Origin of the sequence: Anabaena sp. FACHB-83 (assembly GCF_014697485.1) — a bacterium.
Lineage (GTDB): Bacteria > Cyanobacteriota > Cyanobacteriia > Cyanobacteriales > Nostocaceae > Nostoc_B.
In genome coordinates, this window is the sequence record NZ_JACJRY010000036.1 from 1 (window position 1) to 57,671 (window position 57,671).

General features: G+C 40.9%; 52 protein-coding genes (1 of these 52 running past the window's edge). 23 read left to right on the forward strand and 29 right to left on the reverse strand.

Features of this window, described 5'->3' with window-relative positions; translation table 11 throughout:
- Nucleotides 1-346: 346 nt before the first annotated feature.
- Nucleotides 347-1,147, reverse strand: coding sequence for a pentapeptide repeat-containing protein (locus H6G79_RS27585; protein ID WP_190592582.1), 801 nt, complete (start codon nt 1,145-1,147; stop codon nt 347-349).
- Between the two features lie 10 nt (nt 1,148-1,157).
- A complete protein-coding gene (locus H6G79_RS27590; protein WP_190592583.1) occupies nt 1,158-1,799 on the reverse strand; it encodes a hypothetical protein in 642 nt (213 codons plus the stop codon).
- A gap of 107 nt (nt 1,800-1,906) precedes the next feature.
- Here H6G79_RS27590 and H6G79_RS27595 point away from each other — a divergent pair, with 107 nt between their 5' ends.
- Entirely contained in the window at nt 1,907-2,650 is a 744-nt protein-coding gene (locus tag H6G79_RS27595; protein ID WP_190592584.1) for an arylmalonate decarboxylase, read from the forward strand.
- A 20-nt stretch (nt 2,651-2,670) separates the two neighbouring features.
- On the opposite strand, the gene H6G79_RS27600 is transcribed toward H6G79_RS27595, so the two are convergent.
- From H6G79_RS27600 to aroA, 7 genes are all read right to left on the reverse strand, one after another.
- Nucleotides 2,671-4,170 carry a DNA methyltransferase gene (locus H6G79_RS27600; protein ID WP_190592585.1) on the reverse strand — a complete coding sequence of 500 codons (1,500 nt, stop codon included), beginning with the start codon at nt 4,168-4,170 and terminating at the stop codon, nt 2,671-2,673.
- A gap of 5 nt (nt 4,171-4,175) precedes the next feature.
- On the reverse strand, nt 4,176-5,246 hold the full coding sequence (locus H6G79_RS27605) for an XcyI family restriction endonuclease (protein ID WP_190592586.1): 1,071 nt from the start codon (nt 5,244-5,246) through the stop codon (nt 4,176-4,178).
- Nucleotides 5,247-5,498: 252 nt separating this feature from the next.
- Nucleotides 5,499-6,296: a tRNA(His) guanylyltransferase Thg1 family protein gene (locus H6G79_RS27610; protein WP_190592587.1), complete on the reverse strand. Its 798-nt coding sequence runs from the start codon at nt 6,294-6,296 to the stop codon at nt 5,499-5,501.
- Complete coding sequence (locus H6G79_RS27615) at nt 6,286-6,735, reverse strand: ATP-binding protein (protein WP_190592588.1); 450 nt, start codon at nt 6,733-6,735, stop codon at nt 6,286-6,288. Before H6G79_RS27615 ends, H6G79_RS27610 begins: the two co-directional genes overlap by 11 nt.
- Before the next feature lie 18 nt (nt 6,736-6,753).
- Nucleotides 6,754-8,145 carry a histidine--tRNA ligase gene (gene hisS / locus H6G79_RS27620; RefSeq protein ID WP_190592589.1) on the reverse strand — a complete coding sequence of 464 codons (1,392 nt, stop codon included), beginning with the start codon at nt 8,143-8,145 and terminating at the stop codon, nt 6,754-6,756.
- Nucleotides 8,146-8,423: 278 nt separating this feature from the next.
- Nucleotides 8,424-8,870 carry a DUF3598 family protein gene (locus tag H6G79_RS27625; RefSeq protein WP_190592590.1) on the reverse strand — a complete coding sequence of 149 codons (447 nt, stop codon included), beginning with the start codon at nt 8,868-8,870 and terminating at the stop codon, nt 8,424-8,426.
- A 69-nt stretch (nt 8,871-8,939) separates the two neighbouring features.
- Nucleotides 8,940-10,220, reverse strand: coding sequence for a 3-phosphoshikimate 1-carboxyvinyltransferase (gene aroA / locus H6G79_RS27630; RefSeq protein ID WP_190592591.1), 1,281 nt, complete (start codon nt 10,218-10,220; stop codon nt 8,940-8,942).
- A gap of 237 nt (nt 10,221-10,457) precedes the next feature.
- Here aroA and H6G79_RS37485 point away from each other — a divergent pair, with 237 nt between their 5' ends.
- Nucleotides 10,458-13,022 (forward strand): calcium-binding protein, encoded by a 2,565-nt coding sequence (locus H6G79_RS37485; RefSeq protein WP_277877358.1) that lies wholly within the window; start codon nt 10,458-10,460, stop codon nt 13,020-13,022.
- 97 nt (nt 13,023-13,119) lie between these two features.
- Here the strand turns inward: H6G79_RS37485 and ftsH are convergent, their stop codons facing one another.
- Nucleotides 13,120-15,057: an ATP-dependent zinc metalloprotease FtsH gene (ftsH, locus tag H6G79_RS27650; RefSeq protein ID WP_190592592.1), complete on the reverse strand. Its 1,938-nt coding sequence runs from the start codon at nt 15,055-15,057 to the stop codon at nt 13,120-13,122.
- Nucleotides 15,058-15,320: 263 nt separating this feature from the next.
- Here ftsH and H6G79_RS27655 point away from each other — a divergent pair, with 263 nt between their 5' ends.
- Together H6G79_RS27655 and H6G79_RS27660 are read left to right on the forward strand one after the other, a co-directional pair.
- Entirely contained in the window at nt 15,321-15,515 is a 195-nt protein-coding gene (locus H6G79_RS27655) for a hypothetical protein (RefSeq protein WP_190592593.1), read from the forward strand.
- 66 nt (nt 15,516-15,581) lie between these two features.
- Nucleotides 15,582-16,718 (forward strand): AI-2E family transporter, encoded by a 1,137-nt coding sequence (locus H6G79_RS27660; protein ID WP_190592594.1) that lies wholly within the window; start codon nt 15,582-15,584, stop codon nt 16,716-16,718.
- A gap of 11 nt (nt 16,719-16,729) precedes the next feature.
- Here H6G79_RS27660 and rimJ read toward each other — a convergent pair whose 3' ends face one another.
- The 6 genes from rimJ to H6G79_RS27690 form a co-directional block, all read right to left on the reverse strand.
- Nucleotides 16,730-17,305 carry a ribosomal protein S5-alanine N-acetyltransferase gene (gene rimJ, locus H6G79_RS27665; RefSeq protein WP_190592595.1) on the reverse strand — a complete coding sequence of 192 codons (576 nt, stop codon included), beginning with the start codon at nt 17,303-17,305 and terminating at the stop codon, nt 16,730-16,732.
- 373 nt (nt 17,306-17,678) lie between these two features.
- Nucleotides 17,679-18,383: a hypothetical protein gene (locus H6G79_RS27670; RefSeq protein WP_190592596.1), complete on the reverse strand. Its 705-nt coding sequence runs from the start codon at nt 18,381-18,383 to the stop codon at nt 17,679-17,681.
- 500 nt (nt 18,384-18,883) lie between these two features.
- Nucleotides 18,884-19,606, reverse strand: coding sequence for a Uma2 family endonuclease (locus H6G79_RS27675; RefSeq protein ID WP_190592597.1), 723 nt, complete (start codon nt 19,604-19,606; stop codon nt 18,884-18,886).
- A 408-nt stretch (nt 19,607-20,014) separates the two neighbouring features.
- The gene (ndhD1, locus tag H6G79_RS27680; RefSeq protein ID WP_190592598.1) at nt 20,015-21,592 is read right to left on the reverse strand and encodes a photosynthetic/respiratory NAD(P)H-quinone oxidoreductase subunit D1; all 1,578 of its coding nucleotides are present in this window, start codon (nt 21,590-21,592) and stop codon (nt 20,015-20,017) included.
- A gap of 275 nt (nt 21,593-21,867) precedes the next feature.
- Nucleotides 21,868-24,006, reverse strand: coding sequence for a PAS domain S-box protein (locus tag H6G79_RS27685; RefSeq protein ID WP_242048584.1), 2,139 nt, complete (start codon nt 24,004-24,006; stop codon nt 21,868-21,870).
- A 336-nt stretch (nt 24,007-24,342) separates the two neighbouring features.
- Nucleotides 24,343-24,819, reverse strand: a complete 477-nt coding sequence (locus tag H6G79_RS27690) for an NAD(P)H-quinone oxidoreductase subunit 4 (RefSeq protein ID WP_190592599.1) — start codon at nt 24,817-24,819, stop codon at nt 24,343-24,345.
- 526 nt (nt 24,820-25,345) lie between these two features.
- On the opposite strand from H6G79_RS27690, the gene H6G79_RS27695 reads away from it, so the two are divergent.
- Together H6G79_RS27695 and H6G79_RS27700 are read left to right on the forward strand one after the other, a co-directional pair.
- Nucleotides 25,346-25,615: a UPF0175 family protein gene (locus H6G79_RS27695; RefSeq protein WP_190592600.1), complete on the forward strand. Its 270-nt coding sequence runs from the start codon at nt 25,346-25,348 to the stop codon at nt 25,613-25,615.
- Nucleotides 25,612-26,097 (forward strand): DUF3368 domain-containing protein, encoded by a 486-nt coding sequence (locus tag H6G79_RS27700; RefSeq protein WP_190592601.1) that lies wholly within the window; start codon nt 25,612-25,614, stop codon nt 26,095-26,097. Before H6G79_RS27695 ends, H6G79_RS27700 begins: the two co-directional genes overlap by 4 nt.
- 111 nt (nt 26,098-26,208) lie before the next feature.
- Here H6G79_RS27700 and H6G79_RS27705 read toward each other — a convergent pair whose 3' ends face one another.
- The 3 genes from H6G79_RS27705 to H6G79_RS27715 form a co-directional block, all read right to left on the reverse strand.
- A complete protein-coding gene (locus H6G79_RS27705) occupies nt 26,209-28,299 on the reverse strand; it encodes an NAD(P)H-quinone oxidoreductase subunit 5 (RefSeq protein WP_190592602.1) in 2,091 nt (696 codons plus the stop codon).
- A 239-nt stretch (nt 28,300-28,538) separates the two neighbouring features.
- Nucleotides 28,539-28,925, reverse strand: a complete 387-nt coding sequence (locus tag H6G79_RS27710; RefSeq protein ID WP_190592603.1) for a co-chaperone YbbN — start codon at nt 28,923-28,925, stop codon at nt 28,539-28,541.
- Between the two features lie 409 nt (nt 28,926-29,334).
- Nucleotides 29,335-30,057, reverse strand: a complete 723-nt coding sequence (locus H6G79_RS27715) for an NnrU family protein (protein WP_396019819.1) — start codon at nt 30,055-30,057, stop codon at nt 29,335-29,337.
- A gap of 208 nt (nt 30,058-30,265) precedes the next feature.
- Between H6G79_RS27715 and H6G79_RS27720 the strand changes: the two genes are divergently transcribed.
- The 3 genes from H6G79_RS27720 to H6G79_RS27730 all read left to right on the forward strand — a co-directional run bounded on the left by H6G79_RS27720 (nt 30,266) and on the right by H6G79_RS27730 (nt 33,945).
- Nucleotides 30,266-31,279, forward strand: a complete 1,014-nt coding sequence (locus H6G79_RS27720) for a LysR family transcriptional regulator (protein WP_190592604.1) — start codon at nt 30,266-30,268, stop codon at nt 31,277-31,279.
- Between the two features lie 81 nt (nt 31,280-31,360).
- On the forward strand, nt 31,361-32,722 hold the full coding sequence (locus H6G79_RS27725; RefSeq protein ID WP_190592605.1) for a serine/threonine-protein kinase: 1,362 nt from the start codon (nt 31,361-31,363) through the stop codon (nt 32,720-32,722).
- Between the two features lie 188 nt (nt 32,723-32,910).
- The gene (locus tag H6G79_RS27730) at nt 32,911-33,945 is read left to right on the forward strand and encodes a PstS family phosphate ABC transporter substrate-binding protein (protein ID WP_190592606.1); all 1,035 of its coding nucleotides are present in this window, start codon (nt 32,911-32,913) and stop codon (nt 33,943-33,945) included.
- 627 nt (nt 33,946-34,572) lie between these two features.
- Here H6G79_RS27730 and H6G79_RS27735 read toward each other — a convergent pair.
- Nucleotides 34,573-35,331, reverse strand: a complete 759-nt coding sequence (locus H6G79_RS27735; protein WP_017654928.1) for a Crp/Fnr family transcriptional regulator — start codon at nt 35,329-35,331, stop codon at nt 34,573-34,575.
- Nucleotides 35,332-35,873: 542 nt separating this feature from the next.
- Between H6G79_RS27735 and H6G79_RS27740 the strand changes: the two genes are divergently transcribed.
- The gene (locus H6G79_RS27740) at nt 35,874-36,482 is read left to right on the forward strand and encodes a DALR anticodon-binding domain-containing protein (protein WP_242048586.1); all 609 of its coding nucleotides are present in this window, start codon (nt 35,874-35,876) and stop codon (nt 36,480-36,482) included.
- Nucleotides 36,483-36,664: 182 nt separating this feature from the next.
- Here H6G79_RS27740 and H6G79_RS27745 read toward each other — a convergent pair whose 3' ends face one another.
- The 6 genes from H6G79_RS27745 to H6G79_RS27770 form a co-directional block, all read right to left on the reverse strand.
- On the reverse strand, nt 36,665-37,525 hold the full coding sequence (locus tag H6G79_RS27745) for a Cof-type HAD-IIB family hydrolase (protein WP_190592608.1): 861 nt from the start codon (nt 37,523-37,525) through the stop codon (nt 36,665-36,667).
- A 314-nt stretch (nt 37,526-37,839) separates the two neighbouring features.
- On the reverse strand, nt 37,840-38,295 hold the full coding sequence (locus H6G79_RS27750; protein ID WP_190592661.1) for a PPC domain-containing protein: 456 nt from the start codon (nt 38,293-38,295) through the stop codon (nt 37,840-37,842).
- Between the two features lie 66 nt (nt 38,296-38,361).
- Complete coding sequence (locus H6G79_RS27755) at nt 38,362-39,051, reverse strand: ComF family protein (protein WP_190592609.1); 690 nt, start codon at nt 39,049-39,051, stop codon at nt 38,362-38,364.
- Between the two features lie 5 nt (nt 39,052-39,056).
- Nucleotides 39,057-39,539: a GNAT family N-acetyltransferase gene (locus H6G79_RS27760; protein ID WP_190592610.1), complete on the reverse strand. Its 483-nt coding sequence runs from the start codon at nt 39,537-39,539 to the stop codon at nt 39,057-39,059.
- A 178-nt stretch (nt 39,540-39,717) separates the two neighbouring features.
- Nucleotides 39,718-42,414: an EAL domain-containing protein gene (locus H6G79_RS27765; RefSeq protein ID WP_190592611.1), complete on the reverse strand. Its 2,697-nt coding sequence runs from the start codon at nt 42,412-42,414 to the stop codon at nt 39,718-39,720.
- Nucleotides 42,415-42,737: 323 nt separating this feature from the next.
- Nucleotides 42,738-43,445, reverse strand: a complete 708-nt coding sequence (locus tag H6G79_RS27770) for a CAP domain-containing protein (protein WP_190592612.1) — start codon at nt 43,443-43,445, stop codon at nt 42,738-42,740.
- Between the two features lie 356 nt (nt 43,446-43,801).
- Here H6G79_RS27770 and H6G79_RS27775 point away from each other — a divergent pair, with 356 nt between their 5' ends.
- From H6G79_RS27775 to H6G79_RS27795, 5 genes are all read left to right on the forward strand, one after another.
- Nucleotides 43,802-44,482, forward strand: a complete 681-nt coding sequence (locus tag H6G79_RS27775; protein WP_190592613.1) for a HEAT repeat domain-containing protein — start codon at nt 43,802-43,804, stop codon at nt 44,480-44,482.
- Between the two features lie 71 nt (nt 44,483-44,553).
- Entirely contained in the window at nt 44,554-45,117 is a 564-nt protein-coding gene (locus tag H6G79_RS27780) for a phycobiliprotein lyase (RefSeq protein ID WP_190592614.1), read from the forward strand.
- A gap of 53 nt (nt 45,118-45,170) precedes the next feature.
- The gene (locus tag H6G79_RS27785) at nt 45,171-45,359 is read left to right on the forward strand and encodes a hypothetical protein (RefSeq protein WP_190592615.1); all 189 of its coding nucleotides are present in this window, start codon (nt 45,171-45,173) and stop codon (nt 45,357-45,359) included.
- Nucleotides 45,360-45,508: 149 nt separating this feature from the next.
- Nucleotides 45,509-45,733, forward strand: coding sequence for a hypothetical protein (locus H6G79_RS27790; RefSeq protein WP_190592616.1), 225 nt, complete (start codon nt 45,509-45,511; stop codon nt 45,731-45,733).
- Entirely contained in the window at nt 45,730-46,017 is a 288-nt protein-coding gene (locus H6G79_RS27795) for a type II toxin-antitoxin system mRNA interferase toxin, RelE/StbE family (protein ID WP_190592617.1), read from the forward strand. The genes H6G79_RS27790 and H6G79_RS27795 overlap by 4 nt, the downstream gene beginning before the upstream one ends.
- 129 nt (nt 46,018-46,146) lie before the next feature.
- Here H6G79_RS27795 and H6G79_RS27800 read toward each other — a convergent pair whose 3' ends face one another.
- On the reverse strand, nt 46,147-47,625 hold the full coding sequence (locus tag H6G79_RS27800; RefSeq protein WP_190592618.1) for a site-2 protease family protein: 1,479 nt from the start codon (nt 47,623-47,625) through the stop codon (nt 46,147-46,149).
- A 256-nt stretch (nt 47,626-47,881) separates the two neighbouring features.
- Here H6G79_RS27800 and H6G79_RS27805 point away from each other — a divergent pair, with 256 nt between their 5' ends.
- Nucleotides 47,882-48,568, forward strand: a complete 687-nt coding sequence (locus H6G79_RS27805; RefSeq protein ID WP_190592619.1) for an MBL fold metallo-hydrolase — start codon at nt 47,882-47,884, stop codon at nt 48,566-48,568.
- Nucleotides 48,569-48,728: 160 nt separating this feature from the next.
- Here the strand turns inward: H6G79_RS27805 and ctpA are convergent, their stop codons facing one another.
- On the reverse strand, nt 48,729-49,976 hold the full coding sequence (gene ctpA / locus H6G79_RS27810) for a carboxyl-terminal processing protease CtpA (protein ID WP_190592620.1): 1,248 nt from the start codon (nt 49,974-49,976) through the stop codon (nt 48,729-48,731).
- 366 nt (nt 49,977-50,342) lie between these two features.
- On the opposite strand from ctpA, the gene petB reads away from it, so the two are divergent.
- The 5 genes from petB to H6G79_RS27835 all read left to right on the forward strand — a co-directional run bounded on the left by petB (nt 50,343) and on the right by H6G79_RS27835 (nt 54,306).
- Complete coding sequence (petB, locus tag H6G79_RS27815; protein ID WP_062297765.1) at nt 50,343-50,990, forward strand: cytochrome b6; 648 nt, start codon at nt 50,343-50,345, stop codon at nt 50,988-50,990.
- Between the two features lie 227 nt (nt 50,991-51,217).
- Nucleotides 51,218-51,700, forward strand: a complete 483-nt coding sequence (gene petD, locus H6G79_RS27820; RefSeq protein ID WP_190592621.1) for a cytochrome b6-f complex subunit IV — start codon at nt 51,218-51,220, stop codon at nt 51,698-51,700.
- A 375-nt stretch (nt 51,701-52,075) separates the two neighbouring features.
- Nucleotides 52,076-52,510: an anti-sigma regulatory factor gene (locus H6G79_RS27825; protein WP_190592622.1), complete on the forward strand. Its 435-nt coding sequence runs from the start codon at nt 52,076-52,078 to the stop codon at nt 52,508-52,510.
- A gap of 179 nt (nt 52,511-52,689) precedes the next feature.
- Nucleotides 52,690-53,856: a glycosyltransferase family 4 protein gene (locus tag H6G79_RS27830; RefSeq protein ID WP_190592623.1), complete on the forward strand. Its 1,167-nt coding sequence runs from the start codon at nt 52,690-52,692 to the stop codon at nt 53,854-53,856.
- A 78-nt stretch (nt 53,857-53,934) separates the two neighbouring features.
- Nucleotides 53,935-54,306, forward strand: coding sequence for a hypothetical protein (locus H6G79_RS27835; protein ID WP_190592624.1), 372 nt, complete (start codon nt 53,935-53,937; stop codon nt 54,304-54,306).
- Nucleotides 54,307-54,552: 246 nt separating this feature from the next.
- Here the strand turns inward: H6G79_RS27835 and H6G79_RS27840 are convergent, their stop codons facing one another.
- Entirely contained in the window at nt 54,553-55,299 is a 747-nt protein-coding gene (locus H6G79_RS27840; protein WP_190592625.1) for a DsbA family protein, read from the reverse strand.
- A 524-nt stretch (nt 55,300-55,823) separates the two neighbouring features.
- On the opposite strand from H6G79_RS27840, the gene trpS reads away from it, so the two are divergent.
- Both trpS and H6G79_RS27850 read left to right on the forward strand, forming a co-directional pair.
- On the forward strand, nt 55,824-56,831 hold the full coding sequence (gene trpS / locus H6G79_RS27845) for a tryptophan--tRNA ligase (RefSeq protein ID WP_190592626.1): 1,008 nt from the start codon (nt 55,824-55,826) through the stop codon (nt 56,829-56,831).
- 172 nt (nt 56,832-57,003) lie between these two features.
- A protein-coding gene (locus H6G79_RS27850) for a methylenetetrahydrofolate reductase (RefSeq protein ID WP_190592627.1) crosses the window boundary here: on the forward strand, nt 57,004-57,671 show its 5' portion. 253 nt of this gene lie beyond the right edge of the window; only the first 668 of its 921 coding nucleotides appear in the window; its start codon is at nt 57,004-57,006; the stop codon falls past the right edge of the window.

Below are 57,671 nucleotides of genomic sequence, written 5' to 3' on the forward strand. Positions count from 1 at the left end.
GTGAGGTAACTCCTTCAAGCAAGTCAACTCGTGGAAAGAGGAAACCCAAGAAGTGATTCTTGGAATCCCCCACTATATTCGGTACCCCGAATTAGTGGTGGGAGGATGTCAATATAGCTCTCACGTATGGGTGTGGGGAGTGTGGGAAGTGTGGGGAGTGTGGGGGGTGTGGGGAGTGTGGGGAGTGTGGGGAGTGTGGGGAGTGTGGGGGGAAAGATTTCTTCACCATCCTCCCATCCCTACCCTTGAAAGTCCCCCTTGTCTCCCTCATCTCCCTTGTCTACTTTGTCTCCCTCGTCTCTCTAGCATCATTCCCAAGGCTTCTTTCCTACTCCCTATCAAAAGATTAACGACATACTTCAGGTAAAATTGCATCCTCAAGATTAGCGCCGATAAGATTTGCGCCGCGCAGTTTAGTACCGATGAGATTAGCACCAGTTAAATTAGCACCAGCCAAGTTTGCGCCTTGCAGATTTGCCCAGCTTAAGTTTGCACCTGTTAAATCAGCTTCACTGAGGTTAGCTTGCAACATATAGGCACTAACTAAGTAAGCATGACTGAGATTCGCATTATGTAAATCTGTTTTGTACAGATAAGCCCCAATTAAATCTGCTTTGTAGAGGTTGGCTTTACTGAGATCGGCTGCAATTAAGTTGGCTTCAATCAAGTTAGCGTAGGCGAGGTTAGCGCGGATGAGTTTGGCTGCACCCAAATCAGCACTTTTGAGGTTAGCATCTTTGAGGTCTGTGCCGATTAGGATAGCATGGGCGATCGCAGCTTCTTTCAAATTTGCTTCACTTAAATCCGCACCAATCAAGTTGGCATGACTCAAATTTGCCTGGGTTAGCGTTGCACCCTTTAAGTTAGCCACACTTAAGTTAGCACCACTTAAGTTGGCTTCAATGAGCTTGGTTTGTTCCAGATTTGCGCCACTAAAATCTGCACCGTTCAGATTTGCACGTACCAGTAAAGCCTGACTCAAATCTGCTTTGGTCAAGTTGACTTGAGAAAGATTTGCGCCTCTGAGGTTATCTTTTTGTAAGTTCGCAGCACTGAGGTCTGGTTGAATTTGCGGATTTTTCTGTCTCCATTCGCTCCAGGTAACTGCACCGGCTCTCAGTAAAACCAGATGCTCTTGATTTGCCATTTTCTCTCCTTTACTCCTGGCGGCCACTATTGGGATTTGTCCGACCAGCTACACTTTCAATTGCGGTTAACGCTCCCCTCGCTCCTGCTAGAATATCTTGTTCTTGTCCACCTAAATACAACCTGCCAAAACTTCCTACAGCTTGTACCTCTAAAATATTAATCGCCGCCGCTTTTTCGGCTTCGTTAGCGGCTAATGCAGCATAAGCAGCAGGTTCCACTTCTAAGACATATAAAGTTTGTCCCGCTAATAGCAATTGTCCGCGACGGGTACGATTGATTAGTTGTGTTTGGTAAGCGTCAATATTACGGATAATTTGACTAGACACAACACGCGGTTTGAGACATTCTTCACGCTTAACTCCTAACAAATCCAAAATGGCTTGACCTGCGGTGCGTGTTTCTCCTTGGGAACCAGAATGAACTTCTAATAAACCGTATAATCGCTCAACTACTTGGACTCCGGGACGAACAGAGGCAGATTTTAAGGCGACATCAGTAATTTTATTGATTTCAATCCCAGGAGAAATTTCAATCCACAATGATGTGTCTCCTGGTAAGGGTAAGAAACCTTGAGCTACTGTTCCCATATAAGCTGCGTGTTGCGGCTGCAAGCTGTCAAGAAATACGAAACTGCGTAGTTCTATACCCAAGGTTCTGCTCTCCAGTCATGAAGTAAAGTTTACATATTGCAATAATATGCCGTAACTTTAAACTACCATAAGCTACAGTCAATCTTTTATGTACTGAGTAGTGAACAATGACAGATGCGTTAGGATGGCGAAAAAAATTTGGCGTGCTTGCGCCTAGTACAAATACGATTGTCGAACCTGATTTTCATACAATGGCTGTGCCTGGGGTAACTTCTCATACATCGCGGATTTATCTGAGGAACCAGGATTTGAGTAGTGATGAAAAGATGGTACAGCTTTTGGAGGCGATCGCCCAAGAAATGTTTTCGGCAATTGATCGGGTGATGACTGCGGGTGTCGATTACCTAATTATGGCGATGAGTGCGGAAACTTTTTGGGAAGGTAAAACAGGCAACATCGAGTTTATCAAGCGAGTTGAAGATTATGCTGGTATCAAGGTGGCTTCTTGTGCTTCGGCATATCAGGTAGCACTGACAGCCTTGCAAGTAAAGAAAATCGCTGTCATTACCCCTTACCAAGCTGTAGCTGATGAAAGAATCCGCCGCTTTTTTAGTGACATTGGTATAGAAGTTGTTCGCCTTAAAAGTCTCCGTTGTCCTACGGCTATTTCCATTGCAGAGGTATCTGAAAATACTTTAAGAATACATCTTCAGGAACTTGATGGCGATGATGTAGAGGCAATTGTACAGATGGGGACTAATTTAAGTATGCTCCGATTGGCGGATGAAATGGAGCGAGCGATCGCTAAACCAGTAATTGCTGTCAACGCCGCTACTTGGTGGTACGCCCTACGCCAAAATGACATTCACGATCAAGTTTATGGCTGTGGTAGACTCTTGCGAGAATTTTAATCTAATACAGTTCCGTCTTTTTATATTTTCTCAGGCTTTCTCCAAATCGTAATACTTTTACGCAGTGATTCTTTACCAAATCGCTTCATTTGTTGACTACTATTGCCCTTCCGTTGGGGTAAAACATATATTTTTTCTGGGACAAAACCAATAGCCTCAGCTATTTCAGTACACAGCATATCAACAGGTATAATTTCTCCACCATAGCGTACATTGTCATTAACAAAAGCAACGTAAGCACCTTTTTTACAAGTTCTAAATATCTCAGCAAATAAAAAAGTTAATTCATAAAAATAACCTTCTACCATAGATAATATACCGGGGTTATTAATTTCTCCACGTTCCTGTCTAACTTTTAAAGCCGAATTGATTTCTTGGAAAACACTATTACCTGTAATAATTTTGCAAATGGCTTTAAAGTTATCTATTCTACCTATATCTTGATAAATTTGTTCAAGTTTATCTAATTTAGAGCGATTTTCAACAGTACAGCATAGCTGATTTTGTCTGAGTTTACGAATATCTAAATCATCTGTGCCTAAATATGCCAGTTCCAAAGCATAAGTCCTTGTATAATCATATCTATTGCAATAGGGTGGTGACGTAATGACACCAGAGAATTGCTCACTTTCATACTTTGGCAAATTTTCAAGCACACTACCATTTATCACATTCTGAAAACTGTCACTTGGTAAAGTGTATTTTAGTGATTTTATATCCAGAATTACTTTTTTAAATATCCGCAGTAAAGCTTCTTTAACGGTTGGTATTGCTCCTTTATCAAACTGCTTGACAGGTATTTTATCTTGAGCAATTCTTACTTGATTTCTCTGTTGAACTTTCTGAGAGCGATAATCCCATCTTAAATATTGACCATCCTTTCTTGTGTAACTAACTTCTTCTAAAACGCTAGTTATTAACAGTTGATATAAAACTTTTGTTTGTTTTGATACTTTTTGAGTATTAATCCAATTAATGAAGAACATTAAATCATTTTCTGTTGCTTGAGAAAACGCATCTCTAGTAATAGTGATATGAGGGAAAGCAAATTCTGTTTTAGTAGGTATAGTGTTGCTCAATTTCTCAAATAGATGAGTTAATTCTTCAATATCGTAGTCTTCAAGATAAGATTTAGCTTCCCACATTAAATGGCATACAGGAAGTATTTCAAAACCTAAAGCATTAATTCCTAAAGCTTTGCATACCAGTAAAGTTGTGCCAGAACCACAAAAAGGTTCTAGTATTGTATCTTTCTGTTTAATCCCAAATTGTTTGATTAAAGTTTCAACTAATTTAAATGAAAATCCTTCCTTATATCGAATCCACCCATGAGCAATTTCTCCTTTATTTCCCTGGTAACTTACTAACTGACGATTAAACTCATCAGTTTCTTCTAGAAGTTCAGAATATCGTTCTTCTAAATCAAGTCTAGCTGAATCATTACAAACCTGTTCATGAGAAAAATTGATGACTTTTAAGTTAGAGTCAAATTTAGAATCAAACTCAAGTGAAAGACTCAATTTTTCTACTTTTTTTTTTGAATTTGTTCAGAATTGCTCTGTTGAATATTATGAGTTTCTATATTGATGTCTATATACTTAAGTACATTAGCAGCAAAACGATATCTCGTTTCTTCACTAGTAACAATTTGTGTTAAATTATAAACATGATTAACAGCTTCATCATTTTGTAAACGTCGATGAACTTCATCAGTTATACAGCTTGCGAGAAGTATTGTAACTACATTAGAGTTAATTCTTCTAGCTTCTTCAAAACTCTTTTTAGCAGCACCATATCTCTCTAACGCACCTGCTGTATCTTTTCCACCCTTTACCTCAATAACTGCAACTGCTTCACCAGCAGAATTTAATAGCGATAAGTCAGGTTCACTAGAAAACAGAATACTAGTTTGATTGTTCAGACGCACGCCAGAAAGTAAATCGACTTTATCCACTAAATCTTCTAAATATTCAGCATCTAACCTCGAAGAACCATCTTTGAGAATTGCAGCAACAATATAATTTTCCTCCAGTAGAGAGCGAATCAGAATTCGTCTTGTTAATAATTCTGCTTCTTCTCCAATTTTATTTAACCAAGAACCATTAATTTGTGCGCCAGCAGACGCATACATTAACGCGTGCATATCAGTCTGACTATATTCATTAGTGCTTTCAATAATTAGGCTTGAATGCGAATTGTAAAGTTGACAGAGGATTAATGCTTTATCTTGGGATAACTTTCCCTTTCCTTCTTCGATAGAATCAATGCTGGAAAAAGCTAATTTTTTAGCAGCTTTCTGTGGAAGAACTGCAACACTTCGATAGTAGCTAGAAAGTTTTGGTTGTTCTTGAAGCACTCTAGGGTGAGCAAATACAGAAATTTTAGGGATACCACTATGTTCCAAAATATTCCAAGCAGTTTCAGAAATTCCCCAGTTGTGTCTAGATTCCCAATTAAAGTTATCTGACAGTTCGATTAATTTGTCAATTTCAGTTAAGAAGCTATTAAAACCCAATTCATATAACTTTCTGTAAAAAAAGGTAGAGCGTAATCGATAGTCAATTTGCAGAGCTTCTTTTAATACTTCTTTATCCATTAGATTTATGATTAATCATTCAGTTGAAATTATGATCTCTACCCAGAAGTAAATACTTCTATGTAAAACCTTTACTGACACCACATACAGCAATCTAGATATATGACTCATATTTGATTTTTGAACAGATATATAGTGGCGTGATTAGACTAAGATGTTGCATTAAAAAACCTATTTTATCCGCGTTCATACGTGTTCATCTGCGGTTAATTTTTCCCGTATAATGCACTATTTTAGCCTAGACAGGCCAATTTAATTCTCTAGCTTCCTAAATTCAAGATCAGGATGCTCCCGCAGTACAATATCCTGGACAAATTTACTGTAATCATCTTTCGTCGCCAAATCCATATCAACTTTGATACGTCTTCTCATCGCCAAGACTTTCTCTCCCGTTTGAGGATTGGTTGCTTCCTTTTGATAGGATTCCCAATATAGTCCTATACCTCGTTTCTGCCAATTAGGTAAGTTATTAAAATTGATGTTTGCTTGCTGGTAAAGTAATTCATTTTTATCACTGACTGAAAGCCTATCAAGCTTTTCTGTAGCGGCTCCAGCACTTTCACCTGCTTTGCGTAGCATCCAGTAACAGTGAGCATTTAAGGCATTGCGATGAGCGTCTTCATTCCGCCAGCGAAAGTAATCGACTACTAGATTTAAGGTAGGAAGTTGTGACACTCGACAATCAAAAGCGGCAATGCTATTGAGTAGCAGTGAAAGCTTTGCACTTGCCTCTCCTGCCAAAATAGAGTTGAGTTTCCGCAATTTGCGACTAAAACTTTCCTCATCTCGGTGGAATAGAAGTGAGATTTCGTCACTTTGCGTATAGCCATAAATGATCCGGAATCCACAATTCATTAGGTGTTCTACTGTAGATACCATGTAATCTCGAAATTGAGCATCAAAGGGAGCTTCAAATTTGTGAGCTTCCTTTGTCAAGCGAGTAAAGTTACGTCCATCAATTCGAGCAACCATAAATAGCCCTGGCAATACGCATAAATCGTGGGCTGTTTCAAAAATTCTCAGTCTTGTGTCTAACTCTTCAAACTTCATTCAGCCACTCCTGTACAGCAAACTCTCCTTTTGGTATTAACCGAACATAATAGAGTTCGTCAAAACCTTCTTCATACCGAGGAAGTATCAGCCTTGAGTGTGTTCCTCTAATACCTTTATCTGGTACCTGCTGTTCCGGTTTGCGATTTTGATTACGTTGAATTGAATCGGCAATTTTTGATTCAAAATAATAGCCAGTAATCCGAAATCCTTGATTCTTGGCTAACAAAATGTAGCGTTCTCGCTCTTCAGGTGTAGGATTTGTATTATCTACAACAAATGATTGACCAATTTCCAGACAAGTTTCTATCAATCGCTTTTCTCGGTGTCTAGTTTTGAGCATATCGAGGTTGATTCTGATGTGAGTATCAGAAAACCGTTGACTGTAGAAGGTTGATTTTCCGCTTGCCTGTATCCCAATAAAAATGATTAATTGCACTGTTAATTCAACGTTTAATCAAATCTCTAATCTATGTTTAATTTCTCCAGCTAAATCTGCTAGTGTTACTTCTATTTGTTCACCTGTTTGCAAATCTTTGAGTGATGATTTTTGGGCGGTGGCTTCATCAGCACCGATGATTACACAAAATCTAATTCCTTGTTTATCGGCGGCTTGGAATTGTTTACCTAATGGGCGTTTTTCAAAGTTGGTAATGACATTAATACCAGCTTGGCGTAACTGTTGGGATACTTTTAAATAAGTCGGCATTAAATCTTCTTGCATATTGACTACTGCTACTTGCGCTGGTGTTGCAGGTAAAGTTTTTAAAATACCAGCTTTGAGTAATCTACTAATTAAACGAGTTAAGCCGATAGAAATACCAACTCCTGGCATTTTCTCGCCGATAAACATCCCCACTAATTCTTCATATCTGCCGCCAGAACAAATACTACCTAAAGCTTCATGGCCGATGAGAGTTGTTTCGTAGACTGTGCCTGTATAGTAATTTAAACCACGGGCGATCGCTAAATCAATACAAAACCTTTTATCGGGAACTCCCAAGTTACGCACACCTGTAATTACTGTTTCTAATTCAGTAACCCCTAAACTAAATTGTTCGGCTGTTGGTAAGTTTTGTGAGAGGTGTTTAAGTTTATCTAATACTTCATCAACATTGCCATCAATTTTGATAAAATCAATAATCTTCTGTGTATTTTCTGCTGATATACCTTCTTTTTCTAATTCTTGTTTGACTTTCGTTTCGCCAATTTTTTCTAGATTATCAATAATACTAATACAGGTTTTAATTTGAGTTTCGGCAATGCCTAATGACTGGAAAAAGCCAGTTAATATTTTGCGGTTATTGATGCGAATTAAAAAGTCACCAATGTTAACTGCTTCAAATATCTCGGTGATAATTGCTGGCATTTGCGCGTCATATAATAAGCTGAGTTCCCGCCGTGCAATTACATCGATATCACATTGACGAAATTGTCGGAAACGTCCATCTTTGGCGCGTTCTCCCCGAAATACTACATCCATTTGATAACGGGCAAATGGGAAAGTTAATTCATTTAAGTGACGGGCAATATAGGCTGCTAAGGGAACAGTTTGGTCAAATTTTAAAGCCCGTGCTTCTGAACCAGTTTCGCCTGCTTTATCTCTTTCGGCTTGGCGATTAGGCGGTAAAATTGGGTCAATACCATAAATAATATTGTCGCCTTGATTACCCTTAGCTTGTAATACTTCTAACCTTTCAACGGCTGGGGTTTCTATGGGGGTAAATCCATAGCTTTCATACACTCTACGGATGGTATCTAGTAAATATAATTCCAAGCGTTTTTCACTAGGTAAAAATTCTGGGAAACCGCTAGGAGTAGAAAAGTTAATTTTGTCAGTTTTGGCCATATCCGTAAGTTATAGATTTAAATATAATGAACTATCTATTATGTCATAAAATAGTTCGTTACACTACGTTAACGCACCTTAGAGTTTATTTTAAAATTTGTTCGTTGTGTTTATTGGCTCTTCCAGATCCCCCCAACCCCCCTTTTTAAGGGGGCTAAGAGTTTCTTCAAGTCCCCCTTTTTAAGGGGGATTTAGGGGGATCGAAAATGTTTGACTACCAACAATAGGACTTTTAAAACATCCTCTTAGCTAGAAACTATTTTTGACTTTTTAAATGACTATCTAACTCTTTGTTCTTGAATTAAGGTACGTTGATAGATTTGATGATTTTTAAACCAATGCCATGTGCGGGCGCGATGATTATTATCTGGGCTAATTTGAATCATTTCATACAAATATGCGGCTGGAACTGTCTTATAAGAAAACCACAAAATTAAAGTAGAATCATCTATTTCCCAGGATTTGCCTTCAATCCGTTCTGTATCAAAGTAGAGAATCTTATCACGATAGGTTCCGGGAAATTTATGTTCTTCTTGTTTACCGTCAGCCCAAGTATAGCGATTAATTTGGTAGTAAGAATAAGGACTATCATCGGGGAACTGACAGCTTAAATGAGATTCATGTTTATCTAAAATTTTGCCTTCCGTATCTACTAGTGTATAAGTTCCTACCCAATTGCCTTCATGACGGGCGAGTACTGGCATTTCTTCACGAATGTTAGACATGATGCAACTCCTATAAAATTGCGTGAATACTTATCGTTAAGATTAAGGTAGGAACTGAATATTAGCCAGCTATTGTTCAATCATTTTAAAGAAGCGGGTGAAGTAGTCAGGGAAAGTTTTGGCTGTACAACCGGGATCTTGAATTACAATTCCGGGAACCTTTAAGCCTGTGACAGCAAATGCCATTGCCATACGATGATCGTGATAAGTTTCAATAGCAGCTGGTGTAATGGGGCTGGGTTCAACTTTTAAGCCATCGGGGAATTCTTCAACCTTCACACCCAAGCGACGCAATTCTGTCACTACAGCGCGGATACGTTCAGTTTCTTTGTAGCGGATATGTTCGACATTACGGATGGTAACGGGTGAGTTGGCAAAAGGCGCGATCGCTCCTAATGTTTGTACAAGGTCAGATATATCATTCATATCAATATCAATACCCTGTAATTGTTCTGGCCCAGTCAATTCAATATAATCATCAGCCTCACGCACTTGACAACCCATCTGTTCCAGCACATTCAGCCACAGAATATCACCTTGATAAGATTGCTTGGTTAAATACTTAACTCGCACCCGTCCACCAGTCACAGCAGCCGCAGCAAAAAAGTAAGACGCATTAGAAGCATCCGGTTCTATGGTGTAATGTCGCGGTTGGTAACGCTGTCCCGCTTTGATATGAAATTGATTGTCGCCAACTTGATTCACCCCTACGCCAAAATCTGCCATGAGGCGACAAGTCATTTTCACGTAAGATTGAGAAACTAGTGTGCCTTCCACTTCAATAATTGTGTCTTGTTGAGCATAAGGCGCAATCATTAACAGGGCTGAAAGTTGTTGACTAGTTTGATTGGCTTTGATGCGAATATGTCCACCAGCAAATTGCTGACCGTAAATAGTGTAGGGCATATAGCCAGCATTACCCTCAAAGTTAACGGTGGTTCCGCCTGTTTGGAAGACTGTTAACATATCGCCCATTGGCCTTTCCCGCATTCTCGGTACACCATCTAAGCGATATTCTCCCTTACCGAGTACCACCAAAGCTGAGATAAACCGTGCGGCTGTACCTGCTAAACCGACAAATAAATCCGCCTGGGTTGCGGGAATTTCCCCTCCTTTGCCTGACACTTGCATCTGTGCTAAATCAGGATTTAAGGTGATGGGAATGCCCAAATTTTCGACACATTTGGCAAAATATTCACTGTCTTCACTAAATAAGGCATTTTCTAAAATTGAGTCGCCTTGTGCCAAAGCAGCAACAAGTAACGCCCGATTAGTAATACTTTTAGAACCAGGAATTTCTACCGTGGCATCCACTGGGCGATCGAGAGCAGGTATAGCAATGGTATCCACGTTAAACCTCTAGATGGTCAGCTACAACTTAAATATTACGTGAGTTCGAGGGATTAAGAAATATGGGGAGTGTACTTCGGCTGCGCTCAGTAACCTGGGAGTTGGGAGTAGTATAGGTTTTTGATCATCATGCTGGACATAAGACAAAAAGGAAAGGAGAGATAAGGCGCATAAATTTTATCAATTCCCTTGTTAAGAAGAAAGAGTGAGATTTACATTCTTGATTTTTGAGACTTTATGACTGCGATTTTATCTTTGACCGCCAATTCCCTAGAACTTAAAACATCACTTTTGACCGTCTTACAGATGGCAATTTCATTAAGTCAATCTAGATTACAAAGCTTTGCTAATGACACTGAATTTGCCTCTAAAATTGCATTAGCTTTTCACCCCAACTCTGAAACTGATAGCTTAAAGACAAGCTGGATAAATGGTGACTTTCGTGGATTTCCACTTTTAGAAATTCACTATCAATCTGAACTAAATGGAGCGATTGGTGCTTACAGTGCAGAAACAGGCATCATTTATCTAGCTTATGAGTATTTACAGCAAATCAGCAATATTCAATGGTTAGCTGGGTTGATTTTAGAGGAATATGGCCATTATATAGACAGGGTTTTAAATGGTAGCAATGATAGTGATGGAGATGAAGGACGCATCTTCTCAGCATTGGTGATGGAGGAGAGTCTGTCAGAGACAGAGTTAAAGCAGTTGAAGGCAGAAAATGATCAAGCAGTCATTAGCCTGAATGGGGTAAGCATTGCTGTAGAAATGGCAAGTTTAGTAGGAAATGAAGAGCCTAACATCATTATAGGAACGGCTGGAGATGATTACATTGAAGGGCTTGGTGGGAATGACACCCTTGATGGTGGAGGTGGAAACGATGTTGTCGGTGGTGGAGAAGGAAGTGATTTAATAATTGGCGGTGCAGGCAATGATGTTTTGTACGGTGGTGCTGGTGATGGAAGTGATATTTTACAAGGGGGTGAAGGAAACGATGATTTAGATGGTGCGGGAGGAAGTGATTTCTTACAAGGGGGTGGAGGAAATGACACCCTAAAAGGTGGTATAGGAGATAGCCTAGATGGGGGAGAAGGTCTAGATAATCTCATTCTGTATTTACAGAATACAACCAACAATTGGACATTAAACTTGACCGCTACCAGTGTCAACTTAACTGGAGACATTAATACCACTGTTAAAGATTTAGAGCGAATCAGTCAAATTTATACAGGCAGTGGCAATGATATCTTCAATGTCACAAATTATATCTTTGGCGGTACTATTGATGGTGGTGCGGGAATCGATATTTTATACGCAGACTATAGCACAGCAACTGGTTCTACAATTGGTGTTAATAATCTAGGTATTGGCAGTATTTCTACTTATATTTATCCTCTTTATAGTGGAGGTAGTCATCTTTTCTTTTACTACCTCAACTTCGAGGGACTGAATATTGTGGGAACGCCCTACAAAGATTTTCTTGCTGGTGATAACAGTAATGATACTTTTCAAGGAGGTGCAGGCGATGACAGTCTCTATGGAAACGGTGGCAATGATAGTCTAACGGGGGATACTGGCAATGATATCCTTGATGGTGGGCTGGGTAACGATACCATGATCGGGGGATTGGGGGATGATAGCTATTATGTTGACGACGTTGGAGATCAAATTTATGAAAACCTCAACGAAGGTACAGATATAGTTTACTCCTCTATTTCTTACACCTTAAGCGATCATCTGGAAAACTTGACGTTAACAAATGCCAGTAACATTAATGGAACAGGAAACAGCCTGAATAACCAGATCACAGGTAGTAGCGGTAATAACATTCTCGATGGAAAAGCCGGAAGTGATACCCTCAGAGGAGGTGCTGGCAATGACACTTATGTTGTCGATAATGTTGGGGATGTAGTCATAGAAATTAGGAATCAAGGTATAGATACAGTTATAGCTTCCATTAGTTATACCTTGGGAAGTACCGTAGAAAATCTTACTTTAGTAGGTACAGCTAACATCAACGGCACAGGAAGTTTTTCCGATAACATTCTCATAGGCAATAGTGGCAATAATACCCTTACTGGTTATGCCGGTAATGACACACTTGACGGAGGTGTGGGAGTTGATACATTGCTGGGCGGTTTAGGTGATGATATTTACATCGTTGATGATGTTGGTGATGTAGTTACAGAAAATCTCAACGAAGGCACAGATACGGTTATAGCTACCGTTAACTACATCTTAGGAAATAATCTAGAAAATCTTACGTTAGCTGGTACAGCCAACATCAACGGCACTGGAAACGCTCTCAATAACAGTATCACTGGGAATAGTGGCAATAATACCCTTACTGGTTATGCTGGTAATGATATCCTTTCGGGGGGAACAGGAAATGATTTCCTGTTGGGTGGTCAAGGCAACGACCAACTTACAGGCGGTGAAGGGGTAGACTTTTTCGGCTTTAGTGGGGTGGCTAACTTTAGTGATTTAAGTATAGATACCATAACCGACTTTACAAAAGGCAGCGATCTCATCCTGTTATCACATAGTTTATTTAATTCATTAACCATGAGTAATAGCATTATTAGCAGTGAATTTGCCACAATTACTGCCGATAGTGCGACTGAAGTCGCTCTGGCAGGAGGTAGCAGTGCTTTCCTTGTTTACAATACTTCTACCGGCAATCTTTTCTATAATGCTGATGGCGCAGTTGCTGGATTAGGAACTGGAGGACAATTTGCGGTTCTGAGCAATAAACCTCTGTTGGATAGCAGTGATTTCTCATTCCTAGATTTTGCCTAAAAAATCGGGTTTGAAAAATTGGACTGTTATCTAAAAAAATCAATAAAAAATATGGTGCGTTGTCTTTTGCGACAACGCACCACACAGATTTAATTATTTAATTCAACACAGATTGCATCAATGGTTTATCGGGTGAGACATTTCCTGAACGTAACCATTCTGACAGGTCTTCGGGGGCTTTGGCTTGTTTGATGCGATCGCGCAAGTCTGTACCTTCGAGAATTTCTCTTTGCAGTAGTTCTTGGGCGGTTTCTTCTAACAAGTCGCGGTTTTGTTGCAAAATACTCAAGGCAATATGATGAGCGTTATCTACTATCTGCTTAACTTCGTTGTCGATTTCTTGGGCGACTTGGGGACTAATAGAACGGCGGGCGTTACCGTAACCATCCAGAAACTGCTGTTGGGTTTTCTCAAAGGCGACTGGCCCTAATTTATCGCTCATTCCATATAAGGTAACGTAACGTTCGGCTAAGTCGGTGGCTTTTTGAATATCGTCACTCGCGCCTGTGGAAACTTTGCCAAACACGACTTCTTCGGCGGAACGTCCACCCAGTAAGGTAGCAATGCGACCGCGAATTTCATCTTCAATCATCAAGAAGCGGTCTTCTTCAGGCATTTGGATGGTATAGCCCAACGCACCCACACCACGGGGAACTACGGAGATTTTCTCAACTTTACCCGCCCCAGGCATCAACGCACCGATGATGGCGTGACCAACTTCGTGATAAGCGACGGTCTTCTTCTCGGTTTCGTTCAGCACACGGGAGCGTTTTTCTAAACCTGCAACTACCCGTTCGATCGCTTCGTTGAAATCTGCCATAATCACGGCTGGACGATTTTGCCTTGCGGCTAACAATGCGGCTTCATTGACGAGGTTGGCTAAGTCTGCACCAGCAAAACCAGGAGTTCTAATGGCGATGGTGGCGAGGTTGACATCATCCGCCAGTTTAACGTTACGTGCATGAACTTTGAGAATTGCTTCTCGACCAATTTTATCAGGGCGATCGACCACAACTTGACGGTCAAAACGACCAGGACGGCGTAAGGCTGGGTCAAGTACTTCGGGACGGTTGGTGGCGGCGATGATAATTACCCCGGTGTTGGCATCAAAACCATCCATTTCGGTAAGTAATTGGTTGAGGGTTTGTTCCCGTTCATCGTTACCGCCGACAAATCCACCCGCACCACCGCGAGATTTACCCAATGCGTCTAATTCATCGATGAAGACAATACAAGGTGCTTGTTTTTTCGCTTGTTCAAACAAGTCACGCACTCGCGCCGCACCGACACCAACGAATAATTCGATAAATTCGGAACCAGAGATGCTGAAGAAAGGAACACCAGCTTCCCCAGCGATCGCTTTTGCTAGTAATGTTTTACCTGTACCTGGAGGCCCGACTAACAACACACCTTTAGGAATTTTCGCGCCTAAGTTGGTGTATTTGGTCGCATTCTTCAGGAAATCGACAATTTCTTCGAGTTCGACTTTGGCTTCATCTACTCCAGCCACATCAGGGAATTTTACCCCAGTGCTACCTTCAGAATAAATCCGGGCTTTGCTTTTACCAACAGTGAGTGCAGCCGGGCCACCACCTTGGCGATTAATTAAAAAGCCCCAAATCCCAAAGAATATTAATGGTGGTGCAACCCAACTTAAGAGTGTGCCAATCCAAGCATTTTGGTCTGGAAGTGGTGCAGCAAATTCAACCTTATTCTCGCGCAGAATCTTCGGTAAATCTAAATCTAAGGCTACAGGTGTGGTGGCAAATACCTGTTCAGTAGTTTTATCATCAGGAGTTGTTGCTTTGAGGGTATACTCAATGCGATCGCCTCCTACCACAGCACGGTCTACTTTACCTTGCTGAACTAGTGCCACAAAGTCACTATAAGGCACTTGTGGCAATCGTGGCCCAAAGAAACTAGGAACAATAAAATTAAGCAGTAATAACAGAGTCAGTAGTATTAGTAAGCTACCACCAAACTGCCTCACTCTTGGCGGTTTGATAGGATTTTGGTTATTTTTTTCTACAGGCATTTTGATTTATCCTTAATTTGAATTTGTCATTTGTCATTGGCGTTGACTAATGACTTTTCAACTTAAAAGTCTGAGTGCAGCGCAAAATATACTAGTACAGTTTGGCGGAAATCAAGCACCCTTGCTCAATCCCTGAAACCCTGACTCTACAAGTTTCTTCATTTCATACTTCACACTTCCTACTTCACACTTATTGTAGAGAGTCTGCCTTTGAGCTTATATTCGGGTATACCCTACAGAAAAAGGTGAATTGCCGTACTGCTATGCCAAACCAGTTAATTTTTATTGCCAAACTGCTTGTACTGTCAGCTTTGTTATCTGCGGCGATTAAGTACATTTTGCCAAGTGTGCCACTTCCGGCGACAACTGCCAATGCCTTAATTTTAGTGTTGTCACCGACTGTAATTATAGCGATCGCTTTATTCTGGCGATTTCAAACAAAAACAAATTTAACTTAAATCGTCTAGGCGTTATTGCTAAAATCAGCTAACCTAACTGCATCACCAACAGCCGGGAGTTAACCTGTGAATCTTGGTCAATGGATCGGTTTAATCGCCATAATTCTTTCTTTATACATTTTGTGGCAAATCAAAGAAGTTTTGTTGCTGATGTTTGCCGCCGTGGTGTTAGCCAGTACCTTAAATCGGTTAGCCAAACGTTTCCAAAACTTAGGAATTAAGCGCGGTTTTGCTGTCATCATTTCAGTGGCTCTCTTTTTTGCTGCGGTGGTGGGTTTTTTCTTGTTGATTGTGCCACCTTTTGCCCAACAATTTCATGAGTTAACTTACCGGGTTCCCCAAGGTATAGAACGCTTTAATAGTTGGCTGGATGAAATGAAAACCAGGGTTCCCAGCCAATTAGTCCCCTACATCCCCGATCTCAATAGTTTAATTCAGCAAGCACAGCCTTTTATTAATCGCGTTTTGGGGAGTTCCTTTGCGTTTGTCTCCAGTTCTTTAGAAGTTGTTCTGAAAGTTTTGTTGGTGCTAGTGTGGACAGGAATGCTGTTAGCTGATCCTTTAGCTTACCGCCGAGTTTTTATTCGTGTATTTCCTTCCTTTTATCGCCGCCGGGTAGATGGCATTTTAGATAAATGCGAACTTTCACTGCAAGGATGGGTGACAGGTGCGCTGATTGCGATGGGTGTCGTCGGTTTGATGAGTGTGGTTGGCTTATCAGTTTTGGGTGTAAAAGCAGCCTTGGCTTTAGCTGTGTTGGCAGGATTTTTAAATTTAATACCCAATCTTGGCCCGACACTGAGTTTAGTCCCCGCAATGGCGATCGCTTTATTAGATGCTCCTTGGAAATCTGTTGCTGTTTTGATTCTCTACTTTTTTATTCAACAAACTGAAAGTAATTTTATTACACCTTATGTCATGGCACAACAAGTTTCATTGTTACCCGCCGTGACCTTAATTTCTCAACTATTTTTTGTGACATTCTTCGGCTTTTTAGGCTTATTTTTAGCTTTGCCTTTAACAGTTGTTGCTAAAATTTGGGTACAAGAAGTTTTAATCAAAGATGTATTAGACCAATGGGGAACTCACCACTCTAAAGAAACAGAGGTGGTGATAGTTTGTAACCCTCCTAATAATCATGATGAGTTGTATGAGGAAAATCCCCCTACTTCTGTAGATGAGAATTTGCCTCAAGAAGATTAATTTACCAGAATTTAATATTTCTCTGGTTGCCAATGAGGATTAGTGAGACTGGTCAGAATATGGTCTTGCCACTTGCCGTTAATTAATAAATAGTCTCTGGCATATCCTTCAACCACAAAGCCTAAACGTTTGAGGACATTGCCGCTACGTTGGTTATGTGGCATATAATTTGCCATAATGCGATGAAAATTTAAATCATCAAATACATATTGAATTGCGGCTTTTAATCCTTCTGTCATGTAGCCTTTACCTTGCTGATGTTCGGCTAGGCTATAACCTACATAACAAAAATGGGCGGCTCCCCGAATAAAATTATTAAAATTAATTGTACCAATAATAATTTTAGGATTTTTGCGAGGAAAGATAAATAATTTTAAAGATTGGTCATGAATAAATTCTAAAAATGTATTTTCTAGTTGATATTGCCAATACTCTTCTGTAAAAAAACCATCCCCCCATTTAGGATAAAAAGGAGTTAGATAAGATTTGTTGTCTAAAAAATATTTTAGGATTTGGGGAATATCTTCTTTGATGGCAATGCGTAATAATAAGCGATCGCTAGTAATAATTGGCAATTCCGAGTGCATACAAACTTGACCGGCTTGATAACTGATGGCTACAGTATTTTATTCTGGCTGTTTGCGGTTGTGAGTACCAAACAGTAAAACTGTTATAACAAGATTTAGCAGAGTTAGCATTTTCGATATTTTATCTACCCTGTCTACCTTCTCTCCCTTGTCTCCCTCGTCTCTCTTATTCAGATATTATTAGGACTTACGCAAAAAAACGAAAAAATAAGGTTTTAGAACAGGGTGCAGGGGTATGAGGGTGTAAGGGTGTAAGTATTCAAAACCCTTACACTCCATACCCTTTCACCCTTACACCCAATCCCCACAGAAAATTTTGATGCGTAAGTCCTGATTATAAAAGAGCGATCGCACTTTCAATATATTCAATTCTTTAATAGCTCAGAGCCAGTTGTAACTTCAGGTAGTCCACAAAATCTACAAGTTCTGTCTCCGAGAGATGGTAGCGTGATTTCTTGCCATATTTTTGCTGTAAATACTCTCTCCCTTGCTGGGGAGTCCAATTTAACTGTGATAAATATGCGTCGGTTTTAGCAATAAAATCAGCACGAATTTCTGCTGTAACTTCATTATTCAGTATTTCTCTTGTGTCTGAAGTTACAGTTTTTGTACCGTTAATTTTCAGACTTACTTGTTTTCCTAAAACTTGCCAGTCTATTTCCTTATGTCCATCCCAACTTACGCCTACAGAGCGATAAGTCACTGGATGATAAATTGTACAAAATACTATGGCTTTTTCCCCTGGACTCACCGCAATTGTTAGTGGCTGAAGCAATTGTTCATAGCTTAAGGCCTCAAGTGAGAGCAGTAAACCCTTGGAGAAATAAGACTCACTTCCTGAGCGAATAATATAAGGCTTATCTGCCAAAATATGTAAATCTGTTTTTTCACTTTTTCCCTGAGAAGTTTCTACTATTTTGTTAACTTCTATTTCCGTAATCACCCCTGTTAACGCTCTGTCATAAATGGGTATTTGTTTACCATCATCAGAAAGCATATACCAACAATGATCACTTTCTTTACTCACAAATACATACTGAGGTTTTGGGATAGAGCCGAACCCTAATTTAATGTCCATATTCTAGGAGAATATTTATGCAACTAAATTGTCAACAAGCAATTAGTTTTATAATTCCCTAGTTAGTTGGTTGATTAACAACCTTGCACCAAAAACAGATCCAAATATAGCAATCCTATTTGATGTGTAAAAATCGAGAGGCTCAGATCCCCGACTTCTTGAAGAAGTCGGGGATCTTTGAGTTTACGAATGATTTAGGACTGCTATAGGAATACGGTTTGATTCCTGAATCTAGTTGTGTAAGCAGGGAGTAGGGAATGGGGAGTAGAGAGTAGGAAAGACGGCTGATCTGGGTGTACTGATTTTTTTCAGAAATCAAATATGAGTCCTACATATCACAAGTCATGTTACTCAATCCTGTCCTTTCCTTTATATGGCTTCGATTTTTACGAGGTACAGCAACTGATTGAAAAAAGTAATGAATAATGAGTCAGAAATTGACTTATTACTCACTACTTACTACTCATTACTTAATTTCAAAAGTTCTGTAATAATAGTCTTCAGGCTAAACTTTCAGGTTCTACACCTAAAGCTCTTAATTGTTCAGCCAGCAATTGCATTTTTTGTTCTGTTTGGATACGTAGCTGACGCTCAAAATTTAATTGTGCTTCGATTTCGTAAATGCGTTCTTCGGGGGTGAGTATCTTTTGTCCTTCCTCGTTATACCAATACAACCATTCTCGTGCAAGACCTTGATATATTCCCCGTTCTAGACCAATTCCTAAACCAATTTCTGGTAGCCAAACCGGGTTTCCTGGTATTAAGAAATACTCCCCGTCTTGTAATTGATAAACCTCCAGAGGGGGCTTTTTCTTTCGCAGAGGTTTGTAGATAACGTAGTATAAAACACCCAATTCTTTAGCGTAAAATTCTTTTCTGGTACTGTATTCACCATGACTAATCTGAGAAACGACCTCTAGTGCTAAAACTGGTGGTTGTTTTTCTTCCCACATTACATAACTCAGGCGTAAGTCACCATCAATAAAGCGTTTAACCCCCACACTGAGAAACGCATCAGGCGCGATCGCAGCTTTTTTTGGGTCGTAATAAATTCCCATCTTTAAGCCAAAAAACCAATCCCAACGCTCAGACCACACAAAGGCGAGTGTCGATTTTAGCAAGCTGGGAATTAAATCTTGTAGTTCATTATCCACAGGTGTATCCTCTGAGTCTGGTAGCTCTTCGGAAGATGGCAAACAGTGTAACGGGTTGTAGTTTAACATGAGTGGTCTGAGTAGATGCGATTTCTAGAAAGATTTTAGAAAATAATGGAATTTTGATATATGTAGATATCGCAAAGTTTTCATATCTAAATTATTACTTTAGTTGTATATAGGACTCATATTTGATTTGGGAAAAAAATCAGTACACTCAGATCAGGCTTCTTTCCTACTCCCGACTCCCTATTCCCTACCTACACAAATAAATTCAGAAATCAAACCGGATTACTATAGCATCTCTATAAAGCATTTCTCTTTCCTCTCTGGGTTCTCTGTTCCTCTGTGGTTCGTTAACAAGTTTATAGAGTTTGGTATCTGGTATCTCTTGTTCATTTCTCAAATAGGACTGCTATATAAAAAAGGCGAGTATCAAACCCGCCTGAAAAAATAATTGTATTTATCAATTGCTGACTAATTACCAATTGTTGGCGCATTCAATGAAAGCTTTGGTGCTTCTTCTTTTTCCTGTGCCAAAGTTGGTACAGAATCGCGCAATCTTGCTGTCAATTGTACGGTTGTAGCGTCGTAAATTTGAGTCAGCAATTTAGGATAGAACCCGATACCAATAATTGGTACTAGCAAACAAGCAATGATAAAGACTTCGCGGGGTTCGGCATCGATAAGTTTCTGGTGCGAAACCAATTCTTCGTTTTCTTTGCCGTAGAAAATTTCCCGCAACATTGATAGCAAATAAATTGGGGTTAAAATTACACCCACTGCCATCAAAAAGACTACGATAACTTTGAAGGTAGAGCTATAAGCATCGCTAGTGGCAAAGCCCACAAATATCATTAATTCTGCTACGAAACCGCTCATTCCTGGCAATGCTAAAGAAGCCATTGAACAGGTAGTGAACATAGCAAAAATTTTCTGCATCCGCTTACCAACACCGCCCATTTCATCCAGCATTAGGGTGTGTGTGCGATCGTAGGTTGCACCAACCAAGAAGAACAAACTCGCCCCAATTAAGCCATGCGACACCATTTGTAATACTGCACCACTCAAGCCCAAATCAGTGAAGGAGGCGATACCAATAGTCACAAAGCCCATGTGGGAAATTGAGGAGTAGGCAATTTTGCGCTTGAGGTTTCGCTGGGCAAAGGATGTCAGGGCGGCGTAGATAATGTTAACTACCCCTAAAATGACGAGAACTGGGGCAAAATACGCATGGGCATCGGGCAGCATTTGGGCATTCATCCGAATCAAGGCGTAACCGCCCATTTTCAAGAGAATACCAGCCAGTAACATGTGTACGGGTGCTGTTGCTTCACCGTGGGCATCGGGTAGCCAGGTATGCAGGGGAATGATGGGTAATTTGACGGCGTAGGCAATCAAAAAGCCAGCATAGAGTAACAACTCAAAATTGAGGGCGTAATCTTTGAGGCCGAGAGAGTGCATATCAAAGGTGACTGTATCGCCATAAAAGGCCATCGTCAACGCGCCGACCAAAATAAACAGCGAACCGCCAGCTGTGTACAAAATAAACTTGGTCGCTGCGTATTGCCGCTTTTTACCACCCCAAATTGCCAGTAGCAGGTAAACCGGAATCAATTCCAGTTCCCACACCAAGAAAAACAGCAACATATCCTGCACAGCGAAGACGGCAATTTGTCCGCCATACATCGCCAGGATTAAAAAGTAAAATAGCCTGGGTTTGAGGGTGACAGGCCAAGCTGCTAATATCGCCAGGGTAGTAATGAATCCAGTCAAAATAATTAGGGGCATGGATAAGCCATCTGCCCCTACTGACCACTTCAAATCTAGCTGTGGTACCCAGGCATAACTTTCAGACAGCTGCAAATCTGGGTTGGAGAAGTCGTACCCGGTATAAAAGGCGTAGACAATCAGCGCGAAGTCTATCAACCCGACAATCAGGGAATACCAACGCACTGTTTTACCATCTTTATCCGGGATAATCGGAATCAAGAGTGATGCCGCAATCGGCAAGAGGATAATTGTCGTCAGCCACGGGAAATTAGCTGTATTCATCACAATTTGTCTACAATCAAAATCATGTTTATCAAGGAAGCCCTAGCTATTAAGTAGCAGCTTTTTGGGGATTTGGCATTCCTTGTTAGGTTGATTTAATTAAGTGGACAATCCCCATTTGTGGTTGTGGTAGTATTTTTTAACTTTAGCGGTGACTCAGTATCGGTGAGAATACCCGCTTTCAGCCAGCAGTTTATCTAAAATTTTAGGACTGCGATCGCACCCTTTTATAAAAATTCGTAATTCACAATTCGTAATTAAGACCGTTGGCAGATTCAACTCTCTGCCCTTAAGTAAACGGGAATTGTCATGATAAATTCAGCACCCTTTCCCGGAGAGGAAATACATTCTAAAGACCCTTGATGTCTGTTAGTAATAATTTGGTAACTAATAGACAAACCCATCCCTGTTCCTTTACCTATAGGTTTACTTGTAAAAAATGGGTCAAATATTTTTTGTCTGACTTCATCTGACATCCCCACACCATTATCAATGATGCTGATTTTGACTTGTGTGGAATTTGGCATAGCTGTACGAATGTAAATAGTTGGTGTTAGCTGCTGGACATTTTCTTCTAACGCATCAATCGCATTCAGCAAAATATTCATAAATACTTGGTTGAGTTGCCCAGCATAACATTCAACTAAAGGTAAATTACCATATTCCTTAATGACTAAAATCTTGGGTCTATCTGTTTTAGATGCCAGACGATGCTCTAAAATCATTAAAGTACTATCCAGACCCTGATGTATATCAGCAGCTTTTAAATCAGATTCATCCAGACGAGAAAAGCTGCGGAGAGAAGCGACAATCTCGCTGATGCGATTTGCTCCAACTGTCATTGAAGAATAAAGTTTTGGCAAATCCTCGACTAAAAATTCTAAATCACAATTTTCAGCTTCTTCTTGAATTTCTAAGTCTGGTTCTGGATAATGAGACTGGTAAAGTTTCAGGATGTTGAGCAAATTTTGAGTATATTGATAGGCATGTTTGAGATTGCCAAAAATAAAACTCACTGGGTTATTGATTTCATGAGCAACCCCCGCAACTAGTTGTCCCAAAGAAGACATTTTTTCCGTTTGAATCAGTTGCAATTGTGTATGTTGTAATTCCTCTAAAGCTTGTTCTAATTCCTTAGCTTTTTGACTGAGTTCTGCTTCTGTTTGTTTACGCGCAGTAATATCATTACGAATGGCTACATATTGTTGGGGTTTGCCTTGCTCATCTAACAAAGGCACAATTGTCGTATCTACCCAATAATAAGTGCCATCCTTAGCTAAATTTTTCACTTCGCCTTTCCAGACTTTCCCCTGGCTAATAGTGAACCACATCTCTTGAAAAAACTCTTGGGAATGATAGCCAGAATTGATAATTCTATGGGTTTTCCCAATTAGTTCTGCTGGTTGATATTGGGAAATTTGACAAAACTTATCATTCACATATTCAATCATCCCTTTATTGTTAGTTACCGCAACAATTGATGATTGATCTAAAGCAAATTTGATATCTGCTACTTCTTTGAGCGATTTTTTGAGCGTGATTTCTGTTTGTTTACGCGCAGTAATATCATTACGAATAGCTACATATTGCTGGGGTTTACCTTGCTCATCTAAAACAGGTACAATTGTTGTATCTACCCAATAATATGTGCCATCTTTTGCCAAATTTTTAACTTCTCCTTTCCATACCCTTCCCTGGCTAATAGTTAACCACATCTCTTGAAAGAACTCTTGGGAGTGATAGCCAGAATTGATAATTCTATGGGTTTTGCCGATTAGTTCTGCTGGTTGATATTGAGAGATTTGACAAAAATTATCATTCACATATTCAATCATCCCTTTATTATTAGTTACGGCAATAATCGATGATTGGTCTAAAGCGAATTTGATATCTGCTAATTCTTTCAGGGATTTTTTGAGAGTGATTTCTGCTTGTTGGTGGGCAGTAACATAAGTATTTTTACGACTTGTAATATCTTCAACGATAGACAAAACACCAGTCACATTTCCTTGACAATCAACTACAGGAGTGTGATGCCACTCGCAAGTAATCATTTTGCCATCTTTCGTGAAATTCTCCTTGGTGCAGTAATTTCCTCCATGTTGTTTGATTAATGCAGTCATTAACTGATTGACATCTTCTCTAGGAATACTAGGTAAGAGAATTTCCCCAATATGAACATTGAGTACATCTGATTTACTGTACCCAAAGATACGTTCCGCCGCAGGATTCCAGTCTAAAACCTCAAAATCTATATTCCATTGAATAATTCCTAACGGATGGTATTCAACTAACGCAAATAATTTCTGCTGAGTATCTTGAAGTGATTTTTGTGTATTCTCTAAATCTGTTATGAGATGATCTCGCTGCTGACAACAAGTTGGTAGCTCTTGATACTTAGATTCAAGCAACATAGTGATTAATCTCCAGCCCAGTTAAAAAAGGGAAAACAAGTAAATTGCGATATTCTTAGTATTAATATTGCCCAAATCAGTCTGGGTAATTTACTTGTGTGGCGAAGACTGTTGATTGATACCAAGCAGGAAGTCTGGGACTATACAAACAAAGCCTGCTTACGCAGGATAATTCTCATTAATACATTTTATAGCATTACACTACAAGTATCATATCAGGTGAGTTAAAAGCAGGTATTGTGGATATTGAGTTAAGCAAATTTTGATTATCCTAACTCACCCGATAGACTAAAAATAGATGGGCATTTATGCACCAATCAATTATTTAGTTGTTGACTAAGCTTTCTTTTCTTGCACTAGAGCATTAATTTTGGAATTAATAGCTTTTAATACATCTTTGGTTTCATCAATTGTCAGGGTTTCATTTTTGGAAACTTTGCCCTTCAAGCTTCTGTAAGAGGCAATTGATGAATCAAAACTTTCAGTTGATGCACTTGGATCAGCTGCTAAAACATCTTTCTTTTCTTGTACTGCGGCATTAATTTTTGCGTTAATAACCCCTAAAGCGCCTTTGACTTCATCTGTTGTCAGGGTTTCATTTTTGGAAACTTTGCCCTTTAAACTTCTGTAAGATGCGATCGCAGCATCAACATCTTGAGTTTGTGTACCAGCATCAAAGGCAAGATACTGTGTAGCTCCAAAGTCTACAGAAACAGCAAGAGCGTTAGGTGGTGTTAACAACAAACCGCAAACTGTAACTAGCAATACCAGTGAGTAAGCCACAAGATTTTTCAGAGATGTAAAGAGTTTCATTTTTTTATACTCTCTATGACAGTAAGATTACCCCACGCATACTAAAGCCATGTCGGGAAAATACATCAAAAATTTAAGATATTTTTAATAAAAAAGCATATTATTCGGAATTTCATACTGTACAAAGCGAGTATCTTGTGTATTAACGTAAATACGTTATTTCAGGCTTTAATCAATCTTCTTTGATTAGGTGCGTAGACCTAGCCCGCCGTAAGCCTCGCTAAAATATCATTCAAAAATCCAGCTATCAATCGGTAAACTTTACCTGTTATTTTGGCTTTGCTGTCAATATCTAAGTCTTGATTATTAGGATTTACACACAAAAATTTTCTATGAAAATTGGGTGTAAGGGTGTGTAACGTAAAGATTTTAGATACATACGCTCACTGTGTAATAAAAATATTATCTCTCGAAATTGGATTTTGCCTGCGATCGCCTAGTCTAACCGGAGCATTGCTCAAAATCTCTGATGCTGCTCAGTTATTCTTAAAAAGAAGGATCATACATCCATCAAAGGATAGTACAAATGCAAATTACCATTGAAATACCCGATGACATTGCCCATCAACTCGCTAATACCCCTGACCAACTTTCTCGCCGCGCCTTAGAATCGCTGGTAGTGGAAGCTTATCGCCATCGGCAAATTTCTACTGCTCAAGTTCAACGTCTGTTAAATCTTTCTTCTCGACTAGCTACCGATGCTTTTCTTAAAGCCTATGAAGCTTACCAAGCCTACACCTTAGCTGACTTAGAGCAAGATTTGCAAGCTATTGATCAAGCGATGACTCAGCCATGATAGTTGTTTGCGATACTTCACCTTTGTGCTATCTCATCTTGATTGAGTGTATTGAAATTCTGCCTCAACTTTTCGGTCGCATTATCATCCCTAATGCTGTCTGCACAGAACTTCTTGCCGAAGGTTCTTACATCCAAGTTCAAAACTGGATTACCCAATCTCCAAGCTGGTTAGAGATTCAAACTACCACGCCCCTATTACCTAACTTATCTAGCAAACTTGGTATGGGTGAGCAAGAAACCATTTCTCTGGCTGTTCAACTCAACGCTGCCCTAGTGATCTTAGATGATCTGGATGCTCGACAAGCAGCGATCGCACAAGGTCTTAATGTTACAGGTTTACTTGGTGTTCTTTATCGTGCAGGAACCCAAGATATAATCGATTTTCCTAACACCATTTCTAAATTGCAATTAACCACCTTTCGTGCATCTTCTGCTCTCATCCAAAGTTTTTTAGATCGTTATTACCAAGAACAAGGTTAATCTTACGATACGCAAGAACTCTCTCAAAATTTTTAGGCCTAAAAAAAGAGCCTAAATTCAGACTCTCAAAAATGAAAAACTGAAGGGTGGACAGTCGCCCACCCTAAAAAATCAGGTAATGCCAAAAACGATCACCAAGCCCAAAACTGCGCCAAACACAATCAAGGCATAGAATTGAACGCGACCATTTTCTAAATATTTCAGCCCTTCGCCACTGACTAGGGTGAAAAAGCCTGTGAGGTTAACAGCACCATCAACAACGCGGAAGTCAACTTCCATGACTTGTCTAGCTAGGCGACGCAAGCCAAGGACAAAGACACGATGGTAAATGTCATCAAAGTACCACTTGTTGAGTGATAGCTCGTACAAAGGTTTGATTTTTGCTGCGATCGCAGCAGGGTCAATTTTCCGTTGCAAGTACATCAAGGAAGCCAAGGTAATCCCAATCAAGGAAATTCCCACAGAAGCCCCCGCCATAATATAAAATTCCGTCGGCTCAAATTCGGCGGCTTTTTCTAAAACTTCAGCGAGAGTTTCGTTAGGTGAGTAAATAAATTCCTCGAAATAATTAGCAAAGGGAGTTCCTACCAAACCAATCAAAATTGAAGGTACAGCCAACACTAATAATGGCAAGGTCATTGTCCACGGTGATTCATGGGGAGAATCGCTGTGATGACCATGAGAACCATGATGGTCTCCTGTGGCGGCTAGTTCACCATGTTTCATCGCCCCAGGGCCAAAATTCGGGGCTGGTTCTTCAGCTTCTAATTCCAGAATGATGGTTGATGCTTTCTTAAGTTTGGCTTTGATTTTCTCGTCAGTACCCCGGAATTTGCCTTCAAATGTCATGAAATACATTCTGAACATATAAAAAGCAGTGATTCCCGCCGTTAGCCAGCCAATGATCCACAAAAATGGATTAGCAGCAAAAGCCTTACCGAGAATTTCATCTTTTGACCAAAAACCTGCAAACGGAGGCATCCCGGAAATTGCCAAGCAGCCAATCAAAAAGGTAATAGCTGTGATGGGCATATATTTCCGCAGTTTGCCCATCAGTCGCATATCTTGGGCTAAAGCAGGGTCATGGCCAACGACTCCTTCCATCCCATGAATCACAGAACCGGAACCCAAGAACAGCATCGCCTTGAAGTAAGCGTGAGTCATCAGGTGGAATAAGCCAGCACTGTAAGCACCTACACCCATTGCCATCACCATGTAACCTAATTGGGAAATGGTGGAGTAGGCCAAGCCTTTTTTGATGTCGTTTTGCGTAATCGCAATTGTCGCCCCTAAAAATGCTGTAAATGCCCCAGTAAAGGCAATTACGTTCATCGCGGCGGGGACATGTTCAAACACAGGGTACATCCGGGCTACGAGAAATACACCTGCTGCCACCATTGTGGCGGCGTGGATTAAGGCGGAAATTGGTGTCGGGCCTTCCATTGCATCTGGTAGCCAGACATGGAGGGGGAACTGGGCTGATTTAGCAACAGGGCCGAGGAAAACCAAAATCGCAAACAGTATGGCGAGGAAATTGCTGATTGTTCCTGATTGCACCAGTTGGGCGAGGCGATCGCCCATGATATGAAAATCAAAGCTACCGGTTGCCCAAAACAGGCCTAAAATCCCCAATAATAAGCCAAAGTCACCAACGCGGTTGGTGACAAATGCTTTTTGACAGGCATCGGCGGCTGACTTGCGATCGTACCAAAAGCCGACCAGCAAGTAGGAACACATCCCTACCAGTTCCCAGAAGATATAAATTTGCACTAAGTTGGGACTGACCACCAGACCCAACATTGAGGAGCCAAATAAGCTCAGATAAGCGTAAAACCTTACATATCCTGGATCATGTGCCATATAGCCATCGGTATAGACCATGACTAAAAAGGCTACGGTTGTCACAATTACCAGCATAAGGGCTGTCAGGTGGTCAATTGTATAGCCCATGCTCAGGTGAAAATTCCCTGCTGCTGCCCATTCCAAAGTCCGCAGATAAGTCGGGTGTCCTTGAATTTGACTCCACAGCAAGGCAAACGACAAGCCCATCGCTGCTCCCATCAAGGAGATAATCAACGCAGCGTTGAGTTGCCGCAGGCGGTTCGTCACCTGATTGATCGAAATTAATCCCAAACCGACCAGCATCGCCCCTAAAAGAGGGAACACCGGAATCAGCCAGGCATATTCATAGATTGCTTCCATCACTGACGCATAATTTGAGAATTCTTGACTAGCTTAGGACAGTTTTGCGGCGGCTGTCTTCCGCAGGCAACTGTCCTGGTCGGAACTGTTAATAATTGTGACACACACCCCTGATGATAAAATACCCCACCCAAAGGTAATTGGGCGGGGTAATTAAGCATGGTTTTAGATTTGGCTGAAGTCAATAGCATCTTTCACTAATGATCATCAACTATTGACCATTGACAAATCACGCTATATTATGCAGTCCGACATTCTAAATCGGCTGTTTGGGAGTGGTTGTATGTTTTAGAACAGTTGGTGTAAGTGAGCTTGATTTCTTCTAGAGCCAGACGTAAATCGTCTCTGCCACGAAAACCTTCTAGGCGATGTCGGATAATGCCGTTTTCTACTAAAAGTAAAGTAGGTAGTGACTTGAGACGATAAGTATTGGATAGTTTGAAGTTTTCATCTGCATTCACTCCCACCAATTTAATTTGCTCCCCGCATTGAGATTTAAATTGTAATAACAAAGGGTGGATGATACGGCATAGGCCGCACCAAGGTGCTTCAAAATTCACTAAAACAGGTACTGGAGATTCTAAAACTTCTTGAGTAAATGTCCGCTCACTAACCGACAACACCATGATGCCTCGAAAATTATAGGGTTTTAATATCAAACTAGCTATCAGCAGGAAGAATTGGCAACTTAGTCAGCACCTATCTATGAGTTAGCATTCAGGATTTAAGATGATTAAAAAATTACTGCCGCTTTGATTTTAACTCTGATAAAAAAGCCAGCACGACTTTCACGGTGGCCTTTAGATTTTTTTAACTCCTGATTGCCGCTTTCATCGAGGGTGTTGAGAAGACTGTGCCATGAAAATCTCAACTAAGACTTATGACCAGCGACTTACCACTATATGAAGATCAAACTGGTTAAGCTTCCCCCCACTGACAACTATTTGATTTGATCCTACATTGATTTGGCAGCAATTGATAAGCTGAAATTGGCATTTACGCAGATTTTTTGTTGATAGCTGGGATCAGTAAAAATCACCATTCTATTTTACTAGTTGCTACGATCAACAGTGGATGTAACAACCACAGTAGACCAACAAAAATTGCTACTCCTAAATAAGCAGGGCGGATAAATTCTGGCCATTTCAGAGACTGACGACCATCCAGAATAGCTTGGAAAGGGATGATGGAAGTTCTTTGTTTGACAAGTTCAAAAGCTTCGCCGTAGCGTTGGGATAAGCGGCGATCGCCATGCCAAACTCCAAATAGGTGATGTAAGACTAATCCCAAAGATGTGACTAAAGTAAAGCTTGTCCCTAACCACAGCGTATGGGCGAAACACCAAATAACTTGTCCTACCATCTGGGGATGACGGGTAATACGGATAATCCCAGTTTCATACAAATGAACTTGGGGCTTTTGAATAGCAGCAATTTCTAGTAGATTGAAGGTGGCAGGATACAAAAATAAAAACGAAATTGCTGACAACACCCAAACTACAGCTTGTATTCCTGGGACTCCTTGTACCTGCCAGAGTTGCCAGCCGTCATAACGATGGTTAAAAAAGTAAGTAATTAAGATGACAGCCAACGGTAAACTAACTAATGCAAACAAAATGCGATAAAGCCTTGCTCCTATGTGCTTCTCAGCCAATGGACGTAGAGCAGCCCCGCCACTGTGGGCGATCGCAAAAGCAAATTGTAACCCCAACATGACAAAATGACTGGGAGTAAACAAAGGATTAGGCATCGTAGACATGGGTGAAGTTATTTAAACAAAAGTTAATACAGTACAACCAATAACACAAAGTATTCAACAGGGGACTTGCGCGAAGATTCAGTAGTACTGTTTTTTTTCGAGTCAAGTCTTCCGATTTGAAGATGGAATAAATCATTTTTTACTTTTTGGTGATCAAAGCCGATGTATTGCCAACTCTGCTCCTTTCAAAGTTTGTGGGTTGAACCTTATGTCTGACCTTCCTTTCACTTTAGATCAGTTACGTATCCTGAAAGCGATCGCACAAGAAGGGAGCTTCAAGCGTGCTGCTGATAGCTTGTATGTCTCCCAACCTGCCGTGAGTTTGCAAGTGCAGAACCTGGAACGGCAACTAGATGTCCCTTTATTTGACCGTGGCGGCCGTCGCGCCCAATTAACCGAAGCTGGACATCTACTGTTAAGTTACGGCGAAAAAATCCTCAGTCTGTGCCAAGAAACCTGTCGCGCCATTGAGGATTTACAAAATCTCCAAGGTGGGACTTTAATTGTCGGTGCATCTCAAACCACCGGGACTTATTTATTACCCCGGATGATTGGCATGTTTCGCCAAAAATATGCCGATGTGGCAGTGCAACTGCACGTCCACTCAACTCGCCGCACTGCTTGGAGTGTCGCCAACGGCCAAGTTGATTTAGCCATTATCGGTGGGGAAATTCCTGGTGAATTAGCCGAATCTTTGGAAATTATTCCTTACGCTGAAGATGAGTTAGCCCTGATTTTGCCAGTATTTCATCCCTTTGCTAAACTTGAAACCATTCAAAAAGACGACTTATATAAATTACAATTCATCGCTTTAGATTCTCAATCCACTATTCGCAAAGTCATCGATCAAGTACTAGCACGCTGCGAAATTGATACCAGACGTTTCAAAATCGAAATGGAACTCAATTCCATCGAAGCCATCAAAAATGCCGTACAGTCAGGATTGGGGGCGGCTTTCGTCTCGACATCCGCCATTGCCAAAGAGTTACAAATGGGTGTACTGCACTGCTCACCCATCGAAGGCGTGATTGTTAAACGCACACTCTGGCTGATTTTTAATCCCAACCGGTATAGATCCAAAGCCGCAGAAGCATTCAGCCAGGAAATATTACCCCAGTTTGCAACTCCAGGATGGAACCAAGACCTGATAAAATTGTCACAAAAAAAGCTAGTAGCAAATACATTTGATGTAGCAACACCCAGTTCCTCTGACGAGGGCTGATACTTGTCAATAGTCAATAGTCATTAGTTAAGGGCTACAGGCTATTGACTATTCACTGTGGACTATTGACTAAAAACTAACATGGAAGCTTACTGCACTCGTCCACGCTGCCCCCGCCCAAAAAATTATTTTGCCGACCTAGATGATGTGTCAACCCTCAAAACAGCGCAGCAAAAATATTGCGCTACCTGTGGTATGCCACTCATCCTTGATGGGAGATATATGTCTACCAAATTACTGGGTCGGGGAGGATTTGCCTCTGCCTTTCTCGCACGCGATCGCCGCATTCCAGGAATTCGCGCCTGTGTAGTCAAACAGTTCCAGCCTGCGGAAAATGTTAGTGCTAATCAACTGCGAATCGCTCAACAATTGTTTGAAAGAGAAGCAGATGTCTTAGCCGAAATTGGCCGAGAACACGAACAAATTCCAGAACTCTACGCTTTTTTCCAAATTACTGTTCCTAGTTTTACCCACCCCAATCACGAAGAACAGTTTTTTTACTTAGTCCAAGAATATATTGATGGTCTGAATCTTGAGGAAGAATTAACCCAAAAGGGGAAATTTTCGGAAGCAGAAATTTTATATATGTTGCAGGAAATTCTCAAAATCCTCAAGTTTGTCCATGATAAAAATATTATTCATCGAGATATCAAGCCATCGAATATTATGCGTCGCCAAGATGGGAAATTATTTCTGTTAGATTTTGGCGCAGTCAAGCAAGTGACAAATGTGGCATCAGGGACAGTCGCCTCATCTACAGGAATTTATTCCGCCGGATTTGCCCCCCCAGAACAAATGACAGGAAATCAAGTATTTCCCTGTACAGATTTATATGCCTTAGCGGTAACTGCTGTGACTTTACTCACCAGTCAACCAACCACCCAGTTATTCGACCCACTAATTAACCAGTGGACTTGGCGATCGCATGTGGATATTGACCCCCGACTAGCCAATGTTTTAGATAAAATGCTGTTGCCTGCTGTCAGTCAACGTTTTCAATCAGCCGAGGAAGTACTCAAAGAACTGTTTCCGCAGTTCATCCCCCCAACTACACTCACAAATACACCAACTCAACCGCCCCTTATACAGCCACCTGCAACTTTTTCGACCACAGAGTTATTATCAGGGGCTGCTGTGAGTGGTTTTGAAGGTGCATTAATAGCGATCGCTCTCTCTAGTCTGATATCACCCATGATCGCTTTCACTATTGCCATCGTGATTTTGAGTGGGATGATTTTTGCTCAAACTCGACGCTGGATTAAAACCACAAATTTATTAATTGTGGCAGTAATATCTTTTGCGATCGTTCTTTTTGTTCCTGCCTTGCAAGCAGGAATGGATATTCAACAAATAGTAATATTAGGAATTGCCGGCAGTTTAATAGCTATTGCCGTAACCACACTATTTCAACTTATATATAAATTATTGTCTATTATGTTTTAAATAAAATACAGTAAAAGTCTATGTTTACTGTACTGCCAGTAATTTCAGGAATCTCATCTCCTTACTGTGTAGCATATTTCGTACCAATAAAATGGCAACTAGGAAATTAGAGTTTAATCAAACTTTAACCTAGCGTTACCCATAAAATGAGAAATTACTTTCAGGGTAAGAAAACTACACCACCAACTATGACACAACAACATAGAACTAACGAGACTAAAGTTTTGGTTCTAACACTAGCAATCACCTTGGGGCTAGTAGGTGGTTTGTTGTGGTGGTTTTCTCACAGCTATGGCATCAAAGGCAGTTATCTCACAAGAACAAGGGTAGAAACACCAAGTACAGATACCTTCTCGCAAATACCGGATGTCCCGACGGGGTTATTTAGTTATGGGGGTAGCACTACTTGGGCTCCGATCCGCCAGCAGGTAGATTCAGCCGTGTCCATTGTCTGGCCCAAATTTCAACTACGTTACACCGAGCCGATAGAAGCTGCACCCGGTTCTGGGACTGGAATTAAGATGCTGCTAGGTAATCAGTTAGCATTTGCTCAATCTTCTCGCGCTGTGAAGCCAGAAGAAAATGAACAAGCAAAAAAATTAGGGTTTGCACTCAAAGAAATACCTGTAGCAATTGATGGAATTGCGATCGCAGTTCACCCAAATCTCAATCTTCCTGGCTTAACCCTCACCCAGCTAAAAGATATCTACACAGGTAAAGTTAATAATTGGGAACAGTTAGGCGGGCCAAAATTACCCATAACACCATATTCTCGCCGTCCAGAAGATAGTGGCACCATTGAGTTTTTTGAAGAAAACGTCCTAAGTGGCGGAAAATTTGGTAGCAACGTCCAATTTATCGACACTACGACTAACGCCTTAAAAGAAGTAGCCAAAAATCCTGGTACAATTTACTATGCTTCCGCACCAGAGGTAGTCGGACAATGCAGCGTCAAAGCCTTACCCCTAGGTAAACAGCCAAACAAATTTATTGAACCTTACACAAAACCTTATATCCCCCTAGACAAATGTCCAAAACAGCGTAATCAACTGAATACTGAAGCATTTCAAACTGGTGATTATCCCATCACCCGACGTTTATTTGTCATCGTCAAACAAAATGGACAAGCAGATCAGCAAGCAGGTGAAGCTTACGCTAACTTATTGCTGACAGATCAAGGTCAAGAATTAATTGCGAAAGCTGGGTTTGTCAGACTTCGCTAATCAAGACTGATAGGGCTTACTTACGCACAAAGATTGTTTGTGGAGATTGGGTAAAGGGGTGTGAGGGTATGGGGTGTAGAGGTTGTGAATAGATACACCCCTATACCCTTTCACCCTACAGGCAAAAATGACAATTGGAGCCTAGGGTTAGGCTCCAATTCTGTGAATTAATTAACCGTATTTTCACTGCACCACTGATAACAACAAGACAGACAATGGCACTGAAAAAGTCTTGGGTAATCAATACTTTCGACTCTAATTTTGAGTTGTTTTCAGACCACCCAAACTTGATTGAAATTTGGCTGATCTTTATGACTGGAATCTACTACACTTTTGCCTTAAACAAGCATTATCTTGATTATTCAACCTAGTTCCTGTTGTTAGCAGGCAAACAAAATCCGAAAAGTTAGTTCTCTACCAAGAACTATGATTTTTCCCTAGTGAATATCTTGTACATTCACACACAGGCTGTTTTATCCAGAAAATACCCGATTACGCACAATCTGTTTGTGGTGGTCAAACAGATTGGTTAAACACAAAAGTAAGGAGGTGTTGCTGCGCCAACTTACTGATGACAGATCGGGATCAAGTTCTGATAGATGCCGTTACAGGAACTTGGATAGCGTCTTAGCTTGCTCTATTAATCGACTCTGCTGGCAAGCAAATGAGATTATCTCCTTGAGTGAGGATTAAACCTCTTTGACGCAATTTGCCCATTAAGCGGGTCACAGTTACACGAGTAGAGCCGATCGCACTACCAATTTGGGCATGAGTAAGGGGAAAAGGCAAACAATAGCCACGAATCACATCGGGATCAGTTTCGCTCATTGCGGGTTCGCCATATTCCTCAATTAACAATGTGAGGAATCCTAAGAGGCGGTCAATTGTGCGCCGTTGACCCAAGGCACTCAACCACAGCAATTTACGCTGATGCTGATACCTAAAGGCATCCATAACCTCGCGCCGGAAGTGAGGCCAGTTGTCTAAATCATGCCAGTACATCCACAGCACCGCAGTTTGGTCAACATGGGCGTATGCTTGGAGGGTGAATGGTGACTGAGCCACAATTTCAAATGGTTGTCCTGCTCCCACAAAACCCAAGAAAGCTTCTTCTGGAGTTCTGTTAATGCGTCGAGATGTTAACTGACTGGCAGTAGCACTCACTTGAGCGGTACCTACCATACGGATCGCACCTCTTTGCACCAAATACAGCAAACCAGGTCTAGCTGGAATGCGCTCATCTTTGCTAAAGGTGCGGCAACGATAGTGTTCTTGAGCCCAATCAAGAATACGTTGCCAAGTCAAAAAGGGGCGTGATGCCTCAGAAAAGGAGGATGGAGATTGCATAGGTAACAAAGAGCGTTCGGCTGAAGACAAAGACGTCATAAAACAAGGTGCAAGGAGTGTCTTTGTGTTGACGGGTAGGCTTAACGCCTAACAGCGCCAGCCATCCAAAGAGTAGAGAGCAATTTAGCGCCTACTCTTTTGTTATACTTCTTACTGTACAATGATGGTAGTAAAGTTTACTTACTATTCATAGAATATTTATTAAATTTTATGGTCTTCTCATTTTTCTTTATATAGATAAAACTTATATCTCAAGGAAGATGACAACCCACTGTTGGGGAAATAATCAAAAGCTGTTCTTATCAGATTAAGTGGATTATTGGTTAATAACAAGCAATCAGCTATCAATTAAGCAGCTATTAAATAGTTTGTCACAGGAAACACTCAGTGATTTTACTAAGACTGAAAAAATACAAATTAAGGAATTTAAAAAAAATCATCTATACAAAGATAGAGATAATAAAAAAATCTTGTATATCTCAGGAGTGGCACAGCAGTTAGCAAAATCTCATAATTGCACTGCTATGGAGATAGCTAATACTCTTGTCCCTAGATTATTGGCGACCAGTGGCGACGTTTTTATGGTTACAATTGTTCCACCTGGTTGGATTTATTTTGAATTGAAACCAACATATTTGGCAAGTTGGCTACAAAGCTGGGTTATGGGGTATAGAGAACAACTCGGAAAGATGGGAACAGAAAACACAACTCCCAAATTTAACAATTACAACCCGTCCCATATATTTGCAATTCAATACGCTTATGCAAGATGTTGCTCATTAATCTTGCTGGGTCATCGTGAGAAATTAATTAAACTGCGGGAACCTCTACCAGATACAAGTACAACATTGTGGCAACCAGTATCTCAACAACCAATACCTTGGTTGAATCATGACAACCTACTTTGGCTGCATCACTCCACAGAGAGGGATTTACTGGCTCAGTTAGTGGAGGTGGTGGACGAATTGGTATGTTCTGAGATTGGTGATGCAATTCATTGGCAAAAAACCGCTTGGAAGTTGAGCCAGGCTTGGGAAAAATTTTGGTGTCAGTGTCGCATTTGGGGCGATGTAAAAATTAATTCACCAGAATTGGCTCAATCTCGCTTGGGTTTGGTTATAGTGACCCAACATTTGCTGAGATATTTACTAGTAGAAAAACTAGGAGTTTCTGCTGTGTGGGAGTTATGAACATCAGTATTGTTTCTGAGGAAAATATAACGGTTTTTATCATAGCTATTGACTCATAAAAGTAGTTCGACTATACTTGCAGTTGTGTGAGGAGCGAACCAGCAAGAGCGCCGAGACGAAACACGGCCAGTCGTCGGCGCTCTTTCTGATTTCATAATGTAAAAAAGTTTAAACAGTTTGTTTTAAGAAAGTAAAAATTTTTGGATAGCGATCGCAACTCCATCTTTTTCGACACTGGGGGCTATCCATTGAGCAATCGCTTGTACTTCTGTGGGTGCATCACCCATCGCTACACCAATACCAGCGTATTCCAACATTTCTACATCATTAAAGTTATCACCAATAGCCATCACGTTATTCCTTTCTAAACCGAGAAGTTCTTCAGCGAAATAACGTACAGCCGCACCTTTATTAACAGCAGGATTTGTGGCTTCAAAAAAAGTAGCAACAGAAGTTGTGAGATAAAGTTCTGCGGGCGTATATTGGCGACGCAAATTCCCTAATAATTGGCTAATTGCTTCTGTGTCATCACACAAAGCTAAAATTTTTGTCGGTTCATATTCAATTAAAATGTTGCGTAAATCACCTACAGCAATGGGGGTAATTCCTGAACGTTGTGCGTAAATTTTAGTTTCTCTAGTTAACTCCCGGACATACAGTTGATCATTAATGTAAAAGTGAATAGAGAGAAGCGATCGCCACTGGGGTTCTTCAAAATAGTCTAGTAGTTGGTATGCAATTTCTCTGGCTACAGGTAAGTGATAGTGGATTTTTTGGTTAGTTGGGTCTTGAATCCAGGCTCCCTGATAAGCCGCTAATGGCAAGTTAGAGCGAATTTCTTGATGAAAGCGTAACGCAGAACGATACATTCTTCCAGTAGCAATTGCAACATGAATGCCTTTGGCTTGGGCTGCTGAGATCGCTTGCTTGACTGGTTTGCTTAAAGAATTAGATTTGCCAGCGATCGTACCATCGATATCTAAAACTAGTAACTTAATGTCTTGTTTAGGTAGAGCTTGATTTTCAGACGATGCCATATACATAAATTTTTAACCTGTGAACTTCCAGTATGAGGTTAACAGGCATTGGCATAATCTGATTCAGGCAAAATAATTAAGCTACAACACATCTAAATTCCTAGAAAACACAATAACTTATCCAGGACTTACGCAACTCGCACAGAGCGATCGCCAGCCCACTTTATCATTTAAATACCCTTGTTGAGAATAAACGTAAAACTAAGAGTTTCAGATGATTCTCTGCCCAAGGTAACAAAAGCGGGATAACTACTCAGCACTTTCAACTCAGCAACGCCAGTTGCTACAACTTTGGGAACCAAAGCAACGCACTCAGCAATTTACTTAATCGGTTGCAGTTTTGTTACCTTCAGTTTAAAGTTACCCACTCCAGTTTCCCCAAAAGACCGAACGCGGATAATATATATTCCTGTTTCGTTGATGCGGGTAAATAATAGGGAGTTACTTGTACCATCGGGGCCGTCATCATTTTCTGCCACCGTTGAACCATCTGGGGCTAACAGCGTAATAATGCAGTCAAAGTTTTCGGAAGATAAATCAACTGCCAGGTTATCACCTTTATTCAATTTAACTGTATAGTCACGGGCAAACCCACCCTGTCCTGTGGGTATATCTTTTTCCGAGAGTGTATCGGAAAGTTCTGTCAAATTAGTTAACGGAATTGGACTGTACAACTTGCTTTGGGCGAATGCTGCTGTTGTACTGATACTAATTGTCAGAAAAATAGTAGGAACAGTGATGAATCTTTTGAAACCTGCTGCAAAAGCTTTACTCATAATTTCAGGCTGTGTTGCCATACACAAGGTATTCGCTTAATTATAGATTTGTCAGATATGACTCGCCTATGAATTAGTATGTTGGTCTTTGATGGCGATCGCAACTGCGGCTAACCCCAACACTGTAATTCCCGACTGGCGAAGTGTTTGTACGGCAGATTTGGTGGTTGCACCAGTAGTGTAAATGTCATCGATTAACAATACTGGCATACTGGGGCATTGACGGCGAAATTCTTTACCGACAGCAAAAGCTTCAGCTAAGTTTTTTTCCCGTTCAGAAGCTGATAAACCAAACTGCGCTTGAGTTTCTCGCACCCTTTCTAAAACATTTAGATTTAATTTTAACTTAGTTGTCTGACAGAAGCTTTCGGCAATTAAGGCAGCTTGATTATAACCACGTTGCTTTTGCTTGTCTGGGTGCATCGGTATGGGTACAACTACTGGTTGGGTATGAGGCTGAGGAGAGTTTAATAACCATGCTTCACCCAAGTATGTACCCAAGATACGGGCAATATTCGGTTGGTTTTCATATTTCATCACGGCGATCGCTCTTTTGAGGCTACCACCATACACACCCCACCCAAATATCGGTATTTCACCTTGCCATGATGCACTAGGATGTTTTTGACCGCAGTTGTGTAATTGTCTGGCACAGTATACACACAAAGTCTCCGATGTACTTCGCTGACACAAAGGACAATGGGACTGTAAAAACAGGTTCAGGAAACCTTGGAAATGATTCTGCCAACTGGGCATAGAAATTAGTCTAGATATTTCACATACACGCGATCGCATCGTGCAGTTTCCACACCCGTCGCTGGTTGATAACCATTACTTTCGTATAACTTCACGGCTTCTACTAATATGCTGGCTGTTTCAATCCAAATTTGCTGGAAACCACGATTAGCGATCGCTGCTTCTAGTTGTTGTAACAAATATTTCCCCAAGCCAATACCCCGGACACTTGGTAAAAGATACATTTTGCGAATTTCCACAGCTTTTTCCCCGCGATTTATGGGGTAATATGCCCCAGTACCGACTATTTGGCTTTGGTGTTCCACTACCCAAAACTCACCGCCAGTAGCTAAGTAATATTCCTCAACTTGTAATACATCTTGGTCAGCACCGTTGGGTTCCCAACCCAACCCGTATTCTGATAATACATAACTGATGACTGCGGCCGCCCTGGAGCGATCGCCCTTTTCCCAGTTCCGAATTAAGAAATCTCGATAATGTTCTCTCATTCCGATATGTGGGTTAGGTTGAAACAGAAAAATTTTCTGGATATATACCCAATTTACCCACTAGATAGCGATTCTGGCCAAAATCATCTCAGGGTTTATGCTTAATTTATCAGGACTGATGTACAAAGATGATCGTTGAGTCCAGGTGTCAGGGTGGGATTTTCAGGCTTTTCCAAGCCTACACCATTCTCTCAACCTCAGATTTTACGTGCTTATACCCTGTGCCATTTTTCTCCTCTAGTTCAGAAAAATGTCTGTTTTGCAGAACTTCTGTTGCTTTTTCTGATGGCATTGGTTTATAGAAAAAATAACCTTGGACATCCTCACAATTAATAGATTTTAAGAAATCTAGTTCTTCTTGCTTTTCTACACCTTCAGCCGTGAGTCTTAAACCTAAATTACGTCCTAAAGTGACAATTGCTTTCACAATATGAGCTACTCGCACATCTGTGGTTAACTCTTGAATAAAGGAGCGATCAATTTTCAGGTTGTGTAGTGGTAGAAGTTGTAGCCGTGAAAGCGAAGAGTGTCCGGTACCAAAGTCATCAATGGAAAGGTGAACCCCCATTTGTTCTAACTTTTGTAAAACATTTCTGGTAAATTCTAAATCAGCGATCGCTGTTGATTCGGTAATTTCCAACTCTAGAAAATGTGGCTCTAATCCTGTCTCAGCTAAAATGTTCGCTACATCCTCTACTAGGGTAGCTTGACGAAACTGTTTAGGTGATAGATTGACAGCCACTGTCAAAGGCGGCAATCCTGCTGCTTGCCAAGCTTTATTTTGGATACAAGCTGTGCGTAATACCCATGCACCAATCGGAATAATTAATCCACTTTCCTCAGCTAACGGAATAAATATATTCGGCGCTACTAGTCCCATATCTGGGTTTTGCCAGCGCACCAAAGCTTCCATTCCAGTAATTTTGCCAGTCACAATATTGACACGGGGCTGATAATACACCGTCAATTCGTTTCTTTCTACGGCATAGCGCAAGCTTTTTTCTAAGTTAAGCAGTTCTGGAGTTTTGCCACTGAGGGTAGTGGTATAAAACTGATAATTATTTCTGCCTTCATCTTTGGCATAATACAGCGCCGTATCCGCATGTTGAATTAAGGTTTCAACATCATGACTGTGGTCATCAAAAACAGAAATACCAATACTCGCACTGATGTACAGTTCATGGCCATCAAGACAGAAAATCTTTTCTAAGGATTGCAGGATTCTTTGGGCTACTTGAGCTACTTCATCAAGATATTTAATATGGGGCAACAAAATTGTAAATTCGTCTCCTCCCCAACGAGCAACGGTATCTCCTTCTCTGAGAGATTCTTTGAGTCTTTGTGCCACCATTTGTAGTAATCTGTCACCAATGGTATGCCCTAACGTATCATTAATCACTTTGAAGCGATCTAAATCCAGAAACATCACAGCTAAACTTTCACGGTTGCGTGTGGCGTTGGGTAAAGCTTTAGCCAAGATTTCATTAAACAAGAACCGATTGGGTAAGCCCGTCAGCATATCGTGCAGTGCTTGGTAGCGGATTTTTTCTTCTACTTTTTGACGCTGCCAAGCACCGCTAATACTAGCCGCCATTGTCAATAGTGTTGATTCTTCATGCCTTGACCAAGTACGCTCAGAAGTACAATCGGCTAAACCAATACAACCCCAAAACTCATCTTCTAGCCGTAAGGGAACTAAAAGCAAAGATTGAATTCCATCTTTTGCTAATAGCTTTTGTTCTGCTACCGGAAATTCCCTGATATTGCCACTAATCGATTTTCCGCACGAGAGTGTGCCATACCAACGCGCTAATTCTGAAGATTGATAAAGTTGATTTTGCCAGTGAAAACGAGATGCGGTTAAATTTGTTCTTGTCCAGAAAAATTGCAAGCTCAGGGCCATTTCGCCTGTATCTGAATGGCGATGGTTTTTAAATAAATAAGCGCGATCAGCCTGAGCGGCTTCTCCTAGTACAGCCAAAGCTTTGTCTATGCCAGTTTCGTAATTCATTTCCACTAGCAAATAGTTAGCAGCTTCGGCTACTGCTTGCAATAGGCGATCGCGTTGCCGCAATTCTGCTTCTGCTTGCTTCTGCTCTGTAATATCCCTAACTATAAAAGTTCTAATTAAGTCACTTTCTGGTAAGTAGTGAATAACTTGTTCAAACACTTCCTGATCAACCGTGATCTCACGGGAAAAGGAATTGATCTGGTGATCTTCCAAGGCATGGAGTAACCCTGTCAGTACAGGATGCTTGTTACCAATTTCTCGAATCTTGGGAAATTTTGCCGATGCAGCTGGATTGAGATAAGTAATTGTTCCCCCCAAATCCATCTCAATAATTGGGTTAGGAATGAGTTCTGGGAACGATGCTAGGCGTGCTAGGGCAGTTTCACTGGCCGCTTCAAAATTAGGGTCAACCGCTAAGGTGGGAAAAGGATTGGCCGCATGAGCCTGCTCTAAGAGAAAATCTGAGATGTTTTCAATATCAACACTTTCGGAAAAAGCTTTTTCCGAAATATGCGAAACTGCATAGTATTTAGCTTGGACTTGATTATTCCCAAACGCAATCACATCACCATGCTGAAGATTATGGGAAACGCATTTCATTCCATTGACGTATAACCCGTTAGTACTAGACTTACCTTTAAAGTTGCCATCAATAATCCGAAACCCATATTGGTCAGTTTCGGGAAGAGTCACACGCAGTAAAATGGCATGTTGTCTAGATACGGAACGAGATCGCAACACAATCGCATTTCTGGAATCTCGACCAATGGAATAAGTAGTTTCTTGTAGTGGGATGGTTCTTTGTCCTTGTAAGTCTTGGACAACCAAAAGGTGACGTATTTTTTCCCACTCATTTCCTGGCATTGCTCTTCCTCAAAATCTCGTATCCTGGATTGAATGTTGAAAAATCTTACTTGTTTCAGTCACTTGCTTTTTGTTGAATACTTGCTCCAGTATCTAGGATAAAACAAACGTATACTATTTTACATAGCAAAAATACTTATTTTATGGAGTCAGGCAAATCTACCTTGCTTCAAGGTTTTAGTAGTCAGATATTTAAATTTAATTTATAGCAGTAATATACCTAGTAAAATCACTTAAATTTCAGGGATTTTTTGATTAAACCATTGTTCTCCTCGCCACAACGCATTGATTCATCTTGACATAGTTAACAGAGATTTGCCAGTCTAATTTTCTTTCTCTTGATAATCTCCAGCGTAGTTAATTACACAGATAGTTTGATATTTTTTATGAGTTCCATAAGCGACACCACTAACTTTAAATGCAGGGTTAAAGATATTAGTACGATGACCGCGTGATGGAACTCCATCATCGATAATTAATTGCATAACAATATCTTGGGCTGTATTCGGGCCATAGCTGATATTTTCTGCCGCAGTCTTCTGCCATTTACCATAGCGATTTAGGCGATCAAAAGGACTACTCCCATCACCACCATAATGACCTGTAGCCCCTTTATTTCCTTGGTCTTTAACATGAGCTTTTGCCGCTAAAGACATTCCTTTAGATATGCTTAACGCTCCTACAGGGCGTGCTGATCTCAGAAAGGCGATCGCTTCATCAACAGCTTTACTTCCTTCTTGGGTAATTAAGTAAGAATTGGATGATAATCTCACACGTTTACCTTGAAACCTCTGGCGATAGCCTTCCAAAATTGGGATATATGATTTAGGATTTTGTCTAACTTTATTTGTCTCACTAATTACTTGTTGTTCTACAAGTGAAAGATCATCTGACTTAGCTACTAAATATAAATTTAAACTGGCTGCTTCATCTAAAATTAAATCTGATTTTGCTAAAGATATACTATGTTTAAAAATTTGAGTGTAACAAACAGTAATTAAAATGCTGATGATTAAGGATGGTAACTTCATGTGTTTGATCATGGCTGCATAAGTTCTATATATAAAGTAATTTTTATTACCTGTCACCCTCAAAGATATGTAATGAATTAAGTATAATAAATCGTTTACCTTACGGAGATATTCGTCGTCAAGCCAAACTACCTGGATTTCTCTCTTGTGAGAAATCCAGGGGAGTGGGAAGTGTGGGAGGGGTGGGAGAATAGTGAAGAAATCTTTCCCCCCACACTCTCTACCCATACGTAAGTAATTCGGGACTAGAAGTAGCTAGTCGAGGACTGATACCAGAACAAAAAAAATTAATAACAGCAGTCTACTGGGCAAATCAGTTAAAGTAAAGATAAGTAAAGAAAGTGCTTGAATCATAAATGGCCGCTCTACCCTTACAGGAAATTTCTGCTCAGTTAGAAAGTTCAAACTTACGCGATCGCATGGTTGCACTTGCCAGTCTGCGCGATGTCCCTGCTGAAGATGCAGTCCCTTTAATTAAAAAAGTCTTAGATGACGATTCTCTGCAACTGCGTTCTATGGCTATCTTTGCCTTGGGAGTCAAGCAAACTGACGAATGCTACGCTATTTTGGTCAGAATTTTGCAAACTGACCCTGATTATGGCATTCGTGCCGATGCTGCTGGTGCATTGGGCTATTTAGGTGATACCAGAGCATTTGAAGCATTAGCTAGGGCATTTTATGAAGATACTGATTGGCTAGTCCGCTTTAGTGCAGCTGTCGCTTTAGGCAATCTGAAAGATCCACGCGCCCGTCAAATTCTCTTACAGGCTTTGGATAGTAATGAAGCGGTTTTAAAAGAAGCAGCGATTTCTGCACTCGGTGAAATTGGCGACTTAGAAGCAGTTGATAGTATTCTCAAATTTGCTCAGTCAGATGATTGGTTCGTTAGACAAAGACTGGCAGAAGCTTTGGGGAATCTGCCAACTCCCAAGAGTATCTCCGCTTTAAAATATTTAGAGAAAGATAGTCATCCTAACGTTGCCGAAGCAGCAAGAATCGGCCTCAAGCGAATTGAAGAAAAAGGCAAGCAAACATAAAATTTCCTTCTCCTGCTACCTTTTAATAATAAGAGGGACTTTTAGTATTTCGATGCAGGGTAATTTAATTCATGAATATTGAAGAGTTTTTTGAATTAAGTGCTGGTAAATGGTTTTCACACCGCACTAGCCATCACTTAGCATTTAAACAGTCTGAAGATGGTAAATCCGATATTGTAATTGAGATGTTGGCAGCAGATCATCCCGAAGTGATCAAACTGTGTCAACAGTACGAAGTGAACCCCAGTGAAGCTACCTGTGGTGCAAGAGTCACCTGGAACGGCACAATGGAATGGGATGAAGAAAAACACACAGGTTCAACGGTGCTAGTTACTGTCCCCGATGCTGATAATCCCAATGAAGGTAGATTACTGCGCGAAATGGGTTATGCCGAAAAAGCGCCTGTCGCCGGTCGTTACAAAATGGGTAGTGATGACGCATTAACTTTAACCACAGAATACGAAACTATGTGGTCGGAAGAACGTCTGTGGTTTGCCAGTCCCAATTTAAGAATGCGCGTTAGTATTCTCAAACGCTTTGGTGGCTTTAGTATGGCTTCCTTTACTTCAGAAATTCGGATGGGTGGTGCTTCAGCTGCGACAAAAGCAGCAGAAGTTAGTAATTCAGCTTCCTAAAAAAGTAGAGACGTGCAACATCGCACGTCTCTCTTTTTCTGACTGGAATCTCTATGAATGTCATATTTTTGATGAAAACCGAATTTTTAAGCCATAATTTTTACTTTTCGATCGCTACCAAGTCCTTGACTGGATGCCAATGCACCGACATTCCGTTATTTGTGCATTGGATAATCTCTTCACAGTTGCCCGTGCCAACATTCCAGATTCTCACAGATTACAAACCAGGACGTGGACAATAAAGCCATAGGACAGCCAGTAAAAATTACAAGTGCGTAGACACGGAGTGGCTTGTCTTCAGACATCGCTCATAGCTGGGGATAGTTGTGAGCGATCGCAGGCAGAAGCAACTATGATTAAATTAGCCTGAATAACCTAATTTGAGTCAACAATGACAGATATCTCCAAAACTTCTCGACTGCAAAATGCGATCGATGTTGCAGAATCCTTATCGCTAGAAGAACAGCAATCATTACTAGAAATTTTAGCAAAACGCTTGCATAGAAAACAACGCCAGCAGCTTTTGGAAGAAGTCCAAGAAATTCGCCAAGAGGTTGCAGAAGGCGGAATTAAATACGGTTCTGTGAAAGACTTTTTAGCGGAGTTGGATGCTTGAGAGAAATCGCTTGGAGTCCAAAATCTCTACGTGATTTTAAGCGTATGGTACGTCAAAATCCTCAACTACGCACCTTGATTGAAGAAACTCTAGAACAACTTGCCACAGATCCTTTCCATCCTACGTTGAAAACTCATAAGCTTTCAGGCGAGTTTGCTGGAATTTGGGCTTGCTCCATTGACTACAGCTATCGCATTCTTTTTGAATTTGTGGCTAACCAAGAAGAAGGCAAAGAAGACGCAATTCTCCTACTAAATGTGGGTGATCATGATGATGTCTATTAGTGCGATCGCTAATCTTGTAGAAGGCCTTAGCGGTGAGAGTACGGCATCGCCGAATTTATTAATTAGCGATCGCTCCTAGCAGGGTGGGCTACTATCAATTTAGTCAGTAGGTATCGTTTGGAAGGATGTTTAAATTTGGAGTAAGTTAGCGATCGCCTGTGGTAGTGGCAAAATAATGATAATTAATAAAGCCATCGCCATTAATCCCAAAATATCGCGTCCATTATCCAATTCGCTAACATCATTTAATGCTGGTTCATCAACTAGCGGCATAAATAATAAAATTATTGCCCAAACAAAAAATTCTGACTGTACCAAAGACAGTAATAGCAGTAACAACCGCGCTATTTGACCAATCATCATAGCGGTGCGCTGTCCAAACATTGCATGAACAATGTGTCCGCCATCGAGTTGTCCGACGGGCATTAAATTTAAGGCTGTGACAATTAATCCTAAAAAACCAGCTACAGCTAAAGGATGTAAATCAATAGCAGATTTAGCTGTGAGTTGACTGCCTAAAGCTACCTTAGAAAGCAAAGCTAATAAAATAGAATATTTCGGATTCAAGGCATCAGGATTGAGAATACCCATTTTGTCATTCATGGGGACGATTTCAGAATGAGCTAAACCCCAGATTAAAATCGGTAATGTGGCGATAAATCCGGCAATTGGCCCGGCAATGCTGATATCAAATAAAGCTTTCCGGTTAGGAATTGGACTACGCATTTGAATGAACGCACCGAAAGTCCCCAAAAAGAAAGGCATGGGGATAAAATATGGCAGGGTTGAGCGAATTTTGTAGAATTTAGCTGTTAAGTAATGACCCAGTTCGTGAGTGCCTAAAATTGTGATTAATCCCAAGGAATATGGCAATCCTTCTAACAAAATTTGGGGATTAGATTGTAATGTTGTGAGTTCAACCCCAGAAATTCTAGCTCCCACAAAGGTGGTCGTGAAAAGAGTTGTAATTAATAGTAAAAGAGCTAATCCTGGTCTGGTTAATTTTTCGGTTTTGTTTTGATTAACTGCTGAAGCGGCTTGTGAGTTAGGCACTAAGACAAAAAAGGGCTTACCATTTATGCCTTCTTGAAATATGAGCAAAAAGCGATCGCCAAATTGTGATTCGACGTTGGCTTTAATTCGCTGGTAAGCTTGCTGCGGTGTAGTGCGTAACTGTCCGCGACAGATAATCGCTTGGGGTCGATACTCAAGATTTTGAATATAGTATACAGACCAAGGAAAACAATTTCGTAGTTGGCTTTCTTCGGTAGGTTCAATGGGACGCACTGGTACTGGTTCTGCGGTAGGATGGATAACCGATTCTGGTTTGGGAGTTTGAGGTTCAGTTTGCTTATCTGTTGACGCTGTTCGCCCCCATTGAAATAACAGCCAGTATAACAAGAGACAAACAATAGAAGAACCGATAATCAGTGATGGTGGCGGAGGTTGTTTAATGCCATATCTGGCTGTCCATCCAGTCAATAGTAATGCTGGTGTCATTAAAACTAGCCATAACAACCAAACAGGCGTACGTGTAATGCCAAGCGCACTGCGTTGCACCATCAAATAAGTAGCTAGTCCTAGGAGGAGGAGAAACCAAAAATTCATGTTTTCTTTAATAATTTGGAAAAATATCCCACCAGTAGTGTCACCACCACAAAGCAGAATCTCAAACCCCAATTTTTAACAATAGTTAACTATTAAGGCAGAATTTTTTAGTACCAATTTGTTCCATCATGACCACAGATGAACTGCACAAAAGCTAATAAAACAACGGTTTGACAATCTCAAGCCGAAAATTAGATCAGTAGTTCAACTCTGTGATTAAATTTGTAGCACTCCTCATTTTTGTATAGTTTTTCTCATGGGTTCCTTACCTCAACCGCCCGGTCATCATGCTAAAGCGCCACGGCCTGTACTTGACAGCATTTTTGCTTTTGTGCCAAATCGGGACACATTGGGAGGAACCTCCTATTTCATTGTAAGAAATGAAGGGAATATCCTCATCGATTGCCCAGCGTTAGAACAAATAAATCTGGATTTTTTGCGATCGCATGGGGGTGTACGCTGGTTAGTGATTACGCACCGTGGTGCCATTGGCAAAACCCCAGAACTCCAGCAAGCTTTGGGTTGTGAAGTGATCATTCAAGAACAAGAAGCGTATTTATTACCTAATTTAACCGTTACGACCTTTACCCAAGAAATTATTCTTACTTCCACAACCCAAATTATTTGGACACCAGGACATTCCCCTGGTTCCGCTTGTCTTTATGACAGCAAATTCGGCGGCGTTTTATTTTCTGGTCGGCATTTATTACCCAATCAACAGGGTGAACCAGTACCATTACGTACCGCTAAAACCTTTCACTGGCCTAGACAAATTAAAAATGTTCAATCTTTACTAGAACGCTTTACCCCAGACACCCTTGAGTATCTTTGTCCTGGTGCGAATACAGGTTTTCTGAGAGGTAAGCGTGTGATAGACCAAGCATATCAGCGTTTAGCTGCCTTGGATTTCTCCGATTTGTTGCAGGTACAACTGATTTTATAGAGGGAATAGGGAGTAGGGAGTGGGGAGTAGGAAGGGGAAAGTTTTTGATCAAAGGCTGAGTCAAGACTTTCATGTTAACTTTTTCTCTCTTATCTACCTTGTCTCCCTTGTCTCCCTTCTCCCATTTCCAGGCAGATTGTAAAAAACCTACATTCTTCCCCTACTCCCGACTCCCCACAACTAAAGGATTCTGTGCCAATATTTCGACGGCGGCTTGATATTGGGAATCTGCTTCTGTGGCGAGTTGATCGCGGGTAATGGGTTGTTGGGTAACTATTTTATCTGGCTTAATTCCGAGTTTATTAATATCTCGATGTTGGGGAGTTTCATATTTAGCAATTGTGACTGCTAAACCAGAACCATCTGACAGTTCAAATAAAGATTGAATTAAGCCTTTACCAAATGTAGTTTCGCCTACTAATTGGGCGCGGCCATTATCTTGCAATGCGCCAGCCAGAATTTCACTAGCACTAGCAGTTCCTTGATTGACCAGAATTACTAAGGGGTCTTTTGTGAGTGCTGGGCCAAAAGCTTCAAAACTTCCTTGAATACCTTGACGATTCACTGTGTAGACAATGGTGCCAGAATCTAACCACAGCCGCGCAATTTCCACGCCAGCCTGTAAAAGTCCCCCTGGATTATTGCGTAAATCTAAAATATAGGCATCAGCGCCTTTTTTCTCTAGACTATTAATAGCGTGTGCCAACTCTGTAGAGGCGTTGGCGTTAAATTGAGTCAGGCGAAGATAGCCAATGGATGTGCCTTGAGAAGAAGTACGCAATTGGGCAACAACTGGGTTGAGTTCAATGCGATCGCGCACTATACTAACTTCTCGCTCTACTTCGCCATCACGCTCAATTAACAGCGTTACTAAACTGCCAATGGGGCCGCGCATCCTGGCTGCTGCTTCATCCAAAGTTAAATTCTCTGTGGAAAATCCTTCAATTTTGAGAATGCGATCGCGCGGTCTAATGCCGGCTTTCTCGGCTGGTGAACCTTCAATCGGCGAAACCACCTCTAATTGACCTGTTTGGGGATTGAGGGCGATTTGCAACCCAACTCCAGTTAATTCTCCAGAAGTATTGACCTGCAAACTACGGTACTGTTCTGGATCTAAAAAACGGGTAAAAGGATCATCTAAACTCTTGAGCATGGACTGAATGGACGTGTAAGCAGCTTCTTTGTTAGTCAAAGGCTTCTCTAGCACCTTTTGTCTCACACTTGCCCAGTTTTGATGATTAAATGTGTCGTCTAAATAAGTCCGATTGACAATGCGCCAAACTTCTGAAACAAGCTTTTGTTCACTGGTCAATGCTGTGGCCGTTGGGATAAACCCGCCAAGCGCCAAACAAAATCCCAAAAATAGTGACAAAACCACCCGAAAAACGTACTTTTGCATGAACCCCATTCTCAATTCCACCTGAACCCAAATTGTATCGAACTGCCCAGTTCTCTCGTTGTTGATGAAATCTATCTCTCGACTATGTTACTTTTTTTATAGAAGTAGTGCATTGCTCTCATCAAATTGTTAAGGCAATCTATGAGTACACAAGGCACTCTACAAACGATAAAATCTTCTTTGGAACTGGCATTTGAAGTGTTTGGTTGCAAAGAGAACGCCATATATTTCATATTTACAGAGTGTTAAGTTGCTGAAAACGCTCATCACTCTGAAAGCAAAAAAACCAAACAAACAACCTTTTTGTGAAAATCCCAAAATTGCCAATTGGGAGATTTATCAACCGCAACCGATTTTTTAGGAACTTGAGATTGTATGGCCAACGTTTACGACTGGTTTGAGGAACGCTTGGAAATTCAGGCGCTTGCTGAAGACGTAACAAGCAAGTACGTCCCTCCCCACGTCAACATCTTTTACTGTCTGGGTGGAATTACTCTAGTCTGTTTTCTCATCCAGTTTGCTACTGGATTCGCAATGACGTTCTACTACAGACCAACAGTTACAGAAGCTTATGCTTCTGTACAGTACATCATGAACGAAGTAAACTTCGGTTGGCTGATTCGCTCCATCCACCGTTGGTCTGCCAGCATGATGGTGTTAATGATGATTCTGCACGTTTTCCGGGTTTACTTAACTGGTGGTTTTAAAAAGCCCCGCGAATTAACCTGGGTAAGTGGTGTCATCATGGCTGTGATCACCGTTTCCTTTGGAGTAACCGGCTACTCTCTGCCTTGGGATCAAGTAGGATACTGGGCTGTGAAAATCGTGAGTGGTGTACCAGAAGCGATTCCTGTTGTTGGGACATTGATTTCTGATTTGTTGCGCGGTGGTTCTAGTGTTGGTCAAGGAACATTAACTCGTTACTACAGCGCCCACACCTTTGTTCTACCTTGGCTAATTGCAGTCTTCATGCTGTTCCACTTCTTGATGATTCGCAAACAAGGCATTTCCGGGCCTTTGTAATTTCATTGTTGGTTCAGCCAAAATGTGAACAGGCATTAGCTATTTCCAGACAAATTTGTTTGTTTTAAACTGATGAACAATTAGATATGGCACATCAGTAAAAAATCACAGACAGTTTGACTAAGAAATAATGGCTATTCCCCCGTCTGACAAGACTGGGGTAGCCTCAAAGCAAATGGCTAACATCAATGCTTTAACTGAAATTCAGCAGGAGAACGCATTTAAAAATGGCAACACAGAAAAAACCCGATCTGAGCGATCCTATCTTAAGAGCCAAGCTGGCTAAGGGAATGGGTCACAACTATTATGGTGAACCCGCTTGGCCCAATGACCTACTTTATATATTCCCAGTTGTAATTATGGGATCTTTCGCTTGTATTGTGGCTCTAGCTGTACTAGATCCAGCAATGACAGGTGAACCAGCAGATCCTTTCGCTACACCACTGGAAATTCTACCAGAGTGGTACTTGTACCCTGTATTCCAAATTTTGCGATCGCTTCCTAACAAATTGTTGGGAGTTCTCGCAATGGCTTCCGTACCCCTGGGACTAATTCTGATTCCCTTTATTGAGAGTGTGAATAAGTTCCAAAATCCCTTCCGTCGCCCAGTTGCAACTACAGTATTTCTGTTTGGCACTTTGGTAACTTTGTGGTTGGGTATTGGCGCAGCTTTACCTTTAGACAAATCCTTGACCTTGGGACTTTTCTAAATTAGATTAGTTACCGAAAATTGCTTTGACGCTTGTGTAAGTTTGATTAGCATGTAAAAGGGTGTGGGTGGTGGCTAAAACCACTCATACCCTCTAAAATATGCTAGTGAAACAACTAACAAGCGTCAATTTTAGTAATTTAGTACAAAAAGGCAAAAGGAAGAATATTGATACCACAAGCTTTTTAGCAATTTATTATGGTCTGTTTATTTACTCCAACTGTACTAGGCAGTACCTGAGATTTTTTGGGTATATAGCAAAGCAGATTTTAGGACATTTAACTTTGTCCCATAACATCACAAGCTATACCAAAATTAAAAATCTCCCCAAGTCAACCAGTCAAAACATTTTTATTGAATACTCAAGTCAAGGTCAATGCTGAGAATGGTGGAGCGCGACCATCTGACTGTCAGGAGCGAACTTCCGCTCTTAAATAAGGTTCAACAATGGTTTGAGCAGTTTTGTCTCAAATATTTATGTCAACGTGGTTGGACAGAACACCAACTCTATTGTCTGAATTTAGCTTTAGCAGAGGGCTTTACCAATGCAGTTCGCCATGCTCATGAGACTTTACCACCGGAAACAACCATAGATATTGAAGTGAGTCTATGGGTTGACCGAATGGAGATTAGAATTTGGGATCATGGCCAGCCTTTTAATCCAGATGAAATCGCCGAGCCGGAACCTGGTAATCCCCAGGAAGGAGGTTATGGCTGGTTTTTGTTGAGGCGTTTGACGGATCGGGTGGTTTATGAACGTAGCACGGATGAGCGAAATTGTCTGTTAATTATCGAGTACAGTCACCAATAAATTCCAATGGTGAAAAATCAGGTGATTTAAGGGTAAATACAAAAAATCAGTGTATAAAAAATACACTCAGTCTGGTAAAGTCAGCATACGATTTTAGTGACATTTTTGGTAAAATTTGGCAGCAGTATAGAAATAATTCAAGCTGCACTAAAGTAGAACTTGTATTAATAAAAACTTAAATGCTGACTGATTTAACCCAAAGAAAACTACAAGGTATTAACAAAGTTCACCCAACTCCGCACCAATCTTTCGTTTTTATCGAAGTTTTTGGTTGTGAAGGGGGGATTCAGTCTTATGTCAAAGATATCTTTCAGGCTTATACAGAGTTGAATGCAGGTTACAAGACAGATGTTTTCGTCCTGCGAGATAGTCCAGACTGTGTTAATCCTTTTGTGTCTGAGAGTGTAAAATTCCATTATTTTAAAAATAAGTCGCCGCAAATTGGCAGAATGGCGATGGCTGGCGCTTTATTAAAGTTTCTTTTACAAAAACGTCCAGAACGTGTATTTTGTGGTCATATTAAACTTGCCGTCTTAATCCAAACTCTTTGTCAGCCGTTAGGTATTCCCTACACAGTCCTCACCTACGGAAAAGAAGTCTGGGAACCCTTAAATACTCTAGAACGCCGCGCACTCGCCGCAGCCAGTGAAATTTGGACAATCAGCCGTTACAGCCGCGATCGCGCTTGTGCGGCGAATAAAATTAACCCCGACAAAGTGAAAATGCTGCCTTGTGCAATTGATGGTGATAAATTTACCCCAGGGGAAAAACTACCAGAATTAGTCGAGAAGTATGGTTTAACAAATGCTAAAGTATTGATGACAGTAGCACGCCTGTGGTCGGGTGATATTTACAAAGGCGTAGATGTCACAATTCGGGCTTTACCTCAAATCGCCCAGGCTTTCCCAGAAGTGAAATATTTGGTGATTGGGCGTGGTGATGATCAACCGCGATTAGCCCAGTTATCCCAAGATTTGGGTGTAAGCGATCGCGTTGTGTTTGCTGGTTTTGTCCCCACGGAAGATTTAATCGCTCATTATCGCCTAGCAGATGCTTATATCATGCCTTCTCAAGAAGGTTTTGGTATTGTTTATCTAGAAGCAATGGCTTGTGGTATCCCAGTGTTATCCGGTGATGCAGATGGTTCGGCTGATCCTTTACAAGATGGTAAACTAGGCTGGCGAGTCCCACACCGTGATGCTGATGCTGTCGCCGCCGCTTGTATTGAAATTTTACAAAAGAATGATCAACGCTGTGATGGCAAGTGGTTGCGCGAACAAGCGATCGCCCATTTCGGGACAGTAGCCTTTAAACAGCAGCTTGCAGCGTTAGTAAAAACATCTTAACCAATGACCAATAACAAATGACCCTTGACAATCTCTAAACTCGCTATCCTAGAAAGAGAGCAAGACTGTAATTAAAAAATGAGCTTTAACAATTCACAATTGAATATGCTAAATCTCCGCCCTTTGCTCACTTTCTTAGCAGTTATCTGGTTGCTAGGTTCATTGGGACTGGGTTGGTTAGTAAAATCTTTATTTATCCTGTTTGCACTGCTGTCACTAGCGCCTGTAGTGGCTTTCGTTGGGTTTCGCTGGTGGCTACAACGCAACTTAGTAACTGACAAGTGTCCTGTCTGCGCCTACGAATTCACTGGTTTGAACAATAGCCAATTACAATGTCCTAACTGTGGCGAACAGCTATTAGTCCAGAAAGGCCACTTCCAACGCTTTGCACCAGAAGGCACAATTGATGTGACTGCGGTAGAAGTACAAGCCCAATCATTGGAAGATTAATGAAGAAGTCTTCAAGTGTAGGGAGACAAGGTAGACAAGGTAGACAAGGTAGACAAGGTAGACAAGGGAGATAAGTTAGATAAGGTAGATAAGAGAGAGATAGGATTGCTATAACTTCGTGTCCTACTTGTCCTTTGTGGTTCTTTGATACAAAAAATTAAGGGTGTAAGGGTTTTGGATACATATACCCCTACACCCTTACACCCAGTGTTTACAATCTTTGTGTGTAAATTCCGTCTAGTCTATTTAACTCGCACTACCCAATCTCGCTTCAATGTCGGCTGCTTGGACTGCACCAGTGTATTTATCAGTGTTGATAACTAGGAATGGTGTACCAGAGATACCTAAATCATTCGCTTGTTTGAGGTCTTTGTCAATGGCTGTTTTTGCCAACTTGCGATCGCTCTCAAACTTCACCAAATTGAGGTTTAGTTTTTTAGCAATATCAACGTATAAGGTTTCACCTAGTTGCTTTTGATTTTCAAACAAAGCATCATGGTATTCCCAGAACTTACCTTGTTGTTTAGCAGCCCAAGCCGCTTGCGCTGCGGGGAATGCTTCTGGATGGACTCCAGTTAGAGGAAAATTCTTGTAAACCAATGTCAACTCGTCTTTATGCTTGTCTACTACTGATTTCAGAGTTTTATGTACTTCCGCACAGTAGGGACATTGAAAATCAGAAAACTCAACTAGCACTGTTTTGGACTTAGCCGCACCAGTGGTTGGTGATTCGCCAATGATATTTGCTGGGTTAGATTTTAAATCATCTAAAAAAGCTTGTTGGACTTTCTGTAATTTTTCTTGTTTAGCCAGTTGATACTCTTGCAGAGAGTTAAGAACGAATTGTGGATTGTTACGGATAATTTCTAAAACTTGCTTTTCGAGTTTAGAGTCAATGTCGGTAGCTGCTTGTGCAGGTAGTGTCCAGCCTAAGACCAAACACAGCAGGCAGACGATAACCCAGGTACGTAGATACTGAAATAATTGTCGCATATCAAAATACTGAAAGTGGTCTAGCACTATTTAAGTATTACCTACTGTCTGTAAAGTTAAAAAGCAGGGGATTGTAAATATTTCTTGTTGAGCTAAAGCAGAATTAAAGAGGGTTACAGCCTTGTGTTCTTTCTGAAATATTGATCTGAATTTGAAGTTTTTACTTAATTAAAAATTAAGGATTACTGATAACTCACCATATATCTTGGTGCGTTACGGCTAATTCTCATACTTTAAATCTAGGACTTACGCATAAAAACGAAAAATCAAGGGTTTTGGCGAGGGTATAGGGGTTCAGGGGTATACTGATTCAAAATCCTTACACCCCAAACCCTTTCACCCTTTCACCCAATCTCTACAGATAATCTTTGCGCGTAAGTCCTGGCCGTAATACACCCTACTTTTTTTGGAGAGAAATTGCCACCTTGCCATCTTTGACGCATAAAAAGTCTATAATGCCGTGTGACACGGCATCATAAGGATGGATACGTGCATGAACATTTAGCAAGAACTAGAGTGAATCTATGGGTAAGCAGCGTGTGCTGTCAGGAGTTCAACCAACTGGTAATCTGCACTTAGGTAACTACTTAGGCGCGATTCGCAACTGGGTAGAAATCCAAGACCAGTATGAAAATTTCTTTTGTGTAGTGGATTTACACGCGATTACTGTACCGCATAATCCAGCGTCTTTGGCGGCAGATACTTACACCATCGCCGCACTTTACCTGGCCTGTGGGATTGATTTAAACCACTCCAGTATCTTTGTCCAGTCCCATGTTTCTGCACACAGTGAACTTGCTTGGCTGCTTAACTGCATCACTCCCCTAAACTGGCTACAAGACATGATTCAGTTTAAGGAAAAGGCTGTTAAACAAGGTGAAAACGTTAGTACAGGTTTGTTAATCTACCCAGTGCTGATGGCGGCTGATATTTTGCTTTATCAAGCGGATAAAGTGCCGGTGGGTGAAGACCAAAAACAACACATAGAACTGACAAGGGATATTGTCAATCGATTAAATCATCAATTTGCTAAGGATCAACCAGTTTTGAAGTTACCAGATCCTTTGATTCGGAAAGATGGCGCAAGGGTGATGAGCTTGACCGATGGGACACGCAAAATGTCCAAGTCTGATCCGTCAGAGTTGAGCCGGATTAATCTGTTAGATCCACCAGACCAGATTGCGAATAAAATCAAACGGTGCAAAACTGATCCTGTCCGGGGTTTAACTTTTGATGATCCAGAACGGCCGGAGTGTAATAACTTATTAACTTTGTATATGTTGCTGTCTGGCAAGACCAAAGCAGCAGTAGCAGCAGAATGCCAAGATATGGGTTGGGGACAATTCAAGCCACTATTGACAGAAACAACAATTAATGCCTTACAACCCATCCAAGAAAAATATCAGCAAATTATGGATGACAAGGGTTATTTGGAGTCTGTGTTGCGTGATGGACGGGAAAAAGCACAAGCGATCGCTAATCAAACTTTAGCAGATGTGAAAGCAGCGTTAGGCTACTCTATGCCTGTGTAGTTCATCATGGCTTATAGGGAAGCTTGTACTTAAGTTTATACTTACGTACTTCCTAACTAGCAAGTGCTGGGGAAGAATGATCATTGTTTTTCTTCCCCACTTCCCGATTCTGCCCCTTGTTCTTTAAGGTGTAATTTGTTATACGCTTAAAAAGAACATAAAGAATAACGTTATGGAAGATAACCATAGCTGTGCTGCTTTAAATTATTTCCGTAAAGCCGCGCAAGCAGGGGAATTTTTAGTTACCGCCGAGGTAGCACCCCCAAAAGGAGGAAATCCTACTCATACAATTGAAATGGCGGCGACTCTTAAGGGGAGAGTTCATGCTGTCAATATTACTGATGGTAGCCGCGCTGTGTTGCGAATGTCGTCATTAGTAGCTTCAGCGATTTTACTACAAAACGGCATTGAACCAATTTGTCAGATGGCTTGCCGCGATCGCAACCGTATCGCCTTACAAGCCGACTTGATGGGCGCTCATGCTTTAGGTATTCGGAATATCTTAGCTTTAACAGGCGACCCGGTAAAAGCAGGTGATCATCCTGATGCAAAGGGTGTCTTTGATTTAGAGTCAGTGCGACTACTGCAATTAATTCAAAAAATGAATCAAGGTGTTGATTGCAACGATAAACCCTTGACTGATGGCGCGACAGATTTATTTGTCGGTGCAGCCGTAGACCCGCAGTGTGCAAGTTGGTCTGGTTTGCAAAGTCGCTTTGAACGCAAAATTGCAGCCGGAGCGCAGTTTTTTCAAAGTCAATTAATCACTGATTTTGAAAGACTAGAAAAGTTCATGGATAAGATAGCGTCTGTGCATAATAAACCCATTTTGGCAGGAAT

Excerpts from the sequence above, each read along its gene's own strand:
- H6G79_RS27585 (WP_190592582.1), bottom strand. The coding sequence starts at position 1,147 with ATGGCAAATCAAGAGCATCTGGTTTTACTGAGAGCCGGTGCAGTTACC.
- H6G79_RS27595 (WP_190592584.1), top strand. The coding sequence starts at position 1,907 with ATGACAGATGCGTTAGGATGGCGAAAAAAATTTGGCGTGCTTGCGCCT.
- H6G79_RS27605 (WP_190592586.1), bottom strand. The coding sequence starts at position 5,246 with ATGGATAAAGAAGTATTAAAAGAAGCTCTGCAAATTGACTATCGATTA.
- H6G79_RS27610 (WP_190592587.1), bottom strand. The coding sequence starts at position 6,296 with ATGAAGTTTGAAGAGTTAGACACAAGACTGAGAATTTTTGAAACAGCC.
- hisS (WP_190592589.1), bottom strand. The coding sequence starts at position 8,145 with ATGGCCAAAACTGACAAAATTAACTTTTCTACTCCTAGCGGTTTCCCA.
- H6G79_RS27625 (WP_190592590.1), bottom strand. The coding sequence starts at position 8,870 with ATGTCTAACATTCGTGAAGAAATGCCAGTACTCGCCCGTCATGAAGGC.
- H6G79_RS37485 (WP_277877358.1), top strand. The coding sequence starts at position 10,458 with ATGACTGCGATTTTATCTTTGACCGCCAATTCCCTAGAACTTAAAACA.
- ftsH (WP_190592592.1), bottom strand. The coding sequence starts at position 15,057 with ATGCCTGTAGAAAAAAATAACCAAAATCCTATCAAACCGCCAAGAGTG.
- H6G79_RS27655 (WP_190592593.1), top strand. The coding sequence starts at position 15,321 with ATGCCAAACCAGTTAATTTTTATTGCCAAACTGCTTGTACTGTCAGCT.
- rimJ (WP_190592595.1), bottom strand. The coding sequence starts at position 17,305 with ATGCACTCGGAATTGCCAATTATTACTAGCGATCGCTTATTATTACGC.
- H6G79_RS27670 (WP_190592596.1), bottom strand. The coding sequence starts at position 18,383 with ATGGACATTAAATTAGGGTTCGGCTCTATCCCAAAACCTCAGTATGTA.
- H6G79_RS27675 (WP_190592597.1), bottom strand. The coding sequence starts at position 19,606 with ATGTTAAACTACAACCCGTTACACTGTTTGCCATCTTCCGAAGAGCTA.
- ndhD1 (WP_190592598.1), bottom strand. The coding sequence starts at position 21,592 with ATGAATACAGCTAATTTCCCGTGGCTGACGACAATTATCCTCTTGCCG.
- H6G79_RS27685 (WP_242048584.1), bottom strand. The coding sequence starts at position 24,006 with ATGTTGCTTGAATCTAAGTATCAAGAGCTACCAACTTGTTGTCAGCAG.
- H6G79_RS27690 (WP_190592599.1), bottom strand. The coding sequence starts at position 24,819 with ATGAAACTCTTTACATCTCTGAAAAATCTTGTGGCTTACTCACTGGTA.
- H6G79_RS27695 (WP_190592600.1), top strand. The coding sequence starts at position 25,346 with ATGCAAATTACCATTGAAATACCCGATGACATTGCCCATCAACTCGCT.
- H6G79_RS27700 (WP_190592601.1), top strand. The coding sequence starts at position 25,612 with ATGATAGTTGTTTGCGATACTTCACCTTTGTGCTATCTCATCTTGATT.
- H6G79_RS27705 (WP_190592602.1), bottom strand. The coding sequence starts at position 28,299 with ATGGAAGCAATCTATGAATATGCCTGGCTGATTCCGGTGTTCCCTCTT.
- H6G79_RS27710 (WP_190592603.1), bottom strand. The coding sequence starts at position 28,925 with ATGGTGTTGTCGGTTAGTGAGCGGACATTTACTCAAGAAGTTTTAGAA.
- H6G79_RS27715 (WP_396019819.1), bottom strand. The coding sequence starts at position 30,057 with ATGTCTACGATGCCTAATCCTTTGTTTACTCCCAGTCATTTTGTCATG.
- H6G79_RS27720 (WP_190592604.1), top strand. The coding sequence starts at position 30,266 with ATGTCTGACCTTCCTTTCACTTTAGATCAGTTACGTATCCTGAAAGCG.
- H6G79_RS27725 (WP_190592605.1), top strand. The coding sequence starts at position 31,361 with ATGGAAGCTTACTGCACTCGTCCACGCTGCCCCCGCCCAAAAAATTAT.
- H6G79_RS27730 (WP_190592606.1), top strand. The coding sequence starts at position 32,911 with ATGACACAACAACATAGAACTAACGAGACTAAAGTTTTGGTTCTAACA.
- H6G79_RS27735 (WP_017654928.1), bottom strand. The coding sequence starts at position 35,331 with ATGACGTCTTTGTCTTCAGCCGAACGCTCTTTGTTACCTATGCAATCT.
- H6G79_RS27740 (WP_242048586.1), top strand. The coding sequence starts at position 35,874 with ATGGTTACAATTGTTCCACCTGGTTGGATTTATTTTGAATTGAAACCA.
- H6G79_RS27745 (WP_190592608.1), bottom strand. The coding sequence starts at position 37,525 with ATGTATATGGCATCGTCTGAAAATCAAGCTCTACCTAAACAAGACATT.
- H6G79_RS27750 (WP_190592661.1), bottom strand. The coding sequence starts at position 38,295 with ATGAGTAAAGCTTTTGCAGCAGGTTTCAAAAGATTCATCACTGTTCCT.
- H6G79_RS27755 (WP_190592609.1), bottom strand. The coding sequence starts at position 39,051 with ATGCCCAGTTGGCAGAATCATTTCCAAGGTTTCCTGAACCTGTTTTTA.
- H6G79_RS27760 (WP_190592610.1), bottom strand. The coding sequence starts at position 39,539 with ATGAGAGAACATTATCGAGATTTCTTAATTCGGAACTGGGAAAAGGGC.
- H6G79_RS27765 (WP_190592611.1), bottom strand. The coding sequence starts at position 42,414 with ATGCCAGGAAATGAGTGGGAAAAAATACGTCACCTTTTGGTTGTCCAA.
- H6G79_RS27770 (WP_190592612.1), bottom strand. The coding sequence starts at position 43,445 with ATGAAGTTACCATCCTTAATCATCAGCATTTTAATTACTGTTTGTTAC.
- H6G79_RS27775 (WP_190592613.1), top strand. The coding sequence starts at position 43,802 with ATGGCCGCTCTACCCTTACAGGAAATTTCTGCTCAGTTAGAAAGTTCA.
- H6G79_RS27780 (WP_190592614.1), top strand. The coding sequence starts at position 44,554 with ATGAATATTGAAGAGTTTTTTGAATTAAGTGCTGGTAAATGGTTTTCA.
- H6G79_RS27785 (WP_190592615.1), top strand. The coding sequence starts at position 45,171 with ATGAATGTCATATTTTTGATGAAAACCGAATTTTTAAGCCATAATTTT.
- H6G79_RS27790 (WP_190592616.1), top strand. The coding sequence starts at position 45,509 with ATGACAGATATCTCCAAAACTTCTCGACTGCAAAATGCGATCGATGTT.
- H6G79_RS27800 (WP_190592618.1), bottom strand. The coding sequence starts at position 47,625 with ATGAATTTTTGGTTTCTCCTCCTCCTAGGACTAGCTACTTATTTGATG.
- H6G79_RS27805 (WP_190592619.1), top strand. The coding sequence starts at position 47,882 with ATGGGTTCCTTACCTCAACCGCCCGGTCATCATGCTAAAGCGCCACGG.
- ctpA (WP_190592620.1), bottom strand. The coding sequence starts at position 49,976 with ATGGGGTTCATGCAAAAGTACGTTTTTCGGGTGGTTTTGTCACTATTT.
- petB (WP_062297765.1), top strand. The coding sequence starts at position 50,343 with ATGGCCAACGTTTACGACTGGTTTGAGGAACGCTTGGAAATTCAGGCG.
- petD (WP_190592621.1), top strand. The coding sequence starts at position 51,218 with ATGGCAACACAGAAAAAACCCGATCTGAGCGATCCTATCTTAAGAGCC.
- H6G79_RS27825 (WP_190592622.1), top strand. The coding sequence starts at position 52,076 with ATGCTGAGAATGGTGGAGCGCGACCATCTGACTGTCAGGAGCGAACTT.
- H6G79_RS27830 (WP_190592623.1), top strand. The coding sequence starts at position 52,690 with ATGCTGACTGATTTAACCCAAAGAAAACTACAAGGTATTAACAAAGTT.
- H6G79_RS27835 (WP_190592624.1), top strand. The coding sequence starts at position 53,935 with ATGAGCTTTAACAATTCACAATTGAATATGCTAAATCTCCGCCCTTTG.
- H6G79_RS27840 (WP_190592625.1), bottom strand. The coding sequence starts at position 55,299 with ATGCGACAATTATTTCAGTATCTACGTACCTGGGTTATCGTCTGCCTG.
- trpS (WP_190592626.1), top strand. The coding sequence starts at position 55,824 with ATGGGTAAGCAGCGTGTGCTGTCAGGAGTTCAACCAACTGGTAATCTG.